This is a genomic window from Pseudomonas sp. Choline-02u-1 (assembly GCF_002836515.1).
Lineage (GTDB): Bacteria > Pseudomonadota > Gammaproteobacteria > Pseudomonadales > Pseudomonadaceae > Aquipseudomonas.
Genome location: NZ_PJBC01000063.1, coordinates 1 through 57,671, shown reverse-complemented (window position 1 = coordinate 57,671; position 57,671 = coordinate 1). Strand labels below are relative to the sequence as shown.

The following is a 57,671-nucleotide window of genomic DNA, read 5'->3' as shown; positions in this document are numbered from 1 at the left end:
CGCCGTTGAGTTTTGCCTGTAAGGCTTGCAGGGGTAGTTGGTTACGCAACTGCACCTTGAACAGGTTTTGTCGCGACGCCGCTTCGCTCGGGTTATCGAGCAGATGTTGCTTCAGATACGCAGGGTAGGTGCGGCCGATGTCCACTGCCTGGATCAGCGCCTTGGCGTACTGAGGGGTCAGCCAATCCGGCACGCTTTGCTGCTGCAAGCCTTTGACGCTCATCTGCCCCCAGGGCAGGCCGGCAAGATTCTCCAGAGCGAAATCGATAACGCCCAGCCGCGTCGTTTCCTGAATTCCCCAGCCGCCAGGAACACCTTCAGAGACTTTGATGTGCAGTTCGATGTGATCGGGATTGACCGGTTCATGGCCGTCGCGACTCATCTGCTTGATGAGTGCCTGATAAGTGAAGTCGCGGATGGACTGCAAATGGGTAAAAAACGTTGCGCCGTCGTACTGCCAATGCGTGGCCGCCATCGCCGAAATGAAGCGTCGATAGGTACGACGGTCGTCGGCATTCGCGTGTGCAAGCCACGACGGCAAATGCTTTTCCACGCTTGCTGCGTGGGTGATCGTATGCCTCGTACCCGCAAACAGACGAAGCGGGTCGGTGATCCTGTTGAACTGTTGCTCGGCGCTGGCGAACATTTCATCGAGCGGAAACTGGATGCTTTGAAGGTCCAGCAGTTGCCGGTCGATCAAAACACGCGCCAGTTCGTCAAAGATATTGGCATCCGGCTCGTATCGCCGAACGCTCAGAGACGCAACCTCCCAGCGCAGTTGCAGGCGCTGAGCTACGTGTTGCAGGCACGCCGACTCGGTGCTGAATCTTTCCCAGGCACCAGAGGGTTGAATCAACACAGTGCCAGACGTGTCGGTAACCATCAGCGCCGGATAAATCAGCGAACTGACATCCTCGCCATCCTTCATGTCGAATTTCAATAAACACGCCGAGGACCGTAAGTGCTCATTGAACAATGCTCTGTGTTGTTTTTCCGGCGTGACGATCAAACCCGTCAATGAAAAATAAAAGGCTTCATCTTTCTGATGAAGTGCTTCATTGATATTGGACGCGCAGGCGTCTTTCAATGCTTCCGACAACCATTGCCAACGACTCATTTGGTTATCAGCCGGTTGCTGCCAGTAATTCAGCAGTTGCGCTTGCAATGTATCAACCAACGTATGACAAATATCCTCAATGGCGGATTGGAAATCGACCAGGTTGATCTTGTCCCGATCGGCTGAGTTGACTGGAACAATTAGAGTTTCTGCGTTTATCAACAGGCATCGCCCTGCGGCGAAAGCTTGAAGGAATGCCTCAAGCAACGTGACCGGGTCGGAGCCCGGAGGCGACCGCAGATCATCATAGAAAAGTACATCCAGCGACAAAGATGACGATGCCAGACAATATTGCAGATAGTTTTCAAGCAGCTCTCTGGCTGTTTTGCGTAACGTCGGCTGATCCTTGAACTGCGCCAATAACGATTGTTCAAAGATGAAATCCTCTGTCTCAAGGATTGTTGGAGAAGGCGACATGAAATACATCTCGAGTGAATAAAAACAATGGCGGGTTGAAAGGTCGACGAAACTACCGATACACCCCGTCAATCGCCAGCGCACATAGTTAACAACTTGTAAGTCAGCGCGATTTGAGTTGAAGGTTTTGGCCAAACCAGTCAACCGGCTTGATGGCTTTGACCATTGCCCCAGGCCCCGCAGAGCGCGACTATCGCTGCGTTGTTTACGGTTCCCAGCCTAATAAAAACACCGAGGGATTCTGGCAATGCGTGATTACTTGTCCGCCACCGAACAGTTCGATTATCAGCACACCGTCGACACGTCGCTCAGCGGCACGCTCGCGGCACTCAATGCCTGCATCGAGTGCTGCGACCGCCATGCCTTGCCAGGTCGCATTGCGTTGTTCTGGGAAGGTCGCGACGGCTCGAGTGCGACTTACACCTTCACTGATTTGCAGGACAAAGCCGCGCGGTTCGCCAATTTCCTCCTCGCCCAAGGCGTGCAGAAGGGCGACAAGGTTGCCGGACTGCTGCCGCGCAACGTCGAGTTACTCATCACCGTGCTCGCCACCTGGCGTATCGGCGCGGTGTATCAGCCGCTGTTTACCGCGTTCGGCCCCAAGGCCCTCGAACATCGACTGAACAGCTCCGGGGCGAAAGTCGTGGTGGCCGACGCGGTCAACCGGCCCAAGCTCAATGAAGTCAGCGCATGCCCGATCATCGTCACCGTTGGCGGCGACAAAGGGCAGGGTATCGTTCGCGGTGACTACAGTTTCTGGGCCGAGCTGGCCCACTATTCCAACGTTTGCGAACCGCTGCTGCTGACTGGCGAAGACCCGTTCCTGCTGATGTTCACCTCGGGTACCACCGGCCCGGCAAAAGCGCTGTCGGTGCCGCTTAAAGCCATCGTCGCTTTCCAAAACTACACGCGCGATGCGGTAGACCTGCGCCCCGAAGATGCCTTCTGGAACGTCGCCGATCCGGGTTGGGCCTATGGCATTTATTTCGGCGTGACCGGGCCGTTGGCGCTGGGGCACCCGATCACCTTCTACGATGGCCCGTTTACCCTCGAAAGCACCTGTCGGGTGATCAACAAATACGGCATTACAAATCTCACCGGTTCGCCCACTGCCTACCGACTGCTGATTGCCGGTGGCGAAGCATTCGCCACATCGATCAAAGGCAGACTGCGCATTGTCAGCAGTGCCGGTGAGCCGCTGAACCCGGAAGTGATTCGCTGGTTCGCCGACAAGCTTGACGTGGTCATCCACGATCATTACGGCCAGACCGAATTGGGCATGGTCTTGTGCAACCACCACGGCCTCGAGCATCCGGTGCACGTCGGCGCCGCTGGTTTCGCTTCGCCGGGGCATCGCATCGTCGTGCTCGATGAGCAGTTCAACGAACTCGGCGTCGGTCAGCCGGGCATCCTCGCCATCGACCGCCCGCAGTCGCCGATGTGCTGGTTCGGCGGCTACGAAGGCGCGCCCACGAAAGCCTTCGTCGGCAACTACTACCTGAGCGGCGACACCGTGGAGTGGAACCCGGACGGCAGCATCAGTTTCGTTGGCCGCAGTGATGATGTGATCACCACCTCCGGCTACCGCGTCGGCCCGTTCGACGTGGAAAGCGCCCTGATCGAACACCCGGCCGTGGTCGAAGCGGCGGTCGTCGGTAAGCCCGACCCGGAACGTACCGAACTGGTCAAAGCCTTTGTCGTACTGAGCGCGCAGTACCGCGCCGCGCCGGAGTTGGCCGAAGAACTGCGCCAACACGTGCGCAAGCGTCTGGCCGCGCATTCGTACCCGCGTGAAATCGAATTTGTCAGCGAATTGCCCAAGACCCCGAGTGGCAAATTGCAGCGCTTTATCTTGCGCAACCAGGAAATCGCCAAGGCTCAAGAGGCCGCGGCGCCTAACGTTTCAGCTTGAATCCAAGGAAACACCGTCATGCAGATCGAGAACAAGGTTTTTATCGTCACCGGCGGCGCGTCCGGCCTCGGTGCGGCCAGCGCTGAATTGCTGGTCAGTGCCGGCGCCAAAGTGATGCTGGTCGACATGAACGCCGAAGCCGTTGCCGCGCAGGCTCAGCGCCTCGGCGCGCAAAGCGTGGTCGCCGACATCAGCAACGAAGCCGCCGCCGAAGCCGCAGTGCAGGCGACCGTCGCCGCATTTGGCAGCCTCAATGGCTTGATCAACTGCGCGGGCATCGTCCGTGGCGAAAAAATTCTCGGCAAGAACGGTCCGCACGCCCTGAGCAGTTTTGCTCAGGTGGTCAACGTCAACCTGATCGGCAGTTTCAACATGCTGCGCCTGGCCGCTGCGGCCATTGCCGAGAGCGAAGCCAACGCTGACGGCGAGCGTGGGGTGATCATCAACACCGCATCGGTCGCTGCATTTGACGGCCAGATCGGCCAGGCGGCGTACTCGGCATCGAAAGGCGCGATCGCCAGCCTGACCCTGCCGGCCGCGCGCGAGCTGGCGCGCTTCGGCATCCGCGTGATGACCATCGCACCGGGCATCTTCGAAACGCCGATGATGGCCGGCATGACCCCGGAAGTCCGCGACTCGCTGGCCGCCGGCGTGCCGTTCCCGCCACGCCTGGGCAAGCCCGCCGAATACGCTGCGCTGGTGCGCCACATCATCGAAAACAGCATGCTCAATGGCGAGGTGATCCGTCTCGACGGCGCCTTGCGCATGGCAGCCAGGTAAAGGGGAATCCGTCATGACTCTGTCCAAAGATCCGATTGTTATCGTCAGCGCCGTCCGCACTCCGATGGGCGGTTTTCAGGGTGAACTGAAAAGTCTCACCGCACCGCGACTCGGCGCGGCGGCGATCAAGGCTGCGGTAGAACGCGCCGGTGTCGCCAGCGACGCAGTTGATGAAGTGCTGTTCGGTTGCGTACTGCCCGCCGGCCTCGGCCAGGCGCCGGCTCGCCAGGCTGCGCTGGGTGCCGGGCTGGATAAATCAACGCGTTGCACCACGGTCAACAAGATGTGCGGCTCGGGCATGCAGACCACGATCATGGCCCACGACATGCTGGTGGCCGGCAGCGCCGACGTGGTGGTTGCCGGCGGCATGGAAAGCATGTCCAACTCGCCGTACCTGCTCGATCGCGCCCGCGCCGGCTATCGCATGGGCCATGGCCGCGTGCTTGATTCGATGTTCCTCGACGGGCTCGAAGACGCCTACGACAAGGGCCGTCTGATGGGCACCTTCGCTGAAGATTGCGCCGAGGCCAACGACTTCAGCCGCGAAGCGCAGGATGCGTTCGCCATCGCCTCGACCACCCGCGCACAGCAGGCGATCAAGGATGGCAGCTTCCAGGACGAAATCGTCCCGCTGACCATCACCGTCGGCAAAGAGCAGGTGGTGATCAGTCACGATGAACAGCCGCCTAAAGCCAAACTCGACAAAGTCGCCTCGCTGAAACCGGCGTTCCGTGAGGGCGGCACGGTCACTGCCGCCAACTCGAGCTCAATCTCCGATGGCGCGGCGGCGCTGGTGCTGATGCGCCAATCCCATGCGCAGCAACTGGGCCTCAGACCGCTGGCGGTGATTCACGGACACGCTGCGTTCGCCGACACCCCGGGCCTGTTTCCCACCGCACCGATTGGCGCGATCAAGAAACTGCTGAAGAAGACCGGTTGGGCGCTGGACCAGGTTGATCTGTTTGAGGTGAACGAGGCGTTTGCGGTGGTCGGCATGGCGGCGATGGCGCATTTGGAAATTCCTCACGACAAGCTCAATGTGCATGGCGGCGCCTGCGCCCTCGGACACCCGATCGGCGCCTCGGGCGCGCGTATTCTGGTGACGTTGCTGGCAGCGCTGCGACACAAACAGCTCCAGCGCGGGATTGCTGCTATCTGCATTGGCGGCGGCGAAGCCACGGCCATGGCGGTGGAATGCCTCTACTGACCCACACAAATCCCTGTAGGAGCCGACGAGTGCAACGAGGCTGCGATCTCTTGATCTTGTTTTTCAATTTCAAGATCAAGATCAAGATCAAAAGATCGCAGCCTCGTTGCACTCGACAGCTCCTACACTCAAGGACTCACCATGATCCTCAACGATGACCAAACCCAGATCCGCGACATGGCCCGGCAGTTTGCCGAAGAGCGGCTCAAGCCGTTCGCCGCTGAGTGGGACCGTGAGCACCGTTTCCCCAAGAACGCCATCGCCGAGATGGCCGAACTGGGCTTTTTCGGCATGCTCGTGCCGGAGCAGTGGGGCGGTTGTGGCACTGGCTACCTGGCTTATGCCATGGCGCTGGAAGAAATCGCCGCCGGTGACGGAGCGTGCTCGACGATCATGAGCGTGCACAACTCAGTGGGCTGCGTGCCGATTCTCAAATTCGGTAATGACGATCAGCGCGAGCGCTTCCTCAAACCGCTGGCCAGCGGCACCATGCTCGGGGCCTTTGCCCTGACCGAACCGCAGGCCGGTTCCGATGCAAGCAGCCTGAAGACGCGCGCCCGACGGGAAGGCGATCACTACGTATTGAACGGCTGCAAACAATTCATCACCTCCGGGCAGAACGCCGGCGTCGTGATCGTGTTCGCTGTGACTGACCCGAGCGCAGGCAAGCGCGGGATCAGCGCGTTTATCGTGCCGACCGACTCACCCGGCTACAAAGTCGCACGGGTCGAAGACAAACTCGGCCAGCACGCCTCCGACACCTGCCAGATCCTCTTTGAAGACGTGAAAGTGCCGGTCGCCAATCGCCTCGGCGAGGAGGGTGAGGGCTACAAGATCGCTTTGGCCAACCTCGAAGGTGGCCGCGTCGGTATCGCCGCGCAGGCTGTGGGCATGGCGCGCGCTGCGTTCGAAGCTGCCCGTGACTACGCCCGTGAGCGTGACACCTTCGGCAAGCCGATCATCGAGCACCAGGCCGTGGCGTTTCGCCTGGCGGACATGGCCACGCAAATCGCCGTCGCCCGGCAGATGGTGCACTACGCAGCCGCCTTGCGCGACAGCGGCCAGCCGGCGCTGGTCGAGGCGTCGATGGCCAAGCTGTTTGCCTCGGAAATGGCCGAGAAGGTCTGCTCCATGGCCTTGCAAACCCTCGGCGGTTACGGTTACCTCAACGATTTCCCGCTGGAGCGCATCTACCGTGACGTGCGTGTCTGCCAGATCTACGAAGGCACCAGCGACATTCAGCGCATGGTGATTTCGCGCAATCTCTGACAAGGAATTTTATTCATGACTTACGAAACCATCCTCCTGGAAACCCGTGACCGCGTCGGCCTGATCACGCTCAACCGGCCCCAGGCGCTGAACGCCCTCAATGCGCAACTGGTCAGCGAAGTGAACCACGCGCTGGATACGCTGGAAGCGGACGCACACATTGGTTGCATCGTCCTCACCGGTTCAAAAAAAGCCTTCGCCGCCGGCGCCGACATCAAGGAAATGGCCGAGCTGACCTATCCGCAGATCTACATGGACGACCTGTTCAGCGACAGCGATCGCGTGGCCAACCGACGCAAACCGATCATCGCAGCGGTCAACGGTTTCGCCCTCGGGGGCGGTTGTGAGCTGGCGCTGATGTGCGACTTTATTCTGGCTGGCGACAATGCCAAATTCGGCCAGCCGGAAATCAACCTCGGCGTGTTGCCGGGCATGGGCGGCACCCAACGTCTGACCCGCGCCGTGGGCAAGGCCAAAGCCATGGAAATGTGCCTGAGCGGACGCATGATCGACGCGGTGGAAGCCGAGCGCTGCGGCATCGTCGCGCGGATCGTGCCGAGTGACGAGCTGCTTGATGAAGCGCTGAAGGTCGCTGCGGTGATCGCTGGCAAGTCACTGCCGATTGCGATGATGATCAAGGAAAGTGTGAATCGTGCGTTCGAGGTCAACCTGACCGAGGGTGTGCGTTTTGAGCGCCGGGTGTTTCACGCCGCGTTTGCGACGCAAGACCAGAAGGAAGGGATGGCGGCGTTTATTGACAAGCGTGAGGCTGTATTCCAAGGCAAATAGATGCGGTGCCTAAGCTGACGCCTTCGTGAGCAGGCTCGCCCCCACAGGGATCTCCACCGCCCAATATGGGAGCGGGCCTGCTCGTGAAGCTTTTAGAGCTGATAGTTCTTCAAATCCCGCGCAATCACCATCCGCTGTATCTCGCTCGATCCTTCATAAATCTGGGTAATCCGCGCATCGCGGTAGTACTTCTCGACCGGGTAATCCTCCAGATAGCCATAGCCGCCATGGATCTGGATTGCCGACGAACAGACCTTCTCGGCCATTTCCGAAGCGAACAGCTTGGCTTGTGAAGCCTCGGACAAACACGGTTTGCCAGCGGTGCGCAGCCGCGCCGCATGCAGAATCAGCAACCGCGCGGCGTTGATCTGCATGTGCATGTCAGCCAGCAGATTGGCGATGCTCTGGTGCTCGATGATCGGCTTGTCGAATTGCACGCGATCCTTCGCATAGGCCAGCGCCGCCTCAAACGCCGCTCGCGCGATGCCTAATGCCTGCGCCGCGATGCCGATGCGTCCGCCTTCAAGGTTGGACAGGGCAATCGCCAGGCCCTTGCCGCGTTCGCCGAGCAGATTGGCCTCGGGGATGCTGCAGTTGTTCAGCGTCACCGCGCAGGTGTCGGAAGCACGGATGCCCATTTTGTGTTCGGTGCGATCGACGATGAAGCCCGGCGTATCGGTCGGCACCAGAAATGCGGAAAGCCCTTTCTTGCCCAGGTCCGGGTCGGTCACGGCGAAGACGATCGCCAGTTTCGCCCGTTTGCCATTGCTGACAAATTGCTTGGCGCCGTTGATCACCCACTGGCCTTCGCGCAGTTCGGCGCGGGTGCGCAGGTTGTGCGCTTCGGAGCCGGCCTGGGGTTCGGTCAGGCAAAAGCAACCAATGGTTTGCCCACTGGCCAGATCGGCCAGCCAGGTCTGTTTCTGTTCGTCGCTGCCGTAGTTGAGCACCGGGCCGCAGCCGACCGAGTTGTGGATGCTCATGAACGCGCCGGTGGCCCCATCGCCGGCAGAGATTTCCTCGACGGCCAGCGCATAGGCGACGTAATCGACATAAGTACCGCCCCATTCCTCAGGCACGACCATACCGAGCAAACCCAGCTCACCCATCTTCGCCACGAGGGCGTCGTCGATCCAGCCAGCCTTTTCCCAGGCTTGTGCGTGGGGCGCGATTTCGCCACGGGCAAAGTCCCGGGCCATGTCGCGGATCATCACTTGTTCTTCAGTCAGTTCGAGATCGTGCATGGCTCAGCTCCCGCTCTCATCAAAACCATGGAAGAAACTCGCGACCTGCGCAGCGTCCAGCTCAGCGACGGTCGGCGGGTTCCAGCGCGGTGACTTGTCCTTGTCGATCAGCAGGGCGCGCACGCCTTCGATCAGGTCGCCACGGGCAAACCACTGGCGGTCCAGATGCAGCTCCAGAGCAAAGCAGTGCTCCAGACTCAAATGCCTGCCGCGACGGAGCATTTCCAGGGTCACAGCCATGGCCAGCGGCGAGCGGGTTTGCAGCAGATCCGCCGTGGAGACCGCCCATTCGTGGCTGTCGGCGACGGTGACGGCGCGCAATTGCTCGATCATGCTCGGCACGTCGGGCAGGGCGAAGAAGTGATCGATGGCCGGGCGTAGAGCCTGGAGCGGCGCGTCCGGCAAAGTTTGTACGGCATGCTTGGCCAGCAGGTTCTGCAGCGACTTGAGCGGCGTGTCCTGCCACTCCATGTTGTCGAATTTTTCGTCGAGCAGGGCCAGTTTGCTGCTGTCCAGATACCAGTCGGCGAGGCCGCAATACAGTGCATCGGCAGCGCGGATCTGCACGCCGCTGACGCCCAGATAAATCCCCAGCTCGCCGGGAATGCGCGGCAGGAAGTAACTGCCGCCAACATCGGGGAAATAACCGATGGCCACTTCCGGCATCGCCAGACGGCTCTTCTCGGTGACCACGCGCAGATCGGCGCCTTGCACCAGACCCATGCCGCCGCCGAGAACGAACCCGTCCATCAACGCCAGCACCGGTTTGCGGTAGTGATGAATGGTCAGGTCGAGGGCGTATTCCTCGACGAAGAAATCTTCGTGCAGCGTGTCGCCGCTTTTGAAACTGTCGTACAGCGAGCGAATGTCGCCGCCGGCGCAGAATGCCTTTTCACCCGCACCGCGCAATACCACGGCGTGAACATTGGCGTCGGACGCCCAGGCATCAAGCTGCTGTTGCAGCAGACGCACCATGTCGAGGGTGATCGCATTGAGGCCCGCAGGGCGGTTGAGGGTCAGGTGGCCGATATGGTTGCGCACCTCGGCCAGCACGTCGTTTTGCATCGCATCCATGGACGGGGTCCGCCGGGATGAAGCCTGAGCTGTCATCAGTAACTCCCTGCTTTTATTATCTTTATTCGAAAAGCCCGCGCGCGGGCGTTAGCGGATCGTAACAGTGCAAATTTGCCGTGTACAACGGGGATATGTGCAGGGGGAATCTGCGTTTTTCTCTCAGGGCTGCTTTCTGTGCGCGTAGGAGCTGACGAGTGCAACGAGGCTGCGATCTTTTGATTTCAAGAAACAAGATCAAAAGATCGCAGCCTCGTTGCACTCGTCAGCTCCTACAAGGCGATCATCGGAAGGTTTCAGTAATGCTGCGGCGTTTGGCGTGCAATTCGCTGGCGTGGATCAGGCGCTCAAGGTCTTCGGGGGTGACGTCGATGAAAGCCTCCATGTCGGCCAGCGCCAGTTTCAGGTCTTCGGCGGTGATCGCCTGGCGGTCGACCGGGACCACTGGCGGCGCAGGTTCAGCAGCGCGTTTCGGATAGCGGATGCGGGTGAGGTTGTTGTAGGCCAGCGCGCTGGCAAGCATGCACAGGGCGCCGAGCATCACCGGTTCCATGGCTTTCCAGTCCATGGCGATGGTGGCCGGATCGGCCAGCACCAGTGTCAGCGCCAAGGCGCCGGCCGGTGGGTGCAGACAACGCAGCCAGCACATCAGGATCACCGCCATGCCAGCGGCGAGGCAGGCACTACCCAGCGTTCGACCGAGCACATGGGCTACCAGCAAGGCAACCACTCCAGCGCACAAGTACCCGCCGAGAATCGACCACGGTTGGGCAAGGGCGCCGGAGGACACGGCGAACAGCAGCACCGCCGAAGCACCGAGCGGGCCGATCAGGTGAAACGCAACGTCGTGCCCGAACACCTGCGCGCACATCCACACGCTGAACAGCGTGCCCAGGCCCATGCCGATCGCGGCACGGCTCCATTCAGTAGGGCGGGTATTGATGGCGGCGGGCAACCAGCGAGCAAGCATGTAGAACTGATCCTTTGCAAAATTCGAGGCAAAAAAAAGGACTTGTCCGGCATATCCGGAAAGCCCTCGAAGCGTTCCAACATTGGGGGAGGAACGCGCGTAGTTTGCCGATCAAAGTGGATGCTGACAAATTCATATAAATGCAGTTTTAGTGCACTATTTTTGAATTGAAGCAGCGCGGCGCGCGCTGACAAAACAAAGATAGCCGCCTAGCGCTGCCAGCCCGCTCAGGGCGAAGAACATACTCGGCGCAGGCGTATGCATCAGCAGAAACCCGCAGATGACCGGGCTCGCCCCGCCGCCGAGTGCTGCGAGGTTTTGCGCGCCGTAGTAGCTGCCGCGCAGTGCCTCCGGGGCGAGGGTGTCGACGAAGAGGAAGTCGGCCGGGTAGATGATCATCTCGCCCAAAGTGAAAATGAACATGGCCGCGCACCAGCCGAGCAGGCTGTCGGCCACGCTGAAACCGATGAGGCCGATAATGAATAGCGCGGTGCCGCCGGCAATCCAGTGACGCAGGTGTTCGCGACTCAGCCAGCGCCCGACCTGGTACTGCAGCACGATGACCGTGATTGCGTTGCAGGCCAGCAGGGCGGCCATCGTGTCGAGCATTTGTTGCTGGGTGTGGGTGACCAGCAGGTATTGCGACAGGTACAGGGTGAAACGCCCGTGCACCAATGTGCTGAGCAGGCAGCCAAGGGTGAACAACACCATCGTCCGGTCGTTTTTGAGGATCACCAGGGTGTTGAGGAAACTCTGCGGCGCGCTGCCGACAGATAATGGGCGGGCATCCCTGGCCCCGCCGAACAGCAGAAAAATACTGCCAATGGCAATTGCGCCGGCAACGATGAACGGCGCGGATGGCTGCACCCCGGCAATCACCACGCCGAGCATCGGGCCGACGGCGTAGCCGATATTGGTCAGCGTGTAATTGAGCGAAAACGCCTTGACCCTCTGGCCCACCGGCAGGTGTTCACTGAGGATCGCCTTGCTGCCGATCAGAAACAGCGCCGACGCGGTCTCGCTGATGATCAGCACCACGGTGACCAGATACAGATTCTGCGCGACGGTCAGCAGGATCAGGCCTATACCGCTGGAGAGCATGGTCAGGATCAGCAACTTGCGCTTGTCGAGCCTGTCGATGATGTAGCCGCCGTACAGCGACAGCAACGTGGCGCTGAACACGGCGATGCCCAATAGCAAGCCGACATCCTGCGGATTGAGCCCCAGTTTGTTGCTGAGAAACAAGGTCAGCAGCGGACTGATCAGTGCGCGACTGATGACCACGGTCAGCGAGCTGATCATCAATCGGCGAATGAACGGAGAATAGATGGCCACGGAAGGGGAATGTCCTTATTCGGGAAGCCTTGGGCGAACGCCATCCTCTCTGTGCAGGCGCCACCGGTCAACCTCCATGGCACCACACACAACTTCAGCTGGACACCACAGGGCCAGCTCAAGCCACGTCCGAAGCCGCCGGCCTCTGCCGCAACGTAATCGGTAACTTGCACGATTCACCGCGGCCCATCGGGAAATACTGAAAACCGTTACGCGCCAGGCGTTCAGCGTCATACAGATTGCGGCCATCAAAAATCACCGGGCTGTTCAGACGCTGTTTGATCAGCTCGAAATCCGGCGCCTTGAACTGTTGCCATTCGGTGCAGATGATCAGCGCGTCGGCACCGGCCAATACTGATTCAGGCGTCCCCATCAACATCAGTTTTGGCTCGTTTGGATAAAGCCTCTGGGTTTGCTGCATGGCTTCGGGATCGAACGCACGCACGCTGGCGCCAGCAGCCCATAAAGCCTCGAGCAGTACCCGGCTCGGCGCGTCACGCATGTCGTCGGTGTTGGGCTTGAACGCGAGGCCCCACAGAGCAAAGGCCTTGCCGCGCAAGTCGCCGTGGTAGAACGCCTTGATGCGCTCGAACAGCTTGTGCTTCTGCCGCTGATTGATCGCCTCGACCGCTTGCAGCAGATCACTGGAACAATGCGCCTGCTCGGCACTGTGAATCAGCGCGCGCATGTCCTTGGGAAAACACGAACCGCCGTAGCCGCAACCCGGATAGATGAAGTGATAGCCGATCCGCGAATCGGCGCCGATGCCATGACGCACCGCTTCAATGTCCGCACCGAGGTGCTCGGCAAGTTCGGCGATCTGGTTGATGAAGCTGATTTTGGTCGCCAGCATGCAGTTGGCGGCGTATTTGGTCAGCTCGGCGCTGCGCAGGTCCATGAACAGGATGCGCTCATGGTTGCGGTTGAACGGTGCGTACAGATCGCGCATCACCTCGCGCACTTCCGCGCCTTCGCAACCAATGACGATACGGTCCGGGCGCCGGCAATCGGCAACGGCAGAGCCTTCCTTGAGGAATTCCGGGTTGGAGACGATATCGAACTGCAGCAGTCGGCCGACCTTGATCAGGGCCTTTTCGATGTAATTGCGCAAGGCATCGCCCGTGCCCACCGGCACCGTGGATTTTTCCACCACGATCAATGGCTGCTCACGATGTTGAGCAATAGCGTCGCCGACTGACAGCACAAAGCGCAGATCTGCCGAACCGTCCTCGCGTGACGGCGTGCCCACTGCGATAAACGCCACGCGCCCATGCAACACCGCGAACCGCTCATCAGTGGTGAATAACAGGCGTTTCGAATCCAGGCCCTCGCGTACCAGGCTGGCCAGCCCTGGCTCGAAAATACTGACGTGGCCCTCGCGTAACTGCTCGATCTTCTGCGCATCGACATCCATGCACACGACCTCGTGACCGACCTCAGCCAGCACCGCCGCCTGCACCAGACCGACATAACCACTGCCAAACACCGTGATCTTCATGCCGCACTCCTGCTTGCAGTTCCCTGCATTGAAGATAAGAGCGCGATGTTTCAGTTCGCCTACCGCCGAGGAGGCAGCATTCCGACCGTTCGGGGAATGCCCGATTGACTTTTACGACCTCGAACGTCAGGTTGTCGCCCTTTGGCGGCAACCCTTGTCATTGAGTCAGGCCGTTTTTTTGCGTTCCATTTCATACATTTATTGTTTTTGTTGAATCGTTTTTTATTTCAAGGCCGTTTCGTTTGAGTGATTTGTCGAGTACCCAGCCCGCACCGTCCACCAGCAATCCGCTGACCGTTTACCTGGCTCGACTGGCGCCTTCCAGCCAGTTGACCATGCGCTATGTGCTGCAAGACGCCGCCGACCGCCTCGGTTTCGAAGATGTCGATATCGAAGAAATCCCCTGGCACGGCCTGCAACCGGAAGATGTGGTGGCGCTGGTCGCCGCTTTGCGTGCCGACGGTTACGCGCCGAATACGTCGTCGCTGTACGTGAACGCGGTGCGCGGCGTGATGAACGAAGCCTGGCGCATGAGCCTCATCACGCAGGATCACCTGCTGAAGATGCGTTCGGTCAAAGGCATTGCCGGTACACGCTTGTCTCAGGGGCGCAACCTCAAGCGCACGCTGATTCACGAACTGATGGAAGTCTGCGCTGCCGACCCGCGCCCGCAGGGCTTGCGTGACGCAGCAGTGATTGCGTTGCTGTACGGCACCGGCATGCGCAAGTCGGAATCGGTGGATCTGGATCTGAGTCAGGTCGACTTTCGCGAACGCAGTCTGACGGTCACCGGCAAAGGCAACAAGCAGTTGATCAAGTACGCGCCGGCCTGGGCATTTGCCAAACTCGACGCCTGGCTGCAGCTGCGTCGTTCCCAGCTCAAGGAAGGCGAGAGCGACGATGCGTTTCTGTTCAACCGCATTCGCCGGGGCAGCCACATCACCCGCGAGCGCATCACCAAACACGCGATTTACTACATCGCCCGCCAGCGTGGTACTCAGGTCGGGGTGAAGATCATGCCCCATGATTTCCGTCGTTCATTCATCACCCGGGTGATCGAAGAGCACGACCTGTCGATCGCGCAGAAGCTTGCCCATCACAGCAATATCCAGACGACCGCCAACTACGACGTGCGCGATGACAATGAGCGGCGGCGGGCGGTGGATCGCTTCGATTTATAGACGGTGTCAGCTTTGCGGCGGGCAGCGCGAGCCGGTGGCAGTCTGCGCGATGTGCGCAGCGAGACGTTTGACGTTGTTCTGTTGCGCAGTCACCAGGTCTTCGATGCTCGGCCCTGAAGACGTCTGCAGGACCGAACGGCAGGTAAGCATCGCCGCGTCCGCCGCCCCCAGCGGGCGGACTCGCCATTTCACGTCGATCAAGGCGTACTGGCCGGGAATCGAATCGAAGCGCTGCACATCGACGCGCACGGAGGCTCGATGCTGGCCGACGCCGCCGCTCAATTGATCGGCCAGCGCGCCGCGTAATTCATCAGCAAGCGTGGCGCTCCACCAATCGGTATCAAGAATGGCCACGCCGCTGTTGCCTTGGCGAATCACAATCTGCGCGCGATCGACCTGCGGCGGCACGCTGATGCTTTCGATAGCGATGTCGGCGCCATTGCGACTGGCGCCCGGTTGCGCCGGGGTCAGCGTGTGAAAGCTGATCGGGTCGCTGCGGCACGACGTCAGTAGCACGAACGCAGCGAGCACGGTGATCTTCAACGGTAAAGCCATGGAGGCAGCTCCTGTGCTCAATTGCGTGGCGGTCCTTTGAGGTCCAGCGGTGCGGCGTTATCGGGACGCCCGCGAATCAGCGACTCAGGATGGCGACCAAGGTAATCCGACAGCTCACGCAACGATCGCGACATGCGCCCGAGCTCGTCGAGGGTCTCGGTCAGTTGCTCGCGTTGCGGTGAATCCTCGGCGAGAGTCGAATTGGCGGACTGCAACGTCTTGCTGACGTCGGCGAGAGTGCTCTGTACACCCGGCAGGGTTCTGGCGTTGAACTGCTTCAGCCCCTTGCGCAACTCGACCAGATTGCCGTCGAGGTTGTTGGCGATGCGCTCCACCGGCAGTGCGTTGATCTTGTTGACCATGGCTTCGAGTTTTTCCTGCAACTGTTCGAGGCTCCCTGGGACGGTCGGAATAGTGACCGGTCGTGCGGTAGGGTCGAACGCGACCTTCGGCGCTTTGGGGTAGAAATCCAGCGAGATATACAACTGCCCGGTGAGCAGGTTGCCATTGCGCGCCTGGGCGCGCAGACCGTTTTCAATGAATGTGCCGATCAGGCGCGCGCCGGCGGCCTCGTCGTTTTCGTCGCCATGGTAGGTCTTGAGGATTTTTGCGTGGGCGCGGCCGAGTCGCTGCGGATAAATAACGATGCCGACATTGACTGGAAAGGTGCGTTTGACCTCGTCGAAGTCGAGGTTGACTGCCACCACTCGACCGATTTCGATGCCGAGGAACTCAACCGGCGCATCGACCTTGAGCCCGCGCAAGGCCTGATCAAAACGCAGGGCCAGATACTGCGCCTTTCCGTCGGGCGGGGCGAGGGCAGCGGTCTGGTTGGCGAACAGTTCGAAATTCCTGTCTTCGCTGGCCAGCGTGTCGTTGGGGCTGTAGTCCGGCGCTCGGAAAGCGATGCCGCCCACCAGCAAGGTCGACAGCGACTCGGTTTTTACCGCAAAACCGTTGGCGCCGACATTGATGTCGATGCCGCTGGCGTTCCAGAACCGGGTATTTTCGGTGACGTAGGCATCATTGGGCGAATGCACGAAGACTTCGATGTTGACGCCTTTGCCGTCCGGGTCGAGCGCGTAGGAGACCACCTGGCCAACGGGAATCTTGCGGTAATAGACGGGGGAACCGATGTCCAGCGAGCCGAGGTCGGCAGTGTGCAGAGTGAAGCGCTTGCCCGGTTCGCCGTAGGTGATCGGCGGGGGGTTCTCGAGGCCTTTGAAGTTTTTTGTCCGATTGTTGGCCTGACCGATGTCGGCGCCAATGTAGTCACCCGACAGCAGCGTATCGATGCCCGAGACGCCGCCAGCGCCGATGCGTGGACGCACCACCCAGAACTGGGAATCCTCGCGAGTGAAGGCTTCGGCCTGTTTGGCCAGTTTGATCGTGGCGTTGACATTTTTATGATCGTCGGCCAGTTCGACCTCGGAGACATGGCCGATCACCACGTTGCGGTACCTGACTTCAGTCTTGTTGGCGGTCAGGCCATCGCCGGTCTTGAAGGTGACGGTGATCGTCGGGCCTTCCTGCAGGATGTTGTGTATCACCAGCGAAATGCCCACCAGCACCGCCACAATCGGCACGATCCATACCAGCGAAATGCCGAAACGGCGGGTTTTGATCGGCGCCTGACCGGGTGCTCGCGGTTCGTCGCTGGCTGACGACTTCATCCATGTCCTCCTCAATTAATCGGGCACTGAGCGTCAGGAACGCAAAAGCACTTCATCAATATAGAAGTGCTTGGCGATAGAGCAAATCAACAGCCGCTTTAACTTAGGGAATGTGTAAGCGCCTGTTAACCGAGCATTTCGCGCAAGCGATACCAGAACATGCCCAGCGCCAGCAGCGGCGAACGCAGAGCCGGGCCGCCAGGGAAGGTCATGTGCGGCACGCCGCTGAACACATCCATGCCTTGGCTGTGCCCGGCCTGGATGGCTTCGCCCAACAACTTTGCACACCAGTGGGTGACATTCAGGCCATGGCCGGAGTAACCCTGTGCGTAGAACACGTTCGGGTGCTGTTTGAGCCGTCCGACCTGTGGAAAGCGGTTCGCGGTGATGCCGATCCTGCCGCCCCACTGATAATCGATGCCCACGTCGGCCAGTTGCGGAAACACTTTGAGCATTTTCGGTCGCATATAGGCGGCGATGTCCGCCGGATCACGCCCGGAATAATGACAAGCGCCGCCGAACAGCAAACGTCGATCAGCCGAGAGCCGGTAATAATCGAGCCCGACCTTTTGATCGCACAGCGCCAGGTTCTGTGGAATCAACTGTGCGGCACGGAGTTCGTCCAGCGGCTCGGTGGCGATGATGTAACTGCCGGCGGGCAGGACTTTGCCACTGAGCTTCGGTTCGAGTTCGTCCAGATGCGCGTTGCAGCCGAGCACCAGGCTACCGGCCCGCACTGAACCGGTGGCGCAGCGCACCTCGACGGTCGGGCCATGGAGAATTTCCAGCACCGGACTCTGCTCGAAAACGCGCACGCCCAGCGAAGCCGCAAGCCGCGCTTCACCTTGCACCAGATCCAGCGGATGGAGGTGACCCGACCCCATGTCGATCAACCCACCGGCGTATCCACCGGCATCCACCACTTGCTGACGGATGTGCTCAGGGCCTACCAGCGACGTGGCGTGGGCGTAGCCGAGTTCGCCGAGGCTGTCCTGTTCCTGCTTGAACGCGGCGAATTGCGCGGCGGTGTTGGCCAGTTCGCAAAAGCCCCAACGCAGATCACAGTCGATGGCGTTGTCCGTAATGCGCTGGCGCACCAGGTCCACCGAATCGATGCCGGCGCGCTGCAGATACCGCACGCCGTCGCGCCCAACGTAGCGGGCGAAACCCTCGACGTCATGGCCAATGCCGCGAATCAGCTGACCGCCATTACGCCCGCTGGCGCCCCAGCCAATACGCCGCGCCTCAAGCAGCACCACCGACAAACCGCGCTGCGCCAGTTCAATGGCGGTGTTGACGCCAGTGAAGCCGCCGCCGATCACACAGACATCGACAATCAGATCGTCGTCCAGCACAGGGTAGGGCGTGCTCGCCCTCGCGGAGGCGGCGTACCAGGAGCGGGCGTGTTGTGCGCTGTGCTGATTCATTTGTTTGACTTCACTTTGCTCCACGACCGGGTCATCAGGCGCATGATCGTCTGGGGCGGAGTCGAGGAAATGTAGAGTTTATCGAGCACCGATTGCGGCGGATAAACCTCAGGATTGTTGACCAGTGCCTGGTCCATAAATGGCTTGGCCGCAGGGTTCGGGTTGGCGTAGCCGACGGTGGCGCTGACCTTGGCGATCACTTGCGGGTCGAGCAGGTAATTGATGAAGGCATGGGCCTCTTTGGCGTTGCTGGCGTCGGCGGGAATCGCCAGCAGATCGAACCACAGGTTGGCGCCCTCCTTGGGAATCGCATAAGCGATATTCACACCGTTTTTGGCTTCCCGGGCGCGGTTGGCGGCCTGGAAAACATCGCCGGAGTAACCGAACGCGACGCAAATGTCGCCATTGGCCAGGTCCGACACGTACTTGGAAGAATGGAAATAGGTGATGTAAGGACGGATGCTCAGCAGCTTGGCTTCAGCCTTTTTATAGTCCTCAGGGTTTTCGCTGCGCGGGTCCATGCCCATGTAATTGAGAATGGCCGGAAACACCTCGTCGGCCGAATCCATCATCGACACGCCGCACTGGCTGAGCTTCTTCAGATTCTCGGGTTCGAACAGCACGGCCCAGGAATCGATGTGGTCGATGCCGAGCACTTGCTTGACTTTGTCGACGTTGTAACCGATGCCGTTGGTACCCCACAGATAGGGCACCGAGTGCTCATTGCCTGGATCATTTTTCTCAAGTAATTCAAGCAGTTTGGGGTCTAAGTTCTGCCAGTATGGCAACTGCGAACGATCGAGCTTCATAAACGCCCCGGCCGTCACCTGACGGGCGAGAAAGTGGTTGGACGGCACCACCACGTCATAACCGGTACGACCGGCGAGGAGTTTGCCTTCCAGCGTTTCGTTGGAGTCGAAGACGTCGTAGATCACCTTGATCCCGGTTTTGCTCTGGAAGTCGGCGAGGGTGGTTTCGCCAATGTAGTCGGTCCAGTTGTAGACACTGACCCGTGGCTCGGCGTGGGCTGTGGCGCTGAACAGCACACTCAGCGCGACCGGGAGTACGGATTTCAACAGACGCATATCGACACCTCTTCTTGTAATGATCGTTCCCACGCTCTGCGTCGGGATGCCTCAACGGACGCTCCGCGTTCGGCTCTGGATGGGACGCAGAGCGTCCCGGGATGCATTCCCACGCAGGAGCGTGGGAACGATCAATAACTCACACCTTCGCCATTTTCTTTTGAGAAGGCCGTCAGACGCTTAGCAGCAGGAACTCACGCTCCCACGAGCTGATCACGCGTTTGAAGTTTTCGTGCTCAGCGCGTTTCACCGCGACGTAACCGCGAACGAATTTGCTGCCCAGGTATTCGGCTACTTTCGGGCACTCTTCCATTTGCGTCAGGGCTTCTTCGATGGTGATTGGCAAACGCAGGTTGCGGCGTTCGTAGGCGCGGCCTTCGACCGCCGCGCTCGGTTCGATCTGTTCGATCATGCCGATGTAGCCGCACAGCAGGCTTGCGGCGATGGCCAGATACGGATTGGCGTCGGCGCCGGGCAAGCGGTTCTCCACGCGCATCGACTCCGGCCCGGAAGTCGGCACACGCAGGCCCACCGTGCGGTTCTCTTCGCCCCACTCGACATTGACCGGCGCTGAAGTGTCCGGCAGGAAGCGGCGGAACGAATTGACGTTCGGCGCGAACATCGGCAGGACTTTCGGGATGTATTTCTGCAGCCCACCGATGTGATGCCGGAACAACTCGCTCATGTTGCCTTCGGCATCAGCAAAGATCGGCTTGCCGGTGGCGATCTCGACCACGCTCTGGTGCAGGTGCATGGCACTGCCGGGCTCGTCGCCGATCGGCTTGGCCATGAACGTCGCGGTGACGTTGTGCTTGAGCGCCGCTTCGCGCAGGGTACGTTTGAACACGGTGATCTGGTCAGCCAGGTCCAGTGCATCGCCATGGCGGAAGTTGATTTCCATCTGCGCCGGGCCGTCTTCGTGGATCAGCGTGTCGAGGTCCAGGCCTTGCAGTTCGCACCAGTCGTAGACGTCTTCGAAGAGTGGATCGAATTCGTTGGCGGCATCGATCGAGAACGACTGGCGACCGCTTTCCGCACGCCCCGAACGACCCAGCGGCGCTTTGAGCGGCAGGTCCGGATCTTCACAGCGCTGGGTCAGGTAGAACTCCATTTCCGGCGCGACAATCGGCTTCCAGCCCTTGTCGGTGTAAAGCTGCAGGACTTTCTTCAGCACATTGCGCGGCGACAGTTCGATCGGGTTGCCGAACTTGTCGAAGGTGTCGTGGATGACGATGGCGGTCGGCTCGATCGCCCACGGTATGACGTAGACGGCATCGGAAACCGGTTTGCAGACCATGTCGATATCAGCCGGGTCGAGCAGGTCGTAGTAGATGTCGTCGTCGACAAAATCCCCGGTTACCGTTTGCAGCAGCACGCTCTCCGGCAGGCGCATGCCGCGCTCATGCAGGAACTTGTTGGTCGGTGCAATCTTGCCGCGGGCGATGCCGGTCAAGTCGCTGACCACGCATTCGACTTCGGTAATCTTGTGATCTTTCAGCCAGGTGAACAGCTGATCGAAAGGGGCGTTCATAAAGACCTCGTTATTGGTTTTGTAGACGCCGGGGAGGGCGGGTTTCATCTTCCGCCCCTTCCCCTGTGGCGCGTTGGCGACTATCTTGGGCGCGGCTTGTGATTCCATCTATCCACTTTCAGCAGCACCCAAGCGCACCAAAAGAGTGCGCAAGGTCCACCCATGACAACGTGCAATCCGCTCCAGGTTCAAGCGTTCAACACCGCCGATGTGGCCGAACAAGTGCGCGCCACGCCGGGTTGGATTCAGCATTACCAGCAGATGTCGCCGGGGCATTTCGCCGGACAGATTCGCTATCTCGATCTGCAGGGCGTCGAGGTCTACGAAGAGCAGATGAACACCCGGGTGGAGCAGAATTTCAGTGCGCCATCGGGTGCGCTGGCATTTTGTTTCGATCGCAGCGACAACGCGCTGTATCTGCTCAATGAAGAGAGCCGCAACATCTGGATCACTCCAGAGAACTACCGCGAAATCGCGGTGGTGTTCGGAGCGGATTTCGTCCGCGACCACGGCCTGGATGTGGCGAAACTCGAAGGCTTGTTCATGGCGCCGCTGAATTGCGGCCAGAACGCTTTGTTCAGCGGCTGGTTAAGCTCGATTCTCACAAAATTGTCGCAAGCAATTGATCCGCTTGATAAAAGTTGCCTGACGCAGCAGCTGCTTGAGGACTGCCTGTTCATCCTTGACAACGCTCAAACCACGCTCGACCGTGGCGGATTGCTGCGGCGCAACGACGAACGCAAGATCATGCAGCGAGTAGGGGAGTGGGCGGCTGATTCGTCGGAGGACACGGTCAATCTGCTCGAACTTTCTCACGTCGCAGGGGTACCGCTGCGCCAGTTGCAACAGGCGTTCAAGGCCTACACCGGAATGACCCCAAGTCACTGGTTACGCTTGCGCCGGTTGAACAGTGCGCACCGGGAATTGCTCAGGCGGCGACCCACGCAAACCACGGTTGCCGAGGTGGCGATGCGCTGGTCGTTCTGGCATCTGGGGCGGTTTTCCAGCAGTTACCGAGCGCTGTTCAAAGAGCTTCCGAGCGAGACGCTCAGGCGCTGAGCAGAAAAAGGCTTTGTGTCCTTGGTGAAGTTAAATAGAATCAGTCTCATTTGAATCCACCTTCGCGCAGGGTCTCTTGAGATGATTGAATCCACGTTACCGGCGGAGCAGAGCCTGCAGCAGTTGTACCGCGAGCATCGCGGCTGGCTGGAAACGTGGTTGCGCCGGCGCATGGGCAATGCGTGGGATGCGGCTGACCTGAGCCAGGACACCTTTCTTCGCGTCTTGTGCAACGCACCGCCATTGGCCGAGTTGCGCGAGCCGCGCGCGTATTTGCTCACCGTCGGCAAACGTCTGCTGAGCAATTTCTACACGCGGCGCCATCTGGAAAAAGCCTACCTTGATGCCTTGGCGCTGATGCCTGAAGACTGCGCGCCGTCGCCGGAACAGCGCTGGCTGCTGCTGGAAACCCTGCAGGCACTGGATGAGTTGCTCGATGGCTTGCCGCGCGCGGTGCGCCGGGCGTTTTTGTGGAGCCAACTCGAAGGCCTCGGTTACCGCGAGATTGCCGAGCGCTTGCAGGTTTCTGAACGTACCGTCAAACGTTACATGGCTCAGGCCTACGAGCATTGCCTGCTGGTGGAGCTGTGATGCGCGTTACTCCAAGCGATGAAACGCGTGAAGTGGCGCGGGCGGCGGCGCAATGGCTGGCATTGCTCGAGTCCGGCGGTGCCAGCGATGAAGATCACGCCCGGTTGCAGCATTGGCGCAGCAGCAACAGTCGCCACGAAAATGCGTGGCAGAAAATCCAGCAGCTGCGTCAGCGTTTCGCAGGGTTGCCGCCGGCGCTGACCATGGCCACGCTGGATCGGCCGGACCCAGCGCGGCGCGCGGCTCTCAAGCGTGTCTTGGGCGCGGCGGCGCTGGTGCCGGCGGCTTGGTTGATCGGCCGTGAGTTGCCGCTGGATGTCTGGCGCGCTGATTTGCACACCAGCACCGGTGAGCGACGAACAGTGCAGTTGGCGCAGGACTCTTCATTGCAACTCAACACCGACAGCGCAGTGAACGTCGATCTGCCTGCACGCCAGTTAACGCTGATCCGTGGCGAGATGGCGCTCAATGTGGCGGGCGAATCAGCCTTTATCGTCAACGCGCCTTTTGGCCGAATGATCGTCAGTCACAGCGACATCTCGGTGCGCCTCAGCACCCGCAGTTGCCAGGTCTGCGTGTTGCGCGGTTCGGTGCAATTGCAGCCGCTGCACGGCCCGGCGCTGGTATTGAAGCAGGGCCAGCAAGTCAGCCTGCAAGCGTCCGGCGCCGGGGCGGTGACGGCGTTCGACACGTTGATGCCCGGCTGGCGCGACGGGGTGTTGATGGCGCAGAACCAGCCGCTCGGTGAGTTCCTGCGCGAACTGAGTCGCTATCGCTCGGGCGTGCTGCGCTGGGATCCGGCGCTGGAATCGCTGCGCATCACGGGCAGTTTCCGCCTCGACGACACCGACCAGGTGCTGTCACTGCTGGCCGCAAGCTTGCCCGTCGATGTGCACACGCGGACGCGATTTTGGGTGTCGCTGGTGCCGCGTGCAGAAAAAACCGGCTGAAGCCTGTCCCTTTTTTTCGCCTCGCTGGTCATTCCAGGCAAGTGAACAAAATCGAGAGCTTCTTCCAATGCCCGCAGTATTCCCAGGTCGTTTGCGTCCGTTGTTGCAGTTGAGCCTTTTGCTGAGCCTGAGTGCCAGCCCCTTATTGATTCAATCGAGCTGGGCTTACGATGGCAGCCGGCGCAGTTATCAGGTGCCGGCCGGTAGCCTGAGTGCGGCGCTGACGCGGTTCGCCGGTCTCGCCGGAGTCAATCTTTCGGTGGATCCGGCGCTGGTCAGCGGCCGCAACAGCAACGGGTTGTCCGGTGAATTCGGTGTAGAGGAGGGGTTCAGCCGGTTGTTGCTGGGCTCCGGTTTGCAGCTGCAACCGGTTGCCGATCAGGCTTATACGCTGGTGCCCGCAGCAGAAGGCAGCACCTTGCAACTTGCGCCTACCTCCATTCTTGGCGCGAACGACCCGGCGGATGCCGACGTGTTTGCCGGAGGCCAGGTGGCGCGGCGTGGCTCGCAAGGGCTGTTGGGCTCCAGGGATTTCATGGAAACCCCGTTCAGCATGACCACCTACACCAGCCAAACAGTGAAAAATCAGCAGGCGCGCACGCTCGGCGAGCTGATCGGCAGCGATCCTTCGGTACGCGCGACCAACCCGGCCGGTGGGCGCTATGAGCAATTCACCATCCGTGGCTTCAGCCTGTTCAACAGTGACGTTTCCTATAACGGTCTCTACGGTGTGTTGCCGACGTACACCATCGACATGGAAATGGCTGATCGCGTCGACATCCTCAAAGGCCCGAGCCAATTGATCAACGGGATTTCGCCACGGGGCAGTGTAGGAGGGGGGATCAACGTCGTGCCGAAACGCGCGACCGACAAGCCGATCACCTCGCTGACGACCAATTACGCCTCCAACAACCAAATCGGTGGCGCAGTGGATGTCGGACGGCGCTTTGGCGAAGACAATCAATTCGGTCTGCGTTTCAACGGCGTTAAACAGTCCGGTGATACCGAATGGGATCATCAGAGTGTCGATCGCGACATGGCAGTCCTTGGTCTGGATTTTCGTGGTGAACGCTTGCGACTTTCCACCGATATCGGCCACACCGAACGCGACACCGACGCACCGCAGGAACGCGTGCAGGTCGCGGCCAATGCCAAGGTGCCGAACGCCAATAATGTGCGCGATAACTACGCGCAACCCTGGAGTCAGGCGCGCACCAGGGACACGTTCGGCACGGTCAACGGCGAGTTTGATGTCAGCGATTCGGTCATGCTGTATGGCGGCGTCGGCGCACGTAAAAGCAATCACGATTTTTTGCGCCACGCGGTGTCGGTGAGCAACGACGCCGGTGACTTCAGCGTACAGCCGCGAGATTTCACCCGCGACGAAAACGTCCGCACGGCCACGGCCGGAGTGCGCAACTGGTTCCATACCGGTGCGGTCAGTCATGAAGTCAACCTGGCGGCCAACTACTTTTATATGGACTTCGAAAACGGTGGCGCTCGTTACGCGTCCGGGCGCAGCAATCTCTACGACCCGGTGGAAATCGCCAGACCCGGCACACCGACCCGCAATGACGCCAAGGTCTACACGGAAAATCGCTTCAGCGGTGTGGCCTTGTCCGACACGCTCGGCTTCTTCGACGATCGCTTGTTGCTGACCCTGGGTGCGCGTTGGCAGCGGGTCAAAGTCGATGACTGGAGCGACGGCGTGAAGGGCGATACGGCCTACGATGAGGAAAAGGTCTCGCCATCGGGCGGTGTTCTGTTCAAGGCGACAGACAAACTGTCGCTCTACGCCAATTACATGGAAGGTCTGAGCCAAGGCAAGATCGCGCCATCGACCTCGATCAACGAAGACGAAATCTTTCCGCCATTCATCAGTCGCCAAGTCGAAGTCGGCGCCAAGTATGACGCGGGCGCCTATGCGCTGACGGCAGCAGTGTTCCGCATCAAACAACCTGCCTACGAAACCAACGCTACCACGCGAGTCTTCGGCCCGAATGGCAAGCGCGAGAACAACGGTGTGGAACTGAGCGTGTTTGGCGAACCGCTCAAGGGCGTGCGATTACTCGGTGGTGTGATGTACATCGACAGCGAACTGACCCAGACCACCAACGGCACATTCGACGGCAATCGCGCACCGGCCACACCCAAATACAACGTCAACCTTGGCGCGGAGTGGGATGTGCCAAACGTGCAGGGGCTGACACTGACCAGTCGCGGGATTTACTCGAGTTCGCAGTATCTGGATCAGTCGAACGACAAGGAAATCGACTCTTGGGAGCGGTTCGACGTAGGCACACGCTATGCTTTCAGATTGGACGAAAAGACCGTTACGTTGCGGGCGAATGTCGAAAATGTGCTGGATAAACGCTACTGGAGCTCGGCGGGTGCCTCGGATGATAGCGAGCCGGGATTGACCCTGTCGACGCCGAGAACTTATCTGCTCTCGGTGACGATAGATTTCTGATGGAGCAGGGTAAATGCATCGATCATCGTCGATAATGCATTAACTACACTAAATGACCGTTTAGTTGAGCTAAACAAAAACACAGACAATATGCCGGGGAAGGCCATGATTCAGCGTCAGCCGAACGCAACCGATGCGATTGCTGCGTTGAATCTTGAGTCTCATGTCGAAGGCGGCTATTACCGCAGAACTTATCAGGCCGATCATCGCGACTGCCTCCAAACGCAGCATTTGCACCTTGGCGATGCAATCGAATACAACCTGATCCACGCTCACGGCTTACTGCAAACGCTGGTAATGGGCAGCGATCTTTCCGCAGGCCAGCAACTGCTATTGCATGTACCGGGTGGCACCTGGAAAGCCTCGCGATTGCTCGCAGGATCAAATGGCTTTGGTTTGATCAGCGAAGCAGTTTCGCCAGGGTTTGATTTCGCTGATATGGAAATCGGCGATCGTGCAAAATTGACGGCGCAAATTGCCGCAGCACGAAGAGCTCATTAAAAAGCAGGCACGTGATGAGAAGAACGGATCGGGTAAACGTGGTTTGTATAGAAAGCCGTTTTGAGATGACGATCCAGATGTGAATATTTTGGGTAGCCACGTTGATTAAGTAACATCGTGTTACGTGTAATGTATATTATGTTAAATCATGGCTGTTCATGGCCGATCACTACCAACCTTCGAAATGGTGATAAACCTTGGTGATGACCTTCCATGTGCCGTCGATTTTGATCAGGGTCAGGTAGTCGTTGTAGTCGGCACCGATCGCATCCTTTTCCATATCGACACGCACCACGGCTGTCGTGGGTGTGATCGCCAGAATGTCGAGGCGAGTCGTAATTTCTGGGGCGCTGCCGTTCTTCTGAACGAAATCAAACAGATTCCCGATCGGGCCGCCAAGCAGTTCACCATTGGTGAAACCGTACCTCACGGCGTCTTTATGGAAAGCTTGAGCAACGACTTCTGCACTGCCCACACGCAGACCTTCAACGTATTGATTGGCAGTAGCGATGACAGCGTTGTGCTCGGAGGTTGGTACTGCCTTGATGTTCTTTGACATGGTTCTCTCCTTTCATTGGGCGACGTAAAACACACGTCGCCAGACGCGCTCAAATGCTCAAGCGGTCGGATGGGTGTGGTAAATCTTGCTGACGATCGTCCAAAAGTTTTAGCTCGAATCGCAAAGTCATTGAAGATGCCATTCACGAGGTGAAAAAAATTTACCCACCTGAAGGTCAGCTTTGGGTCGAACACAGTCACTCCTACATGAAACGTCCACGGAGAATTGGCCCATGAAAACCGCCGTGATATCCGACACTCATAATCTCCTCCGGTCCGAAGCCATCGGCGCGCTCCAAGGCTGTGACCTGATCATCCACGCCGGCGACATCGGCAACCCGGACATCCTCGCCCAATTGTCCGAAATTGCTCCCGTCCATGCCGTGCGCGGCAACAATGATCTCAGCAGCCCATGGGCTAAAGACCTCCCTGACCGTCTGGCCTGCACTCTCAACGGCTGGCACACTCTCCTTATCCACGACATCGCCGACGTCCCCGCCGATCTGGATCCAGACACAAAGCTCATCATCACCGGCCATTCGCACAAACCGCGCATCGAATGGCGCGGTGATCGTCTATACGTGAACCCTGGAAGCGCCGGCCCTCGGCGTTTCAAATTGCCGGTCACGCTGGCAATTCTCGAGATACAACCCGACAGCATCGAGCCGCGCCTGATTTCCCTGCTGGATCCCCCCGCCTGAAATCGCTGCGGTTACCGTGATCCAGAACAGGGAATCCAGGCGTGATCTGCAGCGCCACAGCGGTAGCTCTAGTTGCTTCGACGCTTTTCAATGAGCATCATGAAAACTCGACAAGGAGACGTCTCTCATGACCAAACCAATACTGCACCTGATGTCAGGCAAGATTGCGTCCGGCAAATCGACATTGGCCAAGTCCTTGGCATCCGAACGTTCGGCCATTCTGCTCAGTGAAGATTATTGGCTCTCAGAGCTCTATCCCGATCAGATCAAATCAGTGGTCGATTACGTGCGGCTTTCGCGTCAGATTCGGAAACTGGTCGGCACGCTTGTCATCGACGTGCTGAATTCTGGCGTGACCGTGATTTTGGATTTCCCGGCTAATACCCCAGAAGACAGGCAGTGGTTATGCGGTTTGGCTGACGCTGCTGGAGTTTCCCACTGTTTCCACTACATCGAACTGGATGATGAGACCTGTCGGGCCAGGCTACATCAGCGCAATGGCCGCGCCGAGCATGAATTTGCAGCGACTGACGCTGAGTTCGATTTGATCACGAGCTACTTTCGTGCCCCGGATGTGAGTGAGGGAATTGAGATTGAAGTTCACCGAGTTTAAGGGCAAGCGTGCTTAAAGTGGGTAATCCAGAAGGTCCGTTTTTTGAACGGTTTCAGCCCTTCGTGAAAGGCAGCAATCGACCCGAAGCTGACGGTCAACTCGGCTCGGCGTCAGATATAGCTAGCCGGTCTCTCACCCAACCGCTCTACTAATCTTACGAGATAACCATCGGGATCCTGGACGATGAATTCGCGCTGGCCCACTTCTACATTCTCAGCCCGATACCAAGTGTCCTTGCATTGTCGATAGAGGGGAAATCCCGCCTGATCAATGTTTTGGATAATGGGTGCGACGGCTTCAACATCAATCTGTAAATTCATGCCTCTTCCAAACGGTTTGGTCAACGGCGCAGTCAGCCATTGACCCCCGTCCGAATCAACCTGCTCAAGCATTACTTGAGCACCGTTCAAATCAAGGTATGCAAATCCATCTTCCTGGCGTTGATAGGCTACTTGGAACCCCAAGCAAGAAACCCAAAAAGCCAAGCTGCTATCCAGGTTGGTGACCATCAACTCCGGCACCAGTTTGTTACGTTCGAGCATGAGATGACTTCCATTTCAAAAGGATAATTTCTCTACGGGCGGGCACGTTCTGCACGTATCGCTTCGATTCCACGGCGCGATCGTAGTGAGCATGATGATGCATGGTTGGGTGGGAATTATCGAGTCGCGCTGAGTGGCAGCTTTGGGCGGGTTTCGGTCCGTAATAAAGAGCGGCAATTGGCACGGTGGAGACTTCTGCAGATCTTCGACCGTTGGATGCTACTTAGCGGTAGAGCTCTCCCCTGCTACCGGTCGACCATCGAGGGCAGGCAGCGGATCGGTTTGGATTCCGGTGAGGATAGCGGCCCATGCTGTGTAGTCAGTCGAAGGCATAGTGTCACGCATATTGAGTGAGTGGGTAAAAGCATCGGCGCTCTCCACGTGACATCATTATGACATTGCCTTGCGTAGTTAGTGCGTTCACCCAGACGACCGGTGAAGTCAGAATCTTAGAGCTCCCCGCCCTCCTCGCGCACAACTTGCGTCAGTTGCGCGACAACGGGCGCTTATCCAACGTCTTTCTGCACGCGAAAAATCGTCCAACCTGCGATCAAGATCAACAGCATTCCAGCCCATGTAAAAGAATCCGGCACTTCGTTAAACAACACGTAACCCCACAAGCAAGCGAAAGCCAGGTAGGCATAGTCAAAGGTGCCGACAAGTGCGGGAGGTGCAATCTGGTAGGCTCTCGCGGTAGCTGTATTTATCAGAATCAACATGCAGGCATAACAGAAGATGAAGACCATCTCCTGCCAACCGAGCGTCTGCCATGGAGAGAGTAAAAACGGAGCGCGAGCAACCGTTGCCTCGCTGACGTTCAGTGAGGCGATACCTCCCATGCAGGCGGCAAAAAGGAAAGCGACGTTCAATCCTAGCGCCAATACCAGAGGATGCTCACTGCGACAATGTCGGCGCGTCACCACCATCGCGAGTGCGTAAAAAACAGCGCCAACGACAGGCAGCAACGTCGCCAGCGTAAAGATTTCGGAACCTGGGCGCAGCACCAAGGCTACGCCCACAAAACCTAACCCCACAGCAGCCCAGCCGGTTGGAGACAAAGGCTCACCGCCATAGCAGGTGGAGAAAAGGGCTATAAAAATCGGCGTCGTGTAGATTGCAACGGCAGCGACCGATAGTGGGATTAACGGCAGTGCCGAGTAGTAAGTCACCCACATCAATAACAGCAGAAGACTCCTGGCCATTATCCACGCAACGGAAGTAATTCTGAGGCGGCCTGTGCGGATGCGTCGGCCAAGCCAAGTGCCCAGGGCGGGAACCGAAAGGCAAGACACGATCAAGAACAGCTGCCATAGGGGCAGCTTGGCGCTGAAGTATTTGACTGCTGCATCGGCCAGGGCAAGCAGAAAAACAGCGCCGACAATCAGTGCTATACCCTTGGGAGCGTTATCGATCCGAGTACCGTATTCGTTCATGAATTGCTTCCCTGCCCAATAAGCTTTAAGCCTACCCAGTTGTCATCGTCGGCTTGCAGCGATCGGCCCCAAGGCGCCGGCAGTAGGCTCAACGCCATCACCCCTGCCTATGGTGGGCCCAGCGCTATAAGCAATTAGAGTTCCTTAAACGTCTGTCGCAGAGCTTGCATCAGTTGTTCAACAACGATCGCTTCGACGGCACCTTCACTGGCGTCTACCTGAAAAGCAGCGCCACTGGCCGACACTTCTCCATCACAAACCCAGTAGACAGCAATCGCGCTACCTGGCCCGCAGCCTGTATGTCCGCTTAGGGCGAATCCACCCTCAAGCGTTCCCTGCATCAAACCCAGGCCATAACTCGGTGCGATCCACGGACGTCCGGGAATGGGCCCGCCCAATGTGCGTGCTCCTCGCATCTCAGTGAGCAAGCCCGCTGAAAGCAAGTCTGCGCAGAAGAGTCGATCCAAAAACAATGCCGCTTGCGAAACGGGGCCGATTAACAGGCCGTGGTAAACCCAGGCGGGGTCATAGTTTAGAGTGTCCACCCCGTGGTTTGTTTTTAAGTCTGCTCGCGTTCTAGCGAAGCGGACGTTGGACAATCCCAGAGGAGCGAGTACCCGTTGATTTACAGCATCCTCAAGCGTGAGATCAGTCAGCCGTTCAATGAGCCTTCCGATGAGCAGATAACCCACATTCGAATAACGCCACCCGGCTCCGGGGGTGTATCGCAGTCGAGCACCATCAAGGCGTTTTAACATTTCATCTACAGACCAGGCCGACTCACCGTTCGCAACGGCCCGGTGGTACTCGCCAAGCTCGCCGTAGTCGGCCAGACCTGCCTCATGCCGCAGTAGCTGGCGCAATGTGTAGGGCTGATCAAAAACGAGGTCGTCCAACCCTATAAAGCGGTCACGGACTAACGAGAGAGCCGTCGTCGCCAAAACGGTTTTCGTAAAACTCCACCAAGGCACGGGGAGATCTCCCTGTTGATGTGGTTGTGGACGACCGTTTACCACGAGTGCGCTGCGCATTGGCTTCCTTGACGTTTGAAACGGATCGACGACTCGAAGAGGTATTCTATTGACTGTCGTTCGCCAGAGTAACAAGCCAGCCTCTGAAAAAGCGCTGAACAACGCCCTTTGCGCCACGCTGTCATCGCAGGTTAAGTCAGACACGACACCAATTGCGTGTGGCCGAACATCGTTTGATGAGCTTCATAGAGGGGCAAGCTGTCTCTGCAGGTCTGACCCCGGGCCGGTGACGTATGTGGGTAAGCGTCCGGCGAACACGGCCTGGTGAGTCAATAACACATGTCTCCAACGTGGGCACGGAGAACTCCGGGTAGCCTTCCATTGGGGTGATGAAACCGAAGATGGGCCGAGCCTTCCCCGCTGGATACCCGCGCATAGCCGATGCTATGTGCGGTCGGGGGGCCGAGAGCCTGTCCCAATCGGATTCATGCCGCGGGTACCACTTCTTCATGCGCACGCGATCGACCCAGCAAAGCGAACACTAGCAGCGCAGTCAGTGCCGAAGATCCAGCCAGGATGTACGAGACCCAGCGCAATGCCCGGTCGTAGGTCGCAAGCAGCAAGGCGCGCTCGCCGCTGACAAGGGCACTGGCATGCGCTAGATCGCCGAGCGCGGCGCGATTGGCGGCCTCGATCACAACGGCTGGATCGGCCGCGACTAAAGTGCCGAGCAATCCGCCCTGAACCAAGAACGCCAGCATCGCGCCCGCCACCGCGATGGCAATCCCATCGGCCGAAACGCGCACGCAGTTGAAGATGCCGGTCGCCATACCTGCACGTTCTGTCTCCACCACGCTCACGGCCATGCCATCCATCAGCCCCCAAGGCAGGCCAATGCCTGCGCCGATCAAGGCCAGCGGCGCAACCAGCGCAGGGCCGGCCCCGCCGGACAACACCTGCCCCATCCAGACCAGTCCGGCCGCCACCAGCAGCAGCCCGACGCCAGACAGCATGCCGGAGGTGAACCAGCGCGACAACCACGCGGCAAGGAACGGCACGACCAGCAGCGGCGCAGCCAGGGCGATCATCATTTGGCCCGCTTCCAATGCGCTCAGTCCGTCGATTCCGATGAAGCGGCCCGGCAGCATCACGATCAGTGTGACGAAGAAGAAGGCCGGCGATGCGGCCAACACCTGCACGCCCACGAAGCGCCCACTGGCGAATAACGAAAGGTCGAGCATCGGGCGCGCGACACGGCGTTCGAGGCGTACAAATGCGATGAATAGCACCACTGAGGCCAATAACGTGCCGAGCACCGAAGCGCTGCGCCAGCCTTCTTCCGGCGCTAGCAGGATGCCGTAGGTGAACAAGCTCAGCGCGGCGGTGAAGCTGAGGGCGCCGGGCCAGTCCAGGCCGGTAGAGTCTGGGTCGCGGGACTCTGTGGCGCTGACCCACACCAGCAGGAAACCGGCCACGCCGATCAGCGCCGTCGCCAGGAACACCCAGCGCCAGCCCGCCACCTCCACCAGCAAGCCTGCCGCCAGCGGGCCGAAGGCCAGGCCGATGCCAAACGTGGTGCCGAGCAGGCTGAACACGCGTGTACGGATCGGGCCGTGGAAGGCCTGTGCCAGCGAGGACATGGCGCCCGCGAAGGCGGCTGCGCCGCCCAGCCCTTGCGCCAGGCGCAGCCCGTCGATCCAGCCGACCGTCGGCGCCAGCGGGATCGAGAACGTTATCAGCACGAATAGCGCCAGCCCGACCAGCCACACGCGCTTGCGGCCATAGGTGTCGGTCAGGCTGCCGGCCGCCATCATGGCGCTACCGTAGGTCAGGATGTAGCCGTTGACCACCCAGTTCAGTTGCACCGCCGTCCCGCCCAGTTCCTGACTGATTGACGGCAGCACGACGGCCGGCCCGGTGAAGCACAGCGGGATCAGAATGCCGGTAAGGCAGGCGGCAAGCAGTTGCAGCCAGTCGCGTCCGGTGGTACCGCTTGTGGCGGTCAGGGCTTGTGTCATGGGAAACATCCGCAAAGAGTCATTAGAGGGTCAGGCAGGCGTCACATATCTCGAAAGCCAGGACAGCCGCATCCAACCTGTGCAGCCGTGAGAGTAAGTGCGGGCTCGATTAAGAAAAATGGGCTAAGGTTCCGAACATATCGGACAAATTTTCCTAGAACGGTGAAGAATGGATTCGCTCAATGGCATCGCGTTCTTCGTGCAGGCGGCGCAAGCCCGTAGCTTTTCGGAAGCTGGGCGCGTGCTCGGCGTCTCGTCTTCCGCCGTGGGAAAGAGCGTGGCCCGGCTGGAGGAGCGACTGGGCGTACGCCTGCTGCACCGCAGCACGCGCAGTATCACGCTGACCGCCGAGGGCACGCTGTTCCTGGAGCGTTGCAGACGCATCCTCTGCGAGGTCGAGGCGGCGCAATTGGAACTGTCGCAAACCCGGCAAGCGCCCCAAGGCAAGCTGCGCCTGAGCATGCCGTTGGTAGGCAGCTTGGTCATGCCGGCGCTGACGGCCTTCATGCACCGCTACCCCGCCATCGAACTGGACGTGGATTTCTCGGATCGGATGGTCGACGTAATCGAGGACGGGTTCGATGCGGTCATTCGCACCGGAGACCCGACTGATTCCCGGCTGATGTCCCGCGCACTGGGCACTTTCAAGCTGCTGCTAGTTGCCTCGCCCCGGTACTTCACCGCGCGCGGCACTCCGCGCGAGCCCGCCGACCTGACGGGCCACGCCTGCCTGCAACATAAGTTCCCGAGTACCGGAAAGCTCGAGTCGTGGCCCTTGCGCAGGCAGGAGGGCGAGGCAGAACCCGTCCTCTTGGCCTCGATGGTATGCAACACCACCGAGGCCCTGTTTCACGTCGCCCGTGATGGCCTTGGAATCGCCTGCCTGCCGGACTTCATGGTGCGTGATGCCATTGCGGCCGGCGAACTGGTGACGGTGCTGGACGACTTCAACCAGCATCAGGGCACCTTCCGCATGCTTTGGCCATCGAGCAAGCACCGGTCGCCGAAGCTGCGCGCATTCATCGATTTCATGGGCGCGGAGCTTTTCAAAACCTGATCCGGACTGGTCCACAGTGGCAACAGTTGCCCAATCGCACTCGCGCGCTGAGTTGGCAGGCGCGCGAGTACATCCTGAAAATACCCGATCCCTTGAGTTTTGACGCCGAGTGTTCTACCGCTGAACTACCCCGGAACAGAGCGCGCATTTTCCAGCCGTGCTGAACGATTGAAGACCGCAAACATTGCCGCTTGTGAATCGTCACGATGGCGAAAAAAAACTCGCAGCCAGTATTCTAACGACCCGGATCGTCATGGGCAGGCGCTACATCGACCTGACTCGACTCGCCTAACGCGCGATATCGATCACGGAGCCTTCTGAGTTCGCGCGCCTCCATCTTCTCCAGGCCCAACGTGGCATTCTGAGCTTCATTCGTGGCTCGTATCAGCTCATCGATCTTCAGATGCAAAATATCGTTGTCGCGGTTCTGGGTGTTTTGAATGAGGAACACCATCAGAAAAGTGATGATCGTGGTCGAGGTGTTGATGATGAGTTGCCAAGTGTCGTTGTAATGAAAATACGGCCCTGTTCCAGCCCAGGCGATGATCAAAACGATCGCAGTCAAAAAGGTCTTGGGGCTACCTGCCCAAGTGGAAAGTGCCTGGCAAAAGCGTGCAAATCTCATCTTGATACCTCTGAATAAACCTGATTACTTGACCTCGCTCAACAGTGAAATACTTTGTCATATTTGCGCCGCTCGTCGGCAGGGCATGGTCTGCCGTCAGACCAAGGGGACACACCGGGAGCTCATCACCTGATTTATCTGCGCGACCACCCGCCTCGTCGCCTCCTCGATCGTTCCCTCGTTCCGGCATAAAAACCAACCCTGATCGATAGCGGCTTGCTCAAACGCCCGAGTACAAGCGGCATGCTCTTCCAGGCCACGAAGCACTGTACTGCTCAAGCCGCGCCGTCGTGCCCCCGCCCTCGCCCACGAAATCTGCGCCGCTGTGACCACCCCGACATGCAGGTCTGGCACCTGAACGCTGCGATCCAGGTTCAATTGCAGGATTTCGGCGAACGGGACTATCCGGCGAAACGCAGCATCGGAGGGATACCAGCGATCGATCAGGATAATGCTGTCGGTGGGTTGTTTGCTCAGCACGTGCCGGGAAATCCAGCTGCGGCTATCAGCCAGGCGTTGGCAGACTTCCAGCTCCAGATCCCGGTCAGGATGCCGGACGAGCCTGTTCACCAAACGCATCGTCTCGCCCCTGAACGGGTCGCTTTTTCTCTCGCACAATCGGATGACTTTCTGGTTGTCCGCCCTCAAGACTTCAGTGATGGCCTCCAACAGCGAGGTTTTGCCGACGCCTTTGGGGCCATCCAGAGCGACAAACAGCGGACGATTCATTTTTCATAGGCTTCAACGGGGGGGAGCGGACACTCTAACGGATTTCAGGTTGAACCTCTGTTACCCGGACGTACTCCGACATCTGAATCCAGGAGAAACCTATGACCCAGACCGCTTTAGTCGTGGGCGCCAGCGGCATCGTCGGCAGCGCCATCACGCAGTTACTCATCGACAACCAATGGCAAGTCGCCGCGCTATCGAGGCACCCGTCGCAAGCGCAAGGCGTGATCCCTGTCGCGGCAGATCTTCAGGATCCGGCTTCGCTGGACCGCGCGCTGGCGGGTTTGAAGCCCACTCATGTATTTATTACCACATGGTCGCGCCAAGCCACGGAAGCGCAGAACATACGCGTCAATGCCGCCATGGTGCGCAACGTCCTCGCCGCCATTCGCCCAGCCAAAAGTGTCAAGCACGTCGCACTGGTCACTGGCCTGAAACACTACCTGGGCCCGTTCGAAGCGTACGGTAAAGGCAGCCTGCCGCAGACACCGTTTCGCGAGGAGCAGGGCCGTCTGGATGTCGAGAATTTCTATTACGCCCAAGAGGACGAGCTCTTCGCCGCTGCCGAAAAGGACGGCTTCACCTGGAGCGTTCATCGCCCTCACACCGTCACTGGGGTGGCTGTCGGCAATGCGATGAACATGGCGACTACCCTCGCTGTCTACGCCTCGACTTGCAAACACACCCATCGCCCCTTTGTGTTTCCAGGATCCAGAGTGCAGTGGGACAGCCTCACCGACATGACGGACGCGCGGCAGTTGGCGAAACAACAATTGTGGGCAGCCACCACGCCGGCTGCGGCCAACCAGGCATTCAATGTCACTAATGGCGACGTATTCCGGTGGAAATGGATGTGGAGCCGGATCGCCGAATACTTCAACTTGCCTGCTGCCGATTATCCCGCTTCGCTTTCACCCCTCGAGAAGCAGATGGCTGACGATCAAGCCGTATGGACGCAAATAGTCGCGGAGCACGGCTTGAAAGAACCCGACATTGATCGCCTGATTTCCCCATGGCACACCGATGCAGACCTCGGCCGCCCCATCGAAGTAGTCACGGACATGTCGAAAAGTCGCATGATGGGTTTCACTGCCTACCAGGCAAGCGATCAGGCATTTTTTGACGTGTTCGACAAACTACGCGAGATGCGCTTGATACCGTAGGCGGTTTCGACCAGAGATGGAGCGGAACTTGTCGGCAGCCCCTGAGTTGCTACAACGAGTGGCCCATTGCGAAACTCCACCTACGCGCCCTCGCCCAGCCCTCCTCTGCGGCATCCAGTCATTCCCATGCTCCACAGCCTTCGTCGCTGCGCATGGGAAAGACTGCGCCGTGAAATCCTCCCGCGTGTCAGCGGCAGAACGCAGCCGATCGGATATCCAGACACAAAGCAAAAAACCAATGCCACAGGCCAGGCCGTCATTGGTTACACAGCGTTGTAAGTGATGTTCTCTGCCCCTCATTTATTCATTGAAAGCAACGCCCTAAAGTCCATCCACTGCCACCTCATCATGTCGATGGGGCGCCAACAGGAGACTTTCCCATGCCTTTCATCAGCGTTCGCATCACTCGCGATGGCGTCACCAAAGAACAGAAATCTCAAGTCATCGCTCAGATAACCAGAACCATGCAAACCGTGCTCAATAAGGACCCGCACCTCACTCATATCGTCATTGAAGAGGTCGACACCGATAACTGGGGCTATGCCGGAATTACCACCACTGAGTACCGCCAGCAACTGACGGAGTCGTAGACGTGACTGTCCCCGTCAGAAAGGAACCTGAGGCGTCTTTTCACCCAAAACAGACGCCGAACGCGACGTATTTGCTCTCGGGCCCATCGCGTGAGTAGAATGCGATTCATTATCAATCATGTATGTCCCGGGATGCCGATGCGTAGCGACGAAACACTAGGTACTGCAGATCCAGGGCTGCTCTATCGCACCCATTTCTCGTGGTTACAGGGCTGGCTGATCCGCCGCATCGGCTGTCGCGATAACGCCGCAGACCTGGCGCAAGACACCTTCGTCCGTGTGCTCAAACACCGTCATCAGTCCGGCGCCCTGCGCGAACCACGCGCCTATCTGAGCAGCATTGCTCGCGGACTGATGATTGATCAGTATCGTCGTCGCGAACTCGAACGTGCTTACCTGGAAAGCATCACCTTGCTGCCTCATCACGAGGTTCCCTCGGAAGAGAGCCGGCTGATGATTCTCGATGCGCTCGAGCGCATAGACCGTCTGCTCGACTCGCTTAAACCAAGAGTTCGCCAGGCCTTTTTATTTGCCCGGCTCGACGGTCTGACCTGCGCACAAATCGCCGAAAAACTCGGTGTCTCCCGCGCGACGGTGGAACGCGACCTGGCCACGGCCCTGCAACATTGCTATCGCTTGCGTTATGTCGAGGCCTGAGCCCGAGGCGCTGGATCCGGCCATTGTCGAGCAGGCGATCCAATGGCTGGTGCGCCTTCGCTTCAATCAAGCCGATGAACAGACACAGCGCTCTTTTGAGCACTGGCTGCAGCAGCGCCCAGAGCATGCGTTGGCATGGCAGCGTATGGAAACGCTTGGAGATGAATTCGAAGGCGTGCCAGCTCAACTGGCTCGAAAGACCCTTGATGGCGCCAAGCATGGAATGCGCCGGCGGGAAAGCCTGAAGCTGCTGGGCGTATTGGCGACCGTCGGCACGGCAGCCTGGCTCGGCCGCGACTACACCCCCCTGCCCGCCCTGCTTGCACAACAGCGCAGCAGCACCGGCGAGCAACGACGTTTCGAACTCGATGATGGCAGCCTCATCCAGCTCAATAGCGATAGCGCCGTCGACAGCGATTTTGACGCCCAGCGGCGGCTGATCATCCTGCGACGTGGTGAAATGATCGTGAACGTCGGCGCAGATCAACACTCGCCTCAAGCGCGACCGCTGTGGGTGCAATCACGCGACGGGATCATGCGAACCCATAGCTTCCGCTTTCTGGTCCGCGAGCGTGACGACGGCACTCTGGTCGCAGCTCAGGAAGGGTCGGTTACGGTTTTCCCCGGAACCAGCCAAACGCCTGCGAGCCGAAGCGTCTCGGCAGGAAACCAGCTGCTGTTCACATCAAGCGGCACCCGAATGTTCAGCGACAACGGCCTGGATCTATGGAGCTGGGGTGACGGTGTGATCAGTGCCAACCATATGCGCCTTGGTGACTTCATCGCGGAGTTGTCGCGTTATCGCCCCGGAGTCTTGCGCTGCGCCGAAGAGGTCGCCGATCGTCGCGTTTCGGGTACTTTCCAGCTCGCCGACAACGATCGGGTCTTGGCTTTGGTCGCGCAGTCACTGCGCCTGCACATTGATTACCGAACCCGTTATTGGGTCACCGTGAGCGCTGCCACCTGAGTCCACCTGAATATTTTTCTGCTACTTGAAAAATAATGAGGTGGTTTCTCATTCTCGTTCGACCTCTAAGGAAGGCCGGAATACAGGCCAGTCTGCCGATGTCCTTTCTTGGAGCGAGAAAATGAGTTCGTCCCCTGTTTCGCAGCGCCATCCATTAAGTCGTGCCATGCACGGTGCGATTTTGGGTTTGATCGTGAGCAGCTATGCATTGCCATCGCTGGCGCAAAGCTCGGGCGCTGATCACAGCAATCAAGTCAAACAGTGGAATATCGCCCCCGGCCCACTGGCGCCGGCGCTTGACCGCTTTGCACGCGAGGCTGGCATCAGTCTTTCCTTCGACGCGTCGAGTGTGGCGAACCGCAACACGGCTGGCGTGAATGGCACGCTCGATACATCGGCAGCGCTGTCATCGTTGCTCCAGGGCAGCGAATTGCAGATCGAACAGCAAGGCCCGAATGCTTACCTGCTGACCCCTCAAGCAAAAGTCGCCGGCCCGCTGGAACTCGACGCAACGGCTGTCGAGGACTACCGCCTCGCCCCGCTCATCATCAATGCCAAGGTCAGGGTCAGTGCCGACGACGACACCAACTCGGTGGTCGCCAAGGAGCTCTGGGTCGGCGGCAAGGTAGCAACCAGCATTCTCAATACACCGGCGTCGGTGTCGGTGGTGACCAACAAGGAAATGCAGCAACGCAGCGTCAGCACCACGGAAGAGGCGCTGCAATACACGCCGGGCGTGGTCAGTGATTTCTATGGTACCGATGACCGCAACGACTATTTTCAGATCCGTGGCTTTCAGGCCACCACCTACCGTGACGGCTTGACCCTGAGTTCGATGCGCGGCGTACGCGAAGATCCGTTCGCCTATGAGCGCATCGAGATTCTGCGCGGTGCCAACTCGACGCTGTTCGGCCCAGCGGACCCGGGCGGTTCGGTGAATTTCGTGACCAAGCAGCCGCGCTTCGAGAAGTTTGGCCAGGGCTATGTCACCTACGGCTCGTTCGATCATGTCGAGACAGGCATCGATGTCGGCGATGCGCTGAACGACGAGAAAACCCTGGCCGGCCGTTTTACTGCCAAAGGCCAGAACAGCGACCGCGAGTACGATCACTCACAGGACGACAACCAGTTGTTTATGGGTGGCCTGACCTGGGCCCCGACGGATTACACATCGGCGACGGTGATTCTGGACTACCTGAAAACCGAAAGTTCGCCCAACAGCGGCGGTTATCCGTTGGACAGGGAGTACGACCGCAGCAAGTTTTACGGTGAGCCCAGCTACAACTTCCATGACGTCGAGCGCACCAGCCTCAGCGGTAACGTCACCCATGACTTCGATAACGGCTTCGTACTGCGCAGCAATCTGCGTTACAGCAAGTTGACCGATGATTTCGGCTACGTGTACCTCAGCGACAGCGCTGCACGTGTCGGTACCAGCGTCGATCGGTACCTGTTTGGAACGGACACTGACGCCGACCAGTTCAACGGCAATCTGATGCTGCAATACGATGCCCGCTTCGAGAACATCGACAGCAGCAGCCTGGTGGGCGTGGAATACCTGGATTCGACCACCAAGGAAAGCTCGGTCTACGCGCTGACGACCCCGATCGACATTGCCAACCCTGTGTTTACGGGTGTGCCACGCTCGATCACGCCGTATGCCGTCAACAAACGAGACGCGACAACCAAAGCCGTATTCCTTCAGCAGAACCTGTCGTTCTACGAGCGTTTCATCGTCACCGGGGGTGTGCGCAACGACTCGATGGACCTGACCAGCAAAGGCTTGCAATCGACTGAGAAAGACACCTTCTCCGAGACCTCCTACCGAGGTGCGTTGACCTACATCGTCAACGATGAAGTGTCGACCTATGTGAGCATGGTCGAATCCGTCTCGCCGCCTCAGGTTGGCGTGACACCGCAGACAGGCAGGCAGTACGAAGTCGGCGTGAAGTATGCGCCGATGGGGATGGACGCACTGTTCTCCGCCGCCGTGTATGACCTGACCCAGGAAAACGTCACCATCGCCGTGGTGCTGCCGAGCGGCATCATTGAGCAGCAGACGGTGGGCGAATCACGGGCGCGTGGCCTCGACCTGGAAGCCAAGGCACAAGTGACACAGAACCTCAGCCTGATCGGCGGCTATTCCTATATGGAATCCGAGGTGTTACGCGGTTCGTTGTACGACGGCAGCTCGCTCAAGGGTAACGAGTTCGCCACGGCACCCAAGCACTCCGCGTCGCTCTGGAGCTATTACGACGTGCCCGCGACTGATGTCAGCGTTGGCTTGGGTGCGCGTTACGTTGGCGCTTATTACTTCGATGCAGCCAACTCCGGCAAGAGCGATGGCACCACGCTGTTCGACGCCGCTTTCAACTACAAGATCGCCAAAGGCACCGACCTGGCGGTGAACGTCAGCAACCTGCTGGATGAGCAGCACGTCGTCGGTTCCGGTACAGCCAACTTCTACAACCCGGGCCGCGAGATTACCGCCAAACTGAGTTACAACTGGTAAACAGGCGGGTGAGCCTTTTCCAATGCTGGAAGCGGTGCCCGCCTTACCGCGGGCACCGTCAACTACGGGCATACTCGAGTTGATCTACGCTTGAATGAATCACGCAGAGAAATACAAAACAGGCAACGACCGGCCAATGGGTGATTGGCCTTACGAAACGATGCTGAAGGCGCCTGAGCTCTCTGCGACAAGAGCGCCTGCCAAGGCTCGACGTGCTCATCAACAACGCCGCGATCATGTCGCCGCCGGTTAGAGGCGTTTCGGCCGACGGTTACGAGATGCAGCTGGCGACCAATTACCTGGGGCATTTCGCCTTGACCGGCCTGCTGATGCTTCTGCTGCGCCAAAGCGACGATGGTCGGGTGGTCAGCCTGTCGAGCATCGCCGCCGGGCGCGCAAGCCTGAACTTCGATGACCTGCAGGCTGAGCGCAGTTACGACCCTTTCGCCAGCTACAGCCAATCGAAACTGGCGGTTCTGAAGTGGAGTATTACGCTGCAGCAGCGCAGCGATGCCGCCGGTTGGGGGATACGCAGCATCGCCGCTCACCCCGGCGTTGCCGTGACCGAGCTGATCGCCCGTGGGCCTGGCCTGGACAGTGAATTCGGCAAACAATGGGCTGTAGAGCGCGACAGGTATCATTGCGCAGCGCAGGGCGCGCTGCCCACGCTGTATGCAGCGACGGCGCTGGAGGCTGTTGGCGGCGCTTACTACGGGCCCACCGGAGACAACGAGAAGCGCGGGCCGCTGGGCTTCGCCAAGATGCCCGCAGCCGCTGCCGATCGCTCGAACTCCGACGTGCTGTGGCAACTTTCCGAGCGACTGACCGGCGTCACCTACCGCTGAGCCCGCTGGCACGCCTACAGGAGCGCAACATGGATATGTCCCTTCTCGCCCACCGCACCAGCGCCGTCATCAATGCCAAGGCTCACGAGCTGCGCCCTGCGATCTATGGTTTTCTGCTGTTCGTTTGCCTGTTCGCCGGCTATTTCATGCTCCGTCCGATCCGCGAATCGATGGGCATCACTGCCGGCATCGAGAACTTGCAATGGCTGTTCACCGCAACCTTCTTCGTTATGCTGGCGGCCGTTCCGCTGTTCGCCTGGCTCAGCGCACGCGTGCCGCGCCTGCATTTCGTGGACTGGGTGTACGGATTTTTTTGCACCAACCTGCTGTTATTCGCCGCCTTGTTCCTGGGCGAGGAAAGCCCGTGGCTGGCGCGCGTGTTCTATGTGTGGATATCGGTCTACAACTTGTTTGTCGTATCGGTCGCCTGGAGCCTGATGGCCGATGTATTCGACAGTGCCCAGGCCAAACGCCTGTTTGCTTTCATCGCAGCGGGCGCAAGCGTTGGCGGCTTGAGTGGCCCTGCACTGAGTGCCTTGCTGATCGGTCCAGTGGGCGAGTCCGGCCTGGTGCTGTTGGCCGCTGTTCTGCTCGGCGCTGCGATGTGGTTCAAGCGCCAGTTGATGCGCTGGCGTGAACGCGGTGGCGCAGGACGCCCCGATGCCGCGCCGAGCGAAAGCCCTCGCAGGCCGTTGCCGGGCAATCCCTTCAGCGGTATGACGGCCATTTTGAAATCATCCTATCTGCTCGGCATTTGCGCCTTTGTGGTGCTGCTGGCGACTGTCTCCACCTTCCTTTACTTCGAGCAGGCACGCGTCGTCGCCGAACACTTTCCGGACCGCGAGGCGCAGGTGCGCGTGTTCGGCATCATCGATTTCGTCGTGCAAGCGGGCGCCCTGCTCTGCCAGCTACTGATCTCTGGGCGCCTCGCCCAAAGGCTAGGCGTCGGCGTGTTATTGGCCATGGTGCCGCTGGTCATGTGCGCAGGGTTTATCGGGCTGCTCTTCGCCCCCAGCTTTGGTCTGATCGCCGCGCTGATGATCGTGCGGCGCATCGGTGAATACGCCTTCGTGCGCCCAGGCCGGGAGATGCTGTTCGCCCCGCTCGATGCTCAAAGCAAATACAAGGCAAAGAACGTCATCGACACCGTGGTCTACCGCGCCGGCGACGCCATCAGTGCCTGGGCGAAAAGCGCGCTGGACGCGCTCGGCCAAGGGGCAGGCATGGCTGCGCTGGTCGGCGCGTTGTGTGCATTGCTTTGGGCTGTGCTTGGGTGGCGGCTCGGCGAGTGGGCGGACCGACGATCCAGTGTGTCGGCAGCGCGACAAACCCCCGCCTGACGTTCAAGGGACATTGAGATCGCGGACGAATGACTGTTTGGCTCAGTCGCTCTGCCCGTTCCGTGTCCAATGTGCTTTATGTCCGCCTCAAGCAAGCCATTTACTAAACCTGCCCTTGGGTTTGTCCCGCCTGAAAATTTCAAGCCCGCACAAAAAAACCACCGACTCGTTGTCAGTTGATCTATTTCAGCCTATCTTCAATAAAACCTATACAAATGCATCGCTAACGTACAACATTTCGCCGCCACGGTTGCCCTCACTCAGCACCGCCACGAGTAACCCGAATGAGCCCACAATTAGCCAGCCATTACCGTGAAATCCTCGTTGGCGTGGGTGAAAACCCCGAGCGTGAGGGTCTGCTGGATACGCCCATGCGAGCCGCCAAGGCGATGCAGTATCTGTGCAACGGTTACGCGATGAGTTTGGAAGACGTTACCAACGGTGCCCTGTTCGAATCGCTGAGCGATGAAATGGTGATCGTCAGCGACATCGAGCTCTATTCCCTGTGCGAGCACCACATGCTGCCATTTATCGGCAAGGCGCATGTGGGGTACATCCCCACTGGCCGGGTACTAGGGCTCTCGAAGGTCGCGCGGGTGGTCGATATGTTCGCGCGGCGCCTGCAGATCCAGGAAAACCTCACTCAACAGATTGCTCAAGCTATCCAGCAGATCACCGATGCCGCCGGCGTTGCGGTGGTTATTGAAGCCAGGCACATGTGCATGATGATGCGTGGTGTCGCGAAGCAGAATTCGATCATGACGTCCTCGGTGATGCTCGGCGCCTTCCGCGACAGCTCGACGACCCGACAGGAATTTCTCCAGCTCATCGGGCGGCGCTAGGCCTATACACATCCTGTTGTTTGTACAAGCTCAAGGAGTAGCAAGATGACCCGATTCCTCCTGCTGTTAGGCCTGGCGCTCAGCATCGCAAGCTGCGGCAGTGTCGATGTTGCTCGTTACGCAGATCAGCAACCGGCACTGAGTCTTGAGCACTTTTTCAGCCAGCCCGTCAAAGCCTGGGGCATGTTCCAGAAGCGCAATGGCGAAGTCGCCAAGCGTTTCGAGGTCGACATTGTCAGTCGTCGCGAAGGCGACAACCTGATCCTCGACGAGCGCTTTGTGTACAGCGACGGCAGTCGTGAGCGTAGAGTCTGGACCCTCACTCCCGGGGGTAATGGTCAGTGGAGCGGCCGCGCGCATGATGTGGTCGGTGTTGCACAGGGTCAGATTGCTGGAAATACCTTCCATTGGCGTTATCGCCTGAACCTGCCAGTCGACGACTCGACCTACGAGATGAGCATGGACGACTGGATGTACCTGATAGACGAGAACACATTGATCAACCGCACCAGCATGTCCAAGTTGGGTGTGGAGGTAGGCCAGGTGACGGTGTTCTTCCGTCGTCAGAGCGCTGACGCGAACCCATGAACCGCACGTACCTCGACGATGAAAAGCGCCTGCCCCGGCAGGCAAGGAGTGAAGCATGAACCTGCAAACCCTCACCGAACGTGCGGCCAACAGTGAAGTTCGCGAACTGGAGCTGCTGTCACTCGAAGGTGGTTTTTATCTGGCGAGGATTCGCGTGGATCAAGGCCAGTTCACCTTGCTCGATGACGCTGCCAAGCCGATGCATTTGCGTTCGATCACCCACTTGCGCGACTTGCTGCAGACCGTTCCGGCGTTTCCCTGCGTGCTGGTACAACAATGCGTGCACGACGAAATGTGCGGTCGGGATTCAGGGCCAGTCGAAGAGCTGCGCATTCCATTTTCGCTGACCACGCCGTTATGACGCAGAAGCTTGGCGAGCGCTGAATGGCAGGCTGATAAGGCGCGCGTGGCCAACGGGCGACGCATTTATCGAACCCCTGCCCCGTCCACGGGTCTGCTTCACATCGATTCCCTGGAAATAACCCCCATGTCCACTCACCAAACGCTTGTCCTGCTTGCCCGAGGCGGATACGCCGCGCGCGGCGTTCTGTATCTGATCATTGGCATCTTCGCGCTGCTCGCCGCCCACGATTCCACCAAACCGAAAGACAGCCACAAGAGCCTCGAAGCATTGCTCAGTCAGCCGTTCGGCTACATGTTGATCGGGATTGTGGTTGCCGGCCTGCTGGCCTTCGCCGCTTGGCGTGCGCTGCAAGCAATCCGCGATGTCGACCACCACGGCACCGAGTTCAAAGGCTTGGTCATTCGCGCAGGTTTGCTTGCTGGCGGCATGGTTAACGCGGCGCTGGCTCTCTTTGCCTTGGGCCTGTTGGTGAGCGGCCTCAGAAGTTCGGGCGGTTCCGGCGATGGCAAGACCAAGGATCTGCTTGCGCATCTGCTGTCATTCGAGCACTCGAACCTGTTGATCTACCTGATCGCGCTGATTCCGCTTGGCGTCGGTATCGCGCACATCATCAAAGGCTGGAAGGCTTCGTTCGAGAAGTACTTCGAAGCCGATGAGGAAGTGATGCGCTACGTGCGCCCGGTGTCGCGCTTTGGCCTGATCGCCCGAGGTGTGGTGTTTATCGAGATTGCAGTGTTGATGGCGGTCAGCGGCTCGGTTTACCAGGCCACGAACCCACCTGGCATGAAGGAAGCGCTCGACGCTTTGCAGAATCTGCCGGCAGGCGGTGTGCTGTTGATGCTGATGGCGTTGGGGCTGATCGCATTCTCGGTATACAGCTTTTCCGAAGCAGCCTGGCGCAGGATCGAAATGGACCTGCCGTTGTAAGCGGCAATTCGAGGGGGCTTTTGCCCCCTCGGTTTTTCCTTATCAAGTAAACAGATCAACGCCCAGTTGAAAAGCCACCCAAAGTGCCAGACCGGTAGCAAACAGCAGCGCGATGTTTTCAAACAGGTTGTTGCGGTATTGCTTGTCCAGCAGTGATTTCTGGTTGGACATGATCAGCAAGCCCAGGGAAATCACCGGCAAGCCAATGATGTTCAATGCGCTGACACCGATGGTCAGCGTGACGAAATCCGGCATGCCCGGCATCGACCAGATCAGCGGCGTGACCAGAATGAACAGCATGAACCACTTGTGCATCGGGTCATGATGGAACTCTTTGCCGTACTTCTCGCGACGCTCAGGACGAACATGCTGGAAGGCATCGGTGATCAGCATCGGAAACGCCGTGGTCTTGCCTGAAATACTGGCAAACAGGGTCGCGAACACACCGATGAAGAACACGTACCAGCCGATCGGGCCGAAGAAGATTTCCAGCGCCTTGCCCAGATCGCCCAAGGTTTTCACCTCGATACCGTTGGGCCGCAGGATTTCCGCGCCGACGATCCAGATCGCCAGGTTGATGATGATCCCGACGAACACCGCAAACAGCAGATCGTTACGCTGAATGCGCTTGTGCTGCGGCCCGGTCCAGCCTTTCTGGCGCATGACATACGGGTGCACGAAGTTGGCGATCGAGCCGGCGACCGCGCCGATCACCGAGACCGCCACCAGCAACGCGCCATGCACGCCTTCGTCCGGCGGAATGCTGAAGCCGATGGTGCCTTTGATGATGCCGCTGACATCCGGACCGGACATCACCGCCAAGGCGATGAACGCCAGGGTCATGATCGCCAGCAGCAGCTTCATCACGCCTTCGATCATCGTGTAGATGTTGCGCCCGACCAGCATCCACACCGCCAGCACCACCGCCACCGAGCACAGCAATGGCTGATCGATCTTGAACAGCATCGCCAGCGACTCCCCTGCCCCCTTGATCATGTAGGCGTTCATCAAGTGCCCCATCAACAGGGCATAAACCAGCATGAACCAGGCAAACACCGGGTTGAGCTGGGCGTAGCCCTGCAGAATGGTCATGCCCTGGTTATTGCACAGCTGGAACCGGGCAATGATGTTGACGATCAGGTATCTAAGCAACAGCGAGACCGCCAGCACCCACATCATCGCGTAGCCGTAATTCGCACCGGCCACTGAAGACGTGATGAGATCGCCCGCACCGAGCCACGACAGCACGGCGATAATGCCGGGGCCGAGCAGTTTCAGCGTTCGCAGGAAAAGGTTTTGCGGTTTCGCAGCGGCCTGATGATCGAGTGGAGCCATGCTCGTCATAGGGGTATCTCCGTTATTGTTTTTGTGAGAGTTGTTGCACTGCACACATTAGGTAGGATGTCGTACAACAACGCTAATACGAGAGTATGTAAAAATGTGTCAAACCTCGATGACGACTACGCTCTTCGATCATTTCTTCTGATCAAAGCCATCTATTACGCGCACATTAAATAAGCTTGGCGACGTTGCAGCCTTACCGGAAAGCCATTGATGTCCCGGTAAATCACTCATAGGATGACTGATCACAAAAACAATAAGGCTGGAAATGATGAAAAAACCCCTCTTGATCGCTGCCCTCGCCTCGGCGCTGAGCGTGTCTGCCCACGCCGCTACTTACGCGTATATCTCAAGTCCCGATGACGGTCTGATCTCGCAGTACCGCCTCGATCAGGCCAACGGGGCGCTCACCCTCATCGAGCAGATCCGGGCCGGTGATCAGGTCAATCCCATGGCCCTGTCCCCGGACGGCAGAGTGCTGTTTGCAGCCTTGCGGGTCAAACCCTTCCAGGTCCTGGGCTATCGGATCGATTCCAGAAGCGGCCACCTGACGCCATTTACCCAGGCGCCTCTGGCAGAGAGCATGGCTTACCTCTCGACCGACCGAAAAGGTCGCTACCTGCTCGCGGCATCCTATGGCGCCGATACGCTCAGCGTTCAAGCGATCGGCGAAGATCAACAACCTTCCGCTGATATCGTTCGCTACAAGACCGGCCTGCATGCGCATTCGATTCGCACCGAGCCGAGCAATCGCTTTGCCTACGCCGGCAACCTGGGCACCGACAAGGTGCTGCAATATCGCCTGGACGCCAAGACTGGCGAGCTCAGCCCGATCGGCAGCGGCTCGGTCAGCGTCCCGGACAACACCGGCCCTCGGCACTTGGCGTTCTCGCCCAACGGCAAATTTCTATACGTCGTTGGCGAAATGAGCGGCACCGTAACTGCGTTTTCCATCGACGGAGCCAGCGGCGCGTTGACGAGAATCGCTGAAGCCAATGGCATTCCCGAGCGCTTGAAACTGGCTCACGGCAAAGTCCGTGATGCGCGCAACAACGATCTGAAAGACGACCCGACCCCGCGCATCTGGGCGGCTGACCTGCGCATGTCACCGGATGGAAAACTGCTGCTGATGAGCGAGCGGACCAGCAGCAGCGTTTCGTCATTTTCCGTGGATCCGGCAACCGGAGGGCTCAAGTTTCTCGAAAGCTACCCGGTGCAAGAACAGCAACCACGCAACATCGCTTTCTCCCCCGATGGCCGCTGGTTGCTGGTGACTGGCGAAAAAAGCGCCAAGGTCGCTACTTACGCGGTGGGCAACGATGGCGCACTGAAGCGGGTCGGTGAAGCCGCATCAGGCAAAGGCGCCTTATGGATAGAGATATTGCAAACGCCTGATGCATGAATATGTGCGGAGCAGCAACTGCTCCGCTGTCCGGCCTCTGAACGGCGTTGCTGTCAGCGGCTTTTGTATCACTGTGTAGCATTCACCGACACAGATACACGCGCATGCGAAGTTGGGTCATGCGCACACAGAACTGACAAATTTAGCGCGCTAAATAACCCTGTCGTTTTCATTCCGACCTTAATCAATCGACAGGACATCACCATGAACAAAGTATTCGCTACCCTCGCCCTCACCGCAGCCATGTTCGGTACCACTGCCGTGTTCGCCGCGCCGGTCAAACCTACCGTGGTGCTGGTACACGGCGCTTTCGCCGATTCGAGCAGCTGGAACGGCGTAGTCAAGATTCTCGAGAAGGATGGCTACACGGTGATCGCCGCCGCCAACCCACTGCGCTCGGTCAAGAGTGACGCGCAATCGGTGGCGGATGTGCTGGCCAGCGTGAAAACACCAGTGGTACTGGTCGGCCACTCCTACGGTGGCCCGGTGATCAGCGAAGCCGCTTATGGCAATGCCAATGTCAAAGCGCTGGTGTACGTCGCCGCGTTCGCCCCGGAAAAAGGTGAAACCGCAGCAGAGCTGTCCGGGCGTTTCCCCGGCAGCACCCTCGGCCCGACCCTGTCGGCCCCGGTTGAGCTGGCCGATGGCGGCAAGGATTTGTACATCCAGCAGGAGAAGTTCCACGAACAGTTTGCTGCCGACGTTTCCACAGCAGATGCGAAGTTGATGGCCGCGACCCAACGTCCGGTGACCGTCGCCGCGCTCAACGAAGCCGCCACCGAGCCCGCGTGGAAAACCGTGCCGTCGTACTTCGTCTACGGCGACCAGGACAAGAACATCCCGGCGCAAGCCCTGGCATTCATGGCCGAGCGCGCTCACTCCAAGCAAACCGTTGTGGTCAAAGGCGCGTCGCACGTGGTGATGGTGTCCAACCCGAAAGCCGTCGCCAGCCTGATCGAAACCGCTGCGACCGCGAAGTGATCCATCGCTGAGGTGAACCTTGAAGCGTCAGCCGTAAACCCTGTTCACGGCTTTCAACTCAGTCAACATCGATCCTGACTGACACACCGCTTTCGCGAGCAAGCCCGCTCCCACAGAGGTTTGGCGTGTGCTGACATCAAGTGCCTTGCAGGCTTACCGCCGTGCACTGCACGGGGTCAAGTCACACACTGCGTTTGGTAGGGTGCACGCTGTACCTGTGGGAGCGGGCTTGCTCGCGAAGGTGCCAGGTCAGTCAACATCGATCCTGAATGACACACCGCTTTCGCGAGCAAGCCCGCTCCCACAGAGGTTTGGCGTGTGCTGACATCAAGTGCCTTGCAGGCCCACCGCCGTGCACTGCACGGGGTTAAGTCACACACTGCTCCTTGAGCGAGCGCATGGATCATTTCACTGACTGAAACAGTGGATTGCAGTTTCTGGCCATTCCCTCGCAACCGGCCGAGGGCGAACATGAGCCCACTTGAGCTTCAGCCCCTGGCGGCTCACCGGCCCGTTTGCACCCCGAGGAGAATCGAAATGGACACAGCGTCGAAACCGCAGCCCTCGCCCTGGCATGAAGGTGAGCTGACCCTGCAACGTGCCGTTGGCGCGGTGGAGATGATGGTCGGTGTCGGCCAGCGGCAACTGGCCCGCGACTGGATGCCGGACCAGCACCGCGAGTTCTATGCGCAACTGCCCTTCGTCGTGCTCGGCGCCGTTGATGGCCAGGGCGACCCGTGGGCGACGCTGCGCACCGGTCAACCGGGCTTCATGGATTCGCCGTCGCCGCAGGTGCTGAAGATCAAACTCGACGCCCAGCCTAACGATCCGGCGAATCAAGGCCTGCAGCCCGGCGACGCGATCGGCATGCTCGGCATCGAGCTGCACACCCGCCGGCGCAATCGCATGAACGGCAATATCAGCCGCCGCGATGACAACATCCTTGAGATCGGCGTGACCCAGGCTTACGGCAACTGCCCGCGCTACATCAATCTGCGCCATTACGCCTTCGTCGACGAGACCACCGACACCGCGCTCGACTTGCCTGTCAGCGAACCCTTGGTGCGCGACATGATCACCGCCGCCGACTCGTTCTACGTGGCCACTTACGTGGTGCGCGACGGCGAGCGCCAGGTCGACGTGTCCCATCGCGGCGGCAAATCCGGCTTCGTGCACATGGACGAGGACGGCACCCTGACCATCCCGGATTTCTCCGGCAATCTGTTCTTCAACACCTTGGGCAACATCCTGCTCAACCCGCGCGCCGGGCTGACCTTTATCGATTTCGAAAGCGGCGATCTGTTGCAGATGACCGGTAGCGCAGAAGTGCTGCTCGACGATCCGCAGATCGCTGCGTTCCAGGGCGCCGAGCGTCTGTGGCGCTTCAAGCCGCAGCGCATCGTTTACCGTCAGGCCGCGTTGCCGCTGCGCTGGGCCGAGCAGCAGGAAGGCGATTCGCCCAATTCGCAAATGACCGGCAGCTGGGAACAGACCCGCGAGCGTTTGCAGGCCGAGGCGCTGCGCAATCAATGGCGCGCGCTGCACGTCACGCGGGTGGTCGATGAGAGTTCGCAGATCCGCTCCTTTTACCTGCGAGCCAACGACGGCTTCGGCCTGCCGCGCTTCGAACCGGGCCAGCACTTGCCGATCAAGGTCTTGCTCGACGGCCAGGACGCCGCGTCGATCCGCACTTACAGTGTGTCCAGCGCACCGTCCGATGAGTTCCTGCGCATCAGCGTCAAACGTGATGGCAAGGTTTCTTCACACTTGCATGATCGGGTTCAGGCATTGGACTTGATCGAAGCCCGCGCTCCACAGGGCGACTTCACCGTCGACGCCACCGAACGCCGGCCACTGGTGCTGTTGGCCGCCGGGGTCGGGGTGACTCCATTGCTGTCGATGCTGCGCGAAGTGGTGTATCAGGGCAAACGCATCAGCCGCATGCGCCCGACCTGGGTGGTGCAAAGCAGTCGCACCGTTGAGGATCTGGCCTTTCGCGAAGAAATCGATGCCTTGGCGGCGAGTGCCAGCGACAAGGTCAAAGTGCTGCGCGTGGTCAGCCAACCGCCGCTGGCGGCAACAGCGCAGGGTTACGATCACGCCGGGCGCATCGACATAGCCTTGCTGAAAAGCCTGCTGCCGCTGGATGACTACGATTTCTACCTGTGCGGCCCGGGCAGTTTTACCCAGGCGCTGTACGACGGCCTGCGCAAAATGCGCATTGCCGACGATCGCATCCACGCCGAAACCTTCGGCCCGTCGACGCTGATCCGCGATGTCGAAATCAGCACCCCGGCGCCGCCGCAAGTGCCGGTCGCGCAAGAACCGGTCAAGGTGTTGTTCGCCACGTCCGGTAAGGAAGCACGCTGGGAACCGGGCAGCGGCACCTTGCTGGAACTGGCCGAGGCGCGTGGCTTGAACCCCGAGTTCAGCTGTCGCGGCGGTTCGTGCGGCACCTGCAAAACCCGCCTTACCAGCGGCCAGGTGCATTACCTTACCCCGCCGGCCATGCGTCTGGCGGACGACGAAGTGCTGATCTGCTGCGCCGCCCCGGCGCAGGGCAGCGACACCCTGGTGGTGGATGTTTGAATTTGAGGAGGTGTGCCATGAAGCCGCTTGCCGAAACCAACGTCGTTTGGCCGCAAGAGAAAACCGGACTGTCCGCCAGTGAATGCGAGCGCAGCTTTTTGCTGCCGCAATTGATGGGCTCGCTCGCCGGTGAAACCTGCGCGTTGACTGGCTCATCCAATCAGCGCGAGCCTCTGCCTTCGAGCCCGAACGGCTGGTTTATCCGTGGGCTCAAGGCGTTGTTTGCTTAGGCTTTGCCCACCGCCGCCACGCTGGTCGCCGGCCCATGCTGGCGGCTGGTGACCAAGCCAATGAACGAGATCAGCAATGCCAGGCCAATGGTCGAGGTAACTTCCAGGCGATGCTCGGGCGTGATCATCATCACCGCCAAAGCGGCGCAGATAAAGGCGATGACCAGCCAGGTCAGCCAGGGAAACAGCCACATGCGCAAAGTCATTTCGACCTTTTCCCGTTCCAGTCGGCGGCGCATGCGCAACTGCGAAATGGCGATCACCAGATACACCAGCAAGGCAATCGCACCGGAGCTGGCGAGCAGGAACTGAAACAAACCGGCCGGCATGAAGTAGCTGAGCAAGGTCACGCCCGCGCCAATCACCGTGCTGGCGATCACCGCAGCCCGTGGCACGCCGGCCGCCGAGGTCACTTTCAAGGCCGGCGGCGCATCGCCGCGTCGGCCCAGCGAATAGAGCATGCGCGAGGAAATGTAGATCGAAGAGTTCATGCAACTGGCCACCGCGATCAACACGACCACGTCGACGAGGAATTTTGCGTTGGGGATGTTCATCAATTCCAGTGCGCGCTGGTAGGAACCGACCGAGGCGAGTTGCGGGTCATTCCACGGCACCACGGAAATCACCACGAAGATCGACAGTAGATAGAAGATCCCGATGCGCCAGATCACCGAGCGCGTGGCCTTGGCGATGTTCTGCGCCGGATTGTTTGATTCCGCTGCGGCAATGGTCACCGCTTCGGTGCCGATGAAACTGAACATGATGGTGATGAACGCGCCGACCACCGCCGACATGCCGTTCGGCGCAAAGCCGCCGTGCTCGGCCATCAGCGTGCTCAAGCCACTGGCCTCACGCTCAGGGATCCAGCCCATCAGCACCGCAAAGCCCAAGCCGATGAAACCGATGATCGCAATGACTTTGGCCATGGCGAACCAGAATTCGAACTCGCCGTATTTCGACACGCTGAACAGGTTGGTGATCACCAGGAGCACAATCGACAGCAAGGCAAACAGCCAGGCATCGACCTGGGGAAACCACTGATTGAGGACGTGCCCTGCGGCCAGCGCTTCGATGGGAATCACCAGCACCCAGAACCACCAGTAGAGCCAGCCGATAGTGAACCCGGCCCAGCGGCCGATGGCTTGATCGGCGTAAGTGGAAAACGAGCCGGTGTCGGGATGCGCAACGGCCATTTCGCCGAGCATGCGCATCACCAGTACGACCAGCAGACCGGAGAACAGATAAGCGAGCAGCACCGCAGGTCCTGCGGCGGCGATGGCGTGGCCTGAGCCAACGAAAAGTCCTGCGCCGATGATGCCGGCAATGGAGAGCATGGTGACGTGACGCGGTTTGAAACCTTGCGCCAACTGGCCGTTGGAATCCTTGGGGTTCAGGCTATTCATGGGTTCTTATTGTTCTCATGATCGACGTTTGGGCCACTGACTGAGCGTCAGGCGATCATCATTTCCTTGTGTCGACACCAAGCGAAAGCAGCGACGCAGAGGCTTTGCCGACGAAATGATGCTTCACCTTACGTGGCCCGACCGCCGTACAACTAGCCTGAGTGCGGCATGTCGATGTCTGATTTCGACATGCCACTCTCAGGCCACCATGAGGGCGGCGACAACCGCTGCGGCGGTTTACAACGTGTACGAAATCCCGACCTGCACGGTTCTTGGCGCGCCCGGATAGGCGTAAACGTTACCGAAGGCACCTTCTTCGTAGTCGCGATCGAAAATGTTTTTCACGTCGAGATTGAGCCGCACTTTGTCGTTGACTTTGTAGAAGCTCAGCAGGTCGACCACGGTGTAAGTGCCCATGGAAAACGCGGTGTTGGCGGTCTGCCCGGCGCGCTCGTCGACGTATTTCAGGCCCGTGCCGAGGCCGAGGCCTTTGAGCGTGCCGTCCTGGAATTCGTACATGTTGAGCAGGCTGAAGCTGTTTTTCGGGATGTTTAGCAGGCGCGTGCCGGAACGCAGCGTGTTGTCCTTGGTCACCTCGGCGTCGACGTAAGCGTAACCGCCGACCACTCGCCACTCGGGGGTGAGATTGCCAGTGACATTGACGTCAAAACCACGGCTGCGCACTTCACCGGCGGCGACTTTGAAGGTTGAATCCACCGGGTCGGTGGTCAGCACGTTGCGTTTTTCGATCTGGTAGATCGCCGCGTCAACACTCAGCTGCTGATCGAGCGCTTCCCACTTCACGCCCATCTCGTAAGACTTGCCCTTCTCCGGCGCGAAGCCGCCGCCTTCGCGACTGGCGCCGGTGTTGGGCTTGAACGAGCGCGCGGTGTTGGCGTACACCGCCAGGGTTTCGGTCAAATCGTAGGTCACGCCGATACGCGGGGTGACGGCATTGTCGCTGGCCTGCCAGCTTTTGCCGTCCGGCACGTAGGTTTCGTAGTCATGCTCGAAGCGCTCGAAACGCGCGCCGGCCAGCACTTTCAGTTTGTCCGTCAGCGCAACCTGATCCTGCACGAACGCTGCGTAAGTCTTGAGGTTTTCTTTGTCGTGGGTCGGTGTACGGGTCAGCGCCGGGCGCGGCTGGCCGTAAACCGGATTGAAGATGTCGATCGGGTAGGCACTGACCGCGCCGCTGGAGCGCTGGATGATCGACTTGTAATCGTAATCTTCGTATTCGATGCCGGTGAGCAAGGTGTGCTGCAGGCCGCCGGTGTCGAAGTGCCCGGTGAGGTTGAGCTGGGTGTCCTTGTCGGTCCATTCCAGCTTGCGGTAGTTGAAGTTGCGCCCCAGCGTGCGGCCGTCGGCGGCAATGCCGTTGGCCTCGATCGCGTTGCCCTTGAGCGAGCCGTCGAGCCACTGGAAACCACCGCCCAGAGTCCAGTCGTCATTGAGCATGTGCTCGAAGCGCAGTTGGGCCATGTTGTTGTCGTTGTGCAGTTTGCCGACGTCCTTCTCGCCAAAGAACGTGTCGCGCGAGGCGGTGCCGATCTGCGCCGGATAGCGCGTCACGCCACGATCGAGTGGCGCGTTGTTGCGCATGAAATCGCCTTCGAAAATCAGCTTGGTCGCGTCGGTCGCCTGCCAGGTCAGCACCGGCGTGATGCCGTAGCGCTCGGTCTCGACATGATCGCGGAAGGTATCACCGCCCTCGCCCACCACATTCAAGCGATAGGCCAGGCGCCCTTCTTCATCCAGCGGCCCGGAAGCGTCGAGGGTGCCGCGCTTCATGCCTTGGTCATTCAACTGGCTGCCCAAGGTGACGGTGCGCTCGGGCAACGGCTGTTTCGATACCACGTTGAAGGTTCCCCCGGGATCGCCACGGCCATACAGCATGGTCGCCGGACCACGCAGCACTTCCAGACGCTCGATGGTGTTGGCGTCAGGCATGTTCGGGTAGCCGCGGTTGATCGGGAAACCGTTGCGGTAGAACTCACCGGTGGTGAAACCGCGCACGGTGAAGGTGGTCAGGCCCTGCCCACCGAAATTGTTCGCCCGACCGACGCCGCCGGCGTAATCCAGGGCATCCTGCAAACGCGTGGCGCCGAGGTCTTCGACAGCATCCCTGCTCACCACGCTGATCGATTGCGGGGTTTCATGAATCGAAGTGTCGGTGCGCGTGGCGCTGGCCGAACGCGTGGCACGGTAGCCCTGCACCGGGCCGTCTGCCCGTTCGTAATCTGCTGTGCCAACCACGTCGGTGGCGTCCAGCTCAAGCGTTGAAGAAGTCGGTTCGGCTGACTCAGCCCACGAGGAAGAAGACAACGCCTGCAGCACACAGATGGAAAGCAGAGTTCGACGCATGAGGTGTAAACCTTTACGAATAGGCCAGAACGAAGGGCAAAACCGCCAATGAAAACGCGGCGCATGGTATACCGGCGCATTGCTAATTGAAACTTATTCTTATTTGTCATGTTGGTCAGGATTGCTGTTCAGTGTTGGGGACTGAACGGAACGTGCGTGACTGAGGGGACGTCGAAGGTAGGTACGCTGGTAGAACCGGCGAGTAAGAGAATTATCGTGTACCCCACCACCCCCGATGGCCGCTATTTCGTAGTCAAGCAGCAGCTCTGGCGTTGCAGCAATCCATCGCTGCCACCCGCCGAACGCGAGTCGCTGGTCGCAGATCTCATGGCGGCCCGGCGTGCGGTGAAACAGGCGAAACGTGCGGACGATGCACAGGCGTTGAAGTCAGCGAGAGCTCGAGTGGACGAGGTGAAAGTCGCGCTGGGTGAACGCGGGCCGGTGTGGTGGGACGACGACAGCCCGGATTACAACCGGCGCAAGGTGAGCACTACCCCGTATGCGCAGTGGTATGCCCAACTGCCCGAAGACAGCGCGCCTGCCTGAGTTTGAATGGACTGCTGGTCCCCAATTCCAAAATCAACACAGGTCCCCTGTGGGAGCGGGCTTGCTCACGATGCATTGGGTCAGACGATGAAAGTGTTGAATGGGCCGCCACCTTCGCGAGCAAGCCCGCTCCCACATGGG

The 57,671-nt window shown here is 59.3% G+C and carries 49 protein-coding genes and 2 pseudogenes (1 of these 51 running past the window's edge); 30 read left to right on the top strand and 21 right to left on the bottom strand.

Annotation, left to right across the window (positions count from 1 at the left end; all coding sequences use genetic code 11):
- Positions 1-1,669, bottom strand: the 5' portion of a protein-coding gene (locus tag CXF97_RS20120) for a dermonecrotic toxin domain-containing protein (protein ID WP_157830916.1). 1,652 nt of this gene lie to the left of the window's left edge; 1,669 of the gene's 3,321 nt are visible here — the first part of the coding sequence; the start codon lies at positions 1,667-1,669; the stop codon falls past the left edge of the window.
- 112 nt (positions 1,670-1,781) lie between these two features.
- Here CXF97_RS20120 and CXF97_RS20115 point away from each other — a divergent pair, with 112 nt between their 5' ends.
- The 5 genes from CXF97_RS20115 (at position 1,782) to CXF97_RS20095 (ending at position 7,491) form a co-directional block, all read left to right on the top strand.
- Positions 1,782-3,446, top strand: a complete 1,665-nt coding sequence (locus CXF97_RS20115) for an AMP-binding protein (RefSeq protein WP_101160262.1) — start codon at positions 1,782-1,784, stop codon at positions 3,444-3,446.
- An 18-nt stretch (positions 3,447-3,464) separates the two neighbouring features.
- The gene (locus CXF97_RS20110) at positions 3,465-4,226 is read left to right on the top strand and encodes an SDR family NAD(P)-dependent oxidoreductase (RefSeq protein ID WP_101160259.1); all 762 of its coding nucleotides are present in this window, start codon (positions 3,465-3,467) and stop codon (positions 4,224-4,226) included.
- Between the two features lie 13 nt (positions 4,227-4,239).
- Entirely contained in the window at positions 4,240-5,433 is a 1,194-nt protein-coding gene (locus CXF97_RS20105) for an acetyl-CoA C-acyltransferase (protein WP_101160256.1), read from the top strand.
- A 141-nt stretch (positions 5,434-5,574) separates the two neighbouring features.
- Entirely contained in the window at positions 5,575-6,702 is a 1,128-nt protein-coding gene (locus CXF97_RS20100; RefSeq protein ID WP_101160253.1) for an acyl-CoA dehydrogenase, read from the top strand.
- A gap of 15 nt (positions 6,703-6,717) precedes the next feature.
- Complete coding sequence (locus tag CXF97_RS20095) at positions 6,718-7,491, top strand: enoyl-CoA hydratase (RefSeq protein WP_101160251.1); 774 nt, start codon at positions 6,718-6,720, stop codon at positions 7,489-7,491.
- 92 nt (positions 7,492-7,583) lie between these two features.
- Here the strand turns inward: CXF97_RS20095 and CXF97_RS20090 are convergent, their stop codons facing one another.
- The 5 genes from CXF97_RS20090 to CXF97_RS20070 all read right to left on the bottom strand — a co-directional run bounded on the left by CXF97_RS20090 (position 7,584) and on the right by CXF97_RS20070 (position 13,609).
- Positions 7,584-8,735 (bottom strand): acyl-CoA dehydrogenase family protein, encoded by a 1,152-nt coding sequence (locus CXF97_RS20090; RefSeq protein ID WP_101160249.1) that lies wholly within the window; start codon positions 8,733-8,735, stop codon positions 7,584-7,586.
- A 3-nt stretch (positions 8,736-8,738) separates the two neighbouring features.
- Complete coding sequence (locus CXF97_RS20085) at positions 8,739-9,845, bottom strand: enoyl-CoA hydratase/isomerase family protein (protein ID WP_101160246.1); 1,107 nt, start codon at positions 9,843-9,845, stop codon at positions 8,739-8,741.
- A gap of 244 nt (positions 9,846-10,089) precedes the next feature.
- On the bottom strand, positions 10,090-10,776 hold the full coding sequence (locus tag CXF97_RS20080; protein ID WP_101160243.1) for an HPP family protein: 687 nt from the start codon (positions 10,774-10,776) through the stop codon (positions 10,090-10,092).
- 156 nt (positions 10,777-10,932) lie between these two features.
- Positions 10,933-12,111 (bottom strand): MFS transporter, encoded by a 1,179-nt coding sequence (locus CXF97_RS20075; RefSeq protein WP_101160240.1) that lies wholly within the window; start codon positions 12,109-12,111, stop codon positions 10,933-10,935.
- A 118-nt stretch (positions 12,112-12,229) separates the two neighbouring features.
- Positions 12,230-13,609, bottom strand: coding sequence for a UDP-glucose/GDP-mannose dehydrogenase family protein (locus CXF97_RS20070; protein ID WP_101160237.1), 1,380 nt, complete (start codon positions 13,607-13,609; stop codon positions 12,230-12,232).
- A gap of 242 nt (positions 13,610-13,851) precedes the next feature.
- Here CXF97_RS20070 and xerC point away from each other — a divergent pair, with 242 nt between their 5' ends.
- Complete coding sequence (gene xerC / locus CXF97_RS20065) at positions 13,852-14,790, top strand: tyrosine-type recombinase/integrase (protein WP_313001209.1); 939 nt, start codon at positions 13,852-13,854, stop codon at positions 14,788-14,790.
- Between the two features lie 6 nt (positions 14,791-14,796).
- Here xerC and CXF97_RS20060 read toward each other — a convergent pair whose 3' ends face one another.
- From CXF97_RS20060 to CXF97_RS20040, 5 genes are all read right to left on the bottom strand, one after another.
- Positions 14,797-15,345 carry a membrane integrity-associated transporter subunit PqiC gene (locus CXF97_RS20060; RefSeq protein WP_101160233.1) on the bottom strand — a complete coding sequence of 183 codons (549 nt, stop codon included), beginning with the start codon at positions 15,343-15,345 and terminating at the stop codon, positions 14,797-14,799.
- Between the two features lie 17 nt (positions 15,346-15,362).
- Positions 15,363-17,018 (bottom strand): intermembrane transport protein PqiB, encoded by a 1,656-nt coding sequence (locus tag CXF97_RS20055; RefSeq protein WP_101160230.1) that lies wholly within the window; start codon positions 17,016-17,018, stop codon positions 15,363-15,365.
- 125 nt (positions 17,019-17,143) lie between these two features.
- Positions 17,144-18,445, bottom strand: a complete 1,302-nt coding sequence (locus CXF97_RS20050; protein ID WP_101160227.1) for an FAD-binding oxidoreductase — start codon at positions 18,443-18,445, stop codon at positions 17,144-17,146.
- Positions 18,442-19,530, bottom strand: a complete 1,089-nt coding sequence (locus CXF97_RS20045) for a polyamine ABC transporter substrate-binding protein (protein ID WP_101160225.1) — start codon at positions 19,528-19,530, stop codon at positions 18,442-18,444. The genes CXF97_RS20050 and CXF97_RS20045 overlap by 4 nt, the downstream gene beginning before the upstream one ends.
- 172 nt (positions 19,531-19,702) lie before the next feature.
- Positions 19,703-21,061 (bottom strand): glutamine synthetase family protein, encoded by a 1,359-nt coding sequence (locus tag CXF97_RS20040; RefSeq protein ID WP_101160221.1) that lies wholly within the window; start codon positions 21,059-21,061, stop codon positions 19,703-19,705.
- Between the two features lie 162 nt (positions 21,062-21,223).
- On the opposite strand from CXF97_RS20040, the gene CXF97_RS20035 reads away from it, so the two are divergent.
- From CXF97_RS20035 to CXF97_RS20015, 5 genes and pseudogenes are all read left to right on the top strand, one after another.
- Complete coding sequence (locus CXF97_RS20035) at positions 21,224-22,120, top strand: helix-turn-helix domain-containing protein (RefSeq protein ID WP_101160218.1); 897 nt, start codon at positions 21,224-21,226, stop codon at positions 22,118-22,120.
- Between the two features lie 81 nt (positions 22,121-22,201).
- Positions 22,202-22,711 carry a sigma-70 family RNA polymerase sigma factor gene (locus CXF97_RS20030; protein ID WP_101160215.1) on the top strand — a complete coding sequence of 170 codons (510 nt, stop codon included), beginning with the start codon at positions 22,202-22,204 and terminating at the stop codon, positions 22,709-22,711.
- Positions 22,711-23,661, top strand: coding sequence for a FecR domain-containing protein (locus CXF97_RS20025; RefSeq protein ID WP_101160213.1), 951 nt, complete (start codon positions 22,711-22,713; stop codon positions 23,659-23,661). Before CXF97_RS20030 ends, CXF97_RS20025 begins: the two co-directional genes overlap by 1 nt.
- A gap of 67 nt (positions 23,662-23,728) precedes the next feature.
- Entirely contained in the window at positions 23,729-26,131 is a 2,403-nt protein-coding gene (locus CXF97_RS20020) for a TonB-dependent receptor (protein WP_101160210.1), read from the top strand.
- 105 nt (positions 26,132-26,236) lie between these two features.
- Positions 26,237-26,696 (top strand): annotated as a pseudogene (locus CXF97_RS20015) (cupin domain-containing protein).
- Between the two features lie 105 nt (positions 26,697-26,801).
- Here CXF97_RS20015 and CXF97_RS20010 read toward each other — a convergent pair.
- Positions 26,802-27,191, bottom strand: coding sequence for a nuclear transport factor 2 family protein (locus tag CXF97_RS20010; protein WP_101160207.1), 390 nt, complete (start codon positions 27,189-27,191; stop codon positions 26,802-26,804).
- 232 nt (positions 27,192-27,423) lie between these two features.
- Between CXF97_RS20010 and CXF97_RS20005 the strand changes: the two genes are divergently transcribed.
- Positions 27,424-27,891 (top strand): metallophosphoesterase family protein, encoded by a 468-nt coding sequence (locus tag CXF97_RS20005; protein ID WP_101160204.1) that lies wholly within the window; start codon positions 27,424-27,426, stop codon positions 27,889-27,891.
- Positions 27,892-28,018: 127 nt separating this feature from the next.
- A complete protein-coding gene (locus tag CXF97_RS20000; RefSeq protein ID WP_101160201.1) occupies positions 28,019-28,504 on the top strand; it encodes an ATP-binding protein in 486 nt (161 codons plus the stop codon).
- Positions 28,505-28,614: 110 nt separating this feature from the next.
- Here CXF97_RS20000 and CXF97_RS19995 read toward each other — a convergent pair whose 3' ends face one another.
- From CXF97_RS19995 to CXF97_RS19980, 4 genes are all read right to left on the bottom strand, one after another.
- The gene (locus tag CXF97_RS19995; protein WP_101160199.1) at positions 28,615-29,046 is read right to left on the bottom strand and encodes a VOC family protein; all 432 of its coding nucleotides are present in this window, start codon (positions 29,044-29,046) and stop codon (positions 28,615-28,617) included.
- A 506-nt stretch (positions 29,047-29,552) separates the two neighbouring features.
- The gene (locus CXF97_RS19990) at positions 29,553-30,479 is read right to left on the bottom strand and encodes a DMT family transporter (protein WP_101160196.1); all 927 of its coding nucleotides are present in this window, start codon (positions 30,477-30,479) and stop codon (positions 29,553-29,555) included.
- Positions 30,480-30,613: 134 nt separating this feature from the next.
- A complete protein-coding gene (locus CXF97_RS19985) occupies positions 30,614-31,510 on the bottom strand; it encodes a serine hydrolase (RefSeq protein ID WP_101160194.1) in 897 nt (298 codons plus the stop codon).
- A 425-nt stretch (positions 31,511-31,935) separates the two neighbouring features.
- Positions 31,936-33,468 (bottom strand): MFS transporter, encoded by a 1,533-nt coding sequence (locus tag CXF97_RS19980; protein WP_101160192.1) that lies wholly within the window; start codon positions 33,466-33,468, stop codon positions 31,936-31,938.
- A gap of 169 nt (positions 33,469-33,637) precedes the next feature.
- On the opposite strand from CXF97_RS19980, the gene CXF97_RS19975 reads away from it, so the two are divergent.
- Positions 33,638-34,525 (top strand): LysR family transcriptional regulator, encoded by an 888-nt coding sequence (locus CXF97_RS19975; protein WP_101160189.1) that lies wholly within the window; start codon positions 33,638-33,640, stop codon positions 34,523-34,525.
- 235 nt (positions 34,526-34,760) lie between these two features.
- On the opposite strand, the gene CXF97_RS19970 is transcribed toward CXF97_RS19975, so the two are convergent.
- Positions 34,761-35,150 (bottom strand): low affinity iron permease family protein, encoded by a 390-nt coding sequence (locus CXF97_RS19970; RefSeq protein ID WP_101160186.1) that lies wholly within the window; start codon positions 35,148-35,150, stop codon positions 34,761-34,763.
- Positions 35,151-35,246: 96 nt separating this feature from the next.
- A complete protein-coding gene (locus CXF97_RS19965; protein WP_101160183.1) occupies positions 35,247-35,879 on the bottom strand; it encodes a dTMP kinase in 633 nt (210 codons plus the stop codon).
- A gap of 101 nt (positions 35,880-35,980) precedes the next feature.
- Here CXF97_RS19965 and CXF97_RS19960 point away from each other — a divergent pair, with 101 nt between their 5' ends.
- The 11 genes and pseudogenes from CXF97_RS19960 (at position 35,981) to CXF97_RS19910 (ending at position 46,674) form a co-directional block, all read left to right on the top strand.
- A complete protein-coding gene (locus CXF97_RS19960) occupies positions 35,981-37,042 on the top strand; it encodes an SDR family oxidoreductase (RefSeq protein WP_101160181.1) in 1,062 nt (353 codons plus the stop codon).
- Positions 37,043-37,422: 380 nt separating this feature from the next.
- Positions 37,423-37,632 (top strand): 4-oxalocrotonate tautomerase family protein, encoded by a 210-nt coding sequence (locus CXF97_RS19955; protein WP_101160178.1) that lies wholly within the window; start codon positions 37,423-37,425, stop codon positions 37,630-37,632.
- Positions 37,633-37,770: 138 nt separating this feature from the next.
- Positions 37,771-38,289 carry a sigma-70 family RNA polymerase sigma factor gene (locus CXF97_RS19950; protein WP_101160493.1) on the top strand — a complete coding sequence of 173 codons (519 nt, stop codon included), beginning with the start codon at positions 37,771-37,773 and terminating at the stop codon, positions 38,287-38,289.
- Positions 38,276-39,256, top strand: coding sequence for a DUF4880 domain-containing protein (locus CXF97_RS19945; protein WP_101160175.1), 981 nt, complete (start codon positions 38,276-38,278; stop codon positions 39,254-39,256). Before CXF97_RS19950 ends, CXF97_RS19945 begins: the two co-directional genes overlap by 14 nt.
- 121 nt (positions 39,257-39,377) lie before the next feature.
- Positions 39,378-41,768, top strand: a complete 2,391-nt coding sequence (locus tag CXF97_RS19940; RefSeq protein WP_101160173.1) for a TonB-dependent siderophore receptor — start codon at positions 39,378-39,380, stop codon at positions 41,766-41,768.
- Positions 41,769-41,956: 188 nt separating this feature from the next.
- Positions 41,957-42,613: pseudogene (locus CXF97_RS19935) on the top strand (SDR family NAD(P)-dependent oxidoreductase); the annotation flags it as partial.
- 29 nt (positions 42,614-42,642) lie between these two features.
- Complete coding sequence (locus tag CXF97_RS19930; RefSeq protein WP_101160170.1) at positions 42,643-43,953, top strand: NTP/NDP exchange transporter; 1,311 nt, start codon at positions 42,643-42,645, stop codon at positions 43,951-43,953.
- A gap of 284 nt (positions 43,954-44,237) precedes the next feature.
- Positions 44,238-44,795 (top strand): GTP cyclohydrolase I FolE, encoded by a 558-nt coding sequence (folE, locus tag CXF97_RS19925; protein WP_101160167.1) that lies wholly within the window; start codon positions 44,238-44,240, stop codon positions 44,793-44,795.
- A 45-nt stretch (positions 44,796-44,840) separates the two neighbouring features.
- Positions 44,841-45,383 carry a DUF3833 domain-containing protein gene (locus tag CXF97_RS19920; protein WP_101160164.1) on the top strand — a complete coding sequence of 181 codons (543 nt, stop codon included), beginning with the start codon at positions 44,841-44,843 and terminating at the stop codon, positions 45,381-45,383.
- A 55-nt stretch (positions 45,384-45,438) separates the two neighbouring features.
- Positions 45,439-45,744: a DUF6482 family protein gene (locus tag CXF97_RS19915; protein WP_016774774.1), complete on the top strand. Its 306-nt coding sequence runs from the start codon at positions 45,439-45,441 to the stop codon at positions 45,742-45,744.
- 126 nt (positions 45,745-45,870) lie between these two features.
- Positions 45,871-46,674, top strand: a complete 804-nt coding sequence (locus CXF97_RS19910) for a DUF1206 domain-containing protein (RefSeq protein WP_101160161.1) — start codon at positions 45,871-45,873, stop codon at positions 46,672-46,674.
- 42 nt (positions 46,675-46,716) lie between these two features.
- Here CXF97_RS19910 and CXF97_RS19905 read toward each other — a convergent pair whose 3' ends face one another.
- On the bottom strand, positions 46,717-48,009 hold the full coding sequence (locus tag CXF97_RS19905) for an Nramp family divalent metal transporter (protein ID WP_370695140.1): 1,293 nt from the start codon (positions 48,007-48,009) through the stop codon (positions 46,717-46,719).
- A gap of 274 nt (positions 48,010-48,283) precedes the next feature.
- Here CXF97_RS19905 and CXF97_RS19900 point away from each other — a divergent pair, with 274 nt between their 5' ends.
- From CXF97_RS19900 to CXF97_RS19880, 4 genes are all read left to right on the top strand, one after another.
- Entirely contained in the window at positions 48,284-49,417 is a 1,134-nt protein-coding gene (locus tag CXF97_RS19900; RefSeq protein ID WP_178081219.1) for a lactonase family protein, read from the top strand.
- A gap of 204 nt (positions 49,418-49,621) precedes the next feature.
- Positions 49,622-50,398 carry an alpha/beta fold hydrolase gene (locus CXF97_RS19895; RefSeq protein ID WP_101160158.1) on the top strand — a complete coding sequence of 259 codons (777 nt, stop codon included), beginning with the start codon at positions 49,622-49,624 and terminating at the stop codon, positions 50,396-50,398.
- A 537-nt stretch (positions 50,399-50,935) separates the two neighbouring features.
- Positions 50,936-52,987 carry a pyridoxamine 5'-phosphate oxidase family protein gene (locus tag CXF97_RS19885; protein ID WP_101160156.1) on the top strand — a complete coding sequence of 684 codons (2,052 nt, stop codon included), beginning with the start codon at positions 50,936-50,938 and terminating at the stop codon, positions 52,985-52,987.
- A 17-nt stretch (positions 52,988-53,004) separates the two neighbouring features.
- Positions 53,005-53,217 (top strand): hypothetical protein, encoded by a 213-nt coding sequence (locus CXF97_RS19880; RefSeq protein WP_101160152.1) that lies wholly within the window; start codon positions 53,005-53,007, stop codon positions 53,215-53,217.
- Here the strand turns inward: CXF97_RS19880 and gabP are convergent.
- Together gabP and CXF97_RS19870 are read right to left on the bottom strand one after the other, a co-directional pair.
- Entirely contained in the window at positions 53,214-54,620 is a 1,407-nt protein-coding gene (gene gabP / locus CXF97_RS19875) for a GABA permease (RefSeq protein ID WP_101160149.1), read from the bottom strand. The genes CXF97_RS19880 and gabP overlap by 4 nt on opposite strands.
- A gap of 237 nt (positions 54,621-54,857) precedes the next feature.
- Positions 54,858-56,984: a TonB-dependent siderophore receptor gene (locus CXF97_RS19870; protein WP_101160146.1), complete on the bottom strand. Its 2,127-nt coding sequence runs from the start codon at positions 56,982-56,984 to the stop codon at positions 54,858-54,860.
- A 216-nt stretch (positions 56,985-57,200) separates the two neighbouring features.
- Here CXF97_RS19870 and CXF97_RS19865 point away from each other — a divergent pair, with 216 nt between their 5' ends.
- A complete protein-coding gene (locus tag CXF97_RS19865) occupies positions 57,201-57,530 on the top strand; it encodes a hypothetical protein (RefSeq protein ID WP_101160144.1) in 330 nt (109 codons plus the stop codon).
- The last annotated feature ends 141 nt before the right edge of the window (positions 57,531-57,671 follow it).

What these genes read in the sequence shown, in the direction of transcription:
- CXF97_RS20115 (WP_101160262.1), top strand. Translation starts at nt 1,782, where the DNA reads ATGCGTGATTACTTGTCCGCCACCGAACAGTTCGATTATCAGCACACC.
- CXF97_RS20110 (WP_101160259.1), top strand. Translation starts at nt 3,465, where the DNA reads ATGCAGATCGAGAACAAGGTTTTTATCGTCACCGGCGGCGCGTCCGGC.
- CXF97_RS20105 (WP_101160256.1), top strand. Translation starts at nt 4,240, where the DNA reads ATGACTCTGTCCAAAGATCCGATTGTTATCGTCAGCGCCGTCCGCACT.
- CXF97_RS20100 (WP_101160253.1), top strand. Translation starts at nt 5,575, where the DNA reads ATGATCCTCAACGATGACCAAACCCAGATCCGCGACATGGCCCGGCAG.
- CXF97_RS20095 (WP_101160251.1), top strand. Translation starts at nt 6,718, where the DNA reads ATGACTTACGAAACCATCCTCCTGGAAACCCGTGACCGCGTCGGCCTG.
- CXF97_RS20090 (WP_101160249.1), bottom strand. Translation starts at nt 8,735, where the DNA reads ATGCACGATCTCGAACTGACTGAAGAACAAGTGATGATCCGCGACATG.
- CXF97_RS20085 (WP_101160246.1), bottom strand. Translation starts at nt 9,845, where the DNA reads ATGACAGCTCAGGCTTCATCCCGGCGGACCCCGTCCATGGATGCGATG.
- CXF97_RS20080 (WP_101160243.1), bottom strand. Translation starts at nt 10,776, where the DNA reads ATGCTTGCTCGCTGGTTGCCCGCCGCCATCAATACCCGCCCTACTGAA.
- CXF97_RS20070 (WP_101160237.1), bottom strand. Translation starts at nt 13,609, where the DNA reads ATGAAGATCACGGTGTTTGGCAGTGGTTATGTCGGTCTGGTGCAGGCG.
- CXF97_RS20060 (WP_101160233.1), bottom strand. Translation starts at nt 15,345, where the DNA reads ATGGCTTTACCGTTGAAGATCACCGTGCTCGCTGCGTTCGTGCTACTG.
- CXF97_RS20055 (WP_101160230.1), bottom strand. Translation starts at nt 17,018, where the DNA reads ATGAAGTCGTCAGCCAGCGACGAACCGCGAGCACCCGGTCAGGCGCCG.
- CXF97_RS20050 (WP_101160227.1), bottom strand. Translation starts at nt 18,445, where the DNA reads ATGAATCAGCACAGCGCACAACACGCCCGCTCCTGGTACGCCGCCTCC.
- CXF97_RS20045 (WP_101160225.1), bottom strand. Translation starts at nt 19,530, where the DNA reads ATGCGTCTGTTGAAATCCGTACTCCCGGTCGCGCTGAGTGTGCTGTTC.
- CXF97_RS20040 (WP_101160221.1), bottom strand. Translation starts at nt 21,061, where the DNA reads ATGAACGCCCCTTTCGATCAGCTGTTCACCTGGCTGAAAGATCACAAG.
- CXF97_RS20035 (WP_101160218.1), top strand. Translation starts at nt 21,224, where the DNA reads ATGACAACGTGCAATCCGCTCCAGGTTCAAGCGTTCAACACCGCCGAT.
- CXF97_RS20030 (WP_101160215.1), top strand. Translation starts at nt 22,202, where the DNA reads ATGATTGAATCCACGTTACCGGCGGAGCAGAGCCTGCAGCAGTTGTAC.
- CXF97_RS20025 (WP_101160213.1), top strand. Translation starts at nt 22,711, where the DNA reads ATGCGCGTTACTCCAAGCGATGAAACGCGTGAAGTGGCGCGGGCGGCG.
- CXF97_RS20020 (WP_101160210.1), top strand. Translation starts at nt 23,729, where the DNA reads ATGCCCGCAGTATTCCCAGGTCGTTTGCGTCCGTTGTTGCAGTTGAGC.
- CXF97_RS20010 (WP_101160207.1), bottom strand. Translation starts at nt 27,191, where the DNA reads ATGTCAAAGAACATCAAGGCAGTACCAACCTCCGAGCACAACGCTGTC.
- CXF97_RS20005 (WP_101160204.1), top strand. Translation starts at nt 27,424, where the DNA reads ATGAAAACCGCCGTGATATCCGACACTCATAATCTCCTCCGGTCCGAA.
- CXF97_RS20000 (WP_101160201.1), top strand. Translation starts at nt 28,019, where the DNA reads ATGACCAAACCAATACTGCACCTGATGTCAGGCAAGATTGCGTCCGGC.
- CXF97_RS19995 (WP_101160199.1), bottom strand. Translation starts at nt 29,046, where the DNA reads ATGCTCGAACGTAACAAACTGGTGCCGGAGTTGATGGTCACCAACCTG.
- CXF97_RS19990 (WP_101160196.1), bottom strand. Translation starts at nt 30,479, where the DNA reads ATGAACGAATACGGTACTCGGATCGATAACGCTCCCAAGGGTATAGCA.
- CXF97_RS19985 (WP_101160194.1), bottom strand. Translation starts at nt 31,510, where the DNA reads ATGCGCAGCGCACTCGTGGTAAACGGTCGTCCACAACCACATCAACAG.
- CXF97_RS19980 (WP_101160192.1), bottom strand. Translation starts at nt 33,468, where the DNA reads ATGACACAAGCCCTGACCGCCACAAGCGGTACCACCGGACGCGACTGG.
- CXF97_RS19975 (WP_101160189.1), top strand. Translation starts at nt 33,638, where the DNA reads ATGGATTCGCTCAATGGCATCGCGTTCTTCGTGCAGGCGGCGCAAGCC.
- CXF97_RS19970 (WP_101160186.1), bottom strand. Translation starts at nt 35,150, where the DNA reads ATGAGATTTGCACGCTTTTGCCAGGCACTTTCCACTTGGGCAGGTAGC.
- CXF97_RS19965 (WP_101160183.1), bottom strand. Translation starts at nt 35,879, where the DNA reads ATGAATCGTCCGCTGTTTGTCGCTCTGGATGGCCCCAAAGGCGTCGGC.
- CXF97_RS19960 (WP_101160181.1), top strand. Translation starts at nt 35,981, where the DNA reads ATGACCCAGACCGCTTTAGTCGTGGGCGCCAGCGGCATCGTCGGCAGC.
- CXF97_RS19955 (WP_101160178.1), top strand. Translation starts at nt 37,423, where the DNA reads ATGCCTTTCATCAGCGTTCGCATCACTCGCGATGGCGTCACCAAAGAA.
- CXF97_RS19950 (WP_101160493.1), top strand. Translation starts at nt 37,771, where the DNA reads ATGCGTAGCGACGAAACACTAGGTACTGCAGATCCAGGGCTGCTCTAT.
- CXF97_RS19945 (WP_101160175.1), top strand. Translation starts at nt 38,276, where the DNA reads ATGTCGAGGCCTGAGCCCGAGGCGCTGGATCCGGCCATTGTCGAGCAG.
- CXF97_RS19940 (WP_101160173.1), top strand. Translation starts at nt 39,378, where the DNA reads ATGAGTTCGTCCCCTGTTTCGCAGCGCCATCCATTAAGTCGTGCCATG.
- CXF97_RS19930 (WP_101160170.1), top strand. Translation starts at nt 42,643, where the DNA reads ATGGATATGTCCCTTCTCGCCCACCGCACCAGCGCCGTCATCAATGCC.
- folE (WP_101160167.1), top strand. Translation starts at nt 44,238, where the DNA reads ATGAGCCCACAATTAGCCAGCCATTACCGTGAAATCCTCGTTGGCGTG.
- CXF97_RS19920 (WP_101160164.1), top strand. Translation starts at nt 44,841, where the DNA reads ATGACCCGATTCCTCCTGCTGTTAGGCCTGGCGCTCAGCATCGCAAGC.
- CXF97_RS19915 (WP_016774774.1), top strand. Translation starts at nt 45,439, where the DNA reads ATGAACCTGCAAACCCTCACCGAACGTGCGGCCAACAGTGAAGTTCGC.
- CXF97_RS19910 (WP_101160161.1), top strand. Translation starts at nt 45,871, where the DNA reads ATGTCCACTCACCAAACGCTTGTCCTGCTTGCCCGAGGCGGATACGCC.
- CXF97_RS19905 (WP_370695140.1), bottom strand. Translation starts at nt 48,009, where the DNA reads ATGGCTCCACTCGATCATCAGGCCGCTGCGAAACCGCAAAACCTTTTC.
- CXF97_RS19900 (WP_178081219.1), top strand. Translation starts at nt 48,284, where the DNA reads ATGATGAAAAAACCCCTCTTGATCGCTGCCCTCGCCTCGGCGCTGAGC.
- CXF97_RS19895 (WP_101160158.1), top strand. Translation starts at nt 49,622, where the DNA reads ATGAACAAAGTATTCGCTACCCTCGCCCTCACCGCAGCCATGTTCGGT.
- CXF97_RS19885 (WP_101160156.1), top strand. Translation starts at nt 50,936, where the DNA reads ATGGACACAGCGTCGAAACCGCAGCCCTCGCCCTGGCATGAAGGTGAG.
- CXF97_RS19880 (WP_101160152.1), top strand. Translation starts at nt 53,005, where the DNA reads ATGAAGCCGCTTGCCGAAACCAACGTCGTTTGGCCGCAAGAGAAAACC.
- gabP (WP_101160149.1), bottom strand. Translation starts at nt 54,620, where the DNA reads ATGAATAGCCTGAACCCCAAGGATTCCAACGGCCAGTTGGCGCAAGGT.
- CXF97_RS19870 (WP_101160146.1), bottom strand. Translation starts at nt 56,984, where the DNA reads ATGCGTCGAACTCTGCTTTCCATCTGTGTGCTGCAGGCGTTGTCTTCT.